Annotated in this window: 59 protein-coding genes (2 of these 59 only partly in view); 18 read left to right on the forward strand and 41 right to left on the reverse strand. The window is 68.6% G+C overall.

The window, feature by feature from the left end; translation table 11 throughout:
- From rlmN to ACFYRU_RS33500, 4 genes are all read right to left on the reverse strand, one after another.
- A protein-coding gene (gene rlmN / locus ACFYRU_RS33485; RefSeq protein ID WP_387666226.1) for a 23S rRNA (adenine(2503)-C(2))-methyltransferase RlmN crosses the window boundary here: on the reverse strand, positions 1–100 show its 5' portion. Its footprint begins 1022 nt before the window's first position; 100 of the gene's 1122 nt are visible here — the first part of the coding sequence; it begins with the start codon at positions 98–100; its stop codon lies beyond the left edge, outside the window.
- Positions 101–133: 33 nt separating this feature from the next.
- Positions 134–451, reverse strand: coding sequence for a SelT/SelW/SelH family protein (locus ACFYRU_RS33490; RefSeq protein ID WP_387666229.1), 318 nt, complete (start codon positions 449–451; stop codon positions 134–136).
- 56 nt (positions 452–507) lie between these two features.
- Entirely contained in the window at positions 508–1179 is a 672-nt protein-coding gene (locus ACFYRU_RS33495; RefSeq protein ID WP_387666232.1) for a C39 family peptidase, read from the reverse strand.
- Between the two features lie 99 nt (positions 1180–1278).
- Positions 1279–2175: an LLM class flavin-dependent oxidoreductase gene (locus ACFYRU_RS33500; RefSeq protein WP_387666235.1), complete on the reverse strand. Its 897-nt coding sequence runs from the start codon at positions 2173–2175 to the stop codon at positions 1279–1281.
- A gap of 62 nt (positions 2176–2237) precedes the next feature.
- Between ACFYRU_RS33500 and ACFYRU_RS33505 the strand changes: the two genes are divergently transcribed.
- Together ACFYRU_RS33505 and ACFYRU_RS33510 are read left to right on the forward strand one after the other, a co-directional pair.
- Positions 2238–2639, forward strand: a complete 402-nt coding sequence (locus tag ACFYRU_RS33505) for a MarR family winged helix-turn-helix transcriptional regulator (RefSeq protein ID WP_387666237.1) — start codon at positions 2238–2240, stop codon at positions 2637–2639.
- 28 nt (positions 2640–2667) lie between these two features.
- Positions 2668–3627: an LLM class flavin-dependent oxidoreductase gene (locus tag ACFYRU_RS33510; protein WP_387666240.1), complete on the forward strand. Its 960-nt coding sequence runs from the start codon at positions 2668–2670 to the stop codon at positions 3625–3627.
- Here ACFYRU_RS33510 and ACFYRU_RS33515 read toward each other — a convergent pair.
- The 6 genes from ACFYRU_RS33515 to rpsB form a co-directional block, all read right to left on the reverse strand.
- Positions 3617–4207 carry a GNAT family N-acetyltransferase gene (locus tag ACFYRU_RS33515; RefSeq protein WP_387666243.1) on the reverse strand — a complete coding sequence of 197 codons (591 nt, stop codon included), beginning with the start codon at positions 4205–4207 and terminating at the stop codon, positions 3617–3619. The genes ACFYRU_RS33510 and ACFYRU_RS33515 overlap by 11 nt on opposite strands.
- On the reverse strand, positions 4204–5052 hold the full coding sequence (locus ACFYRU_RS33520) for a phosphatidate cytidylyltransferase (RefSeq protein WP_387666244.1): 849 nt from the start codon (positions 5050–5052) through the stop codon (positions 4204–4206). The genes ACFYRU_RS33515 and ACFYRU_RS33520 overlap by 4 nt, the downstream gene beginning before the upstream one ends.
- Complete coding sequence (gene frr / locus ACFYRU_RS33525) at positions 5052–5606, reverse strand: ribosome recycling factor (RefSeq protein WP_380196954.1); 555 nt, start codon at positions 5604–5606, stop codon at positions 5052–5054. The genes ACFYRU_RS33520 and frr overlap by 1 nt, the downstream gene beginning before the upstream one ends.
- A gap of 93 nt (positions 5607–5699) precedes the next feature.
- Complete coding sequence (gene pyrH / locus ACFYRU_RS33530; RefSeq protein WP_387666247.1) at positions 5700–6461, reverse strand: UMP kinase; 762 nt, start codon at positions 6459–6461, stop codon at positions 5700–5702.
- A gap of 57 nt (positions 6462–6518) precedes the next feature.
- Complete coding sequence (tsf, locus tag ACFYRU_RS33535; RefSeq protein ID WP_387666249.1) at positions 6519–7337, reverse strand: translation elongation factor Ts; 819 nt, start codon at positions 7335–7337, stop codon at positions 6519–6521.
- Positions 7338–7421: 84 nt separating this feature from the next.
- Complete coding sequence (gene rpsB / locus ACFYRU_RS33540; RefSeq protein ID WP_387666251.1) at positions 7422–8381, reverse strand: 30S ribosomal protein S2; 960 nt, start codon at positions 8379–8381, stop codon at positions 7422–7424.
- Positions 8382–8671: 290 nt separating this feature from the next.
- Between rpsB and ACFYRU_RS33545 the strand changes: the two genes are divergently transcribed.
- Positions 8672–9310 carry a peptidoglycan DD-metalloendopeptidase family protein gene (locus tag ACFYRU_RS33545; protein WP_387666255.1) on the forward strand — a complete coding sequence of 213 codons (639 nt, stop codon included), beginning with the start codon at positions 8672–8674 and terminating at the stop codon, positions 9308–9310.
- A gap of 3 nt (positions 9311–9313) precedes the next feature.
- Here ACFYRU_RS33545 and ACFYRU_RS33550 read toward each other — a convergent pair whose 3' ends face one another.
- Genes ACFYRU_RS33550 through ACFYRU_RS33560 form a run of 3 tightly spaced genes read right to left on the reverse strand, consistent with a single transcriptional unit; the run spans position 9314 to position 11251 of the window.
- The gene (locus ACFYRU_RS33550; protein ID WP_387666257.1) at positions 9314–9718 is read right to left on the reverse strand and encodes a VOC family protein; all 405 of its coding nucleotides are present in this window, start codon (positions 9716–9718) and stop codon (positions 9314–9316) included.
- Positions 9719–9769: 51 nt separating this feature from the next.
- On the reverse strand, positions 9770–10249 hold the full coding sequence (locus tag ACFYRU_RS33555; protein WP_141852253.1) for an Rrf2 family transcriptional regulator: 480 nt from the start codon (positions 10247–10249) through the stop codon (positions 9770–9772).
- A gap of 60 nt (positions 10250–10309) precedes the next feature.
- On the reverse strand, positions 10310–11251 hold the full coding sequence (locus ACFYRU_RS33560) for a tyrosine recombinase XerC (protein ID WP_387666260.1): 942 nt from the start codon (positions 11249–11251) through the stop codon (positions 10310–10312).
- Between the two features lie 136 nt (positions 11252–11387).
- Between ACFYRU_RS33560 and ACFYRU_RS33565 the strand changes: the two genes are divergently transcribed.
- The 4 genes from ACFYRU_RS33565 (at position 11388) to dprA (ending at position 16623) form a co-directional block, all read left to right on the forward strand.
- Positions 11388–13025, forward strand: coding sequence for an APC family permease (locus ACFYRU_RS33565; RefSeq protein WP_387666263.1), 1638 nt, complete (start codon positions 11388–11390; stop codon positions 13023–13025).
- Between the two features lie 108 nt (positions 13026–13133).
- Positions 13134–13490, forward strand: coding sequence for a YraN family protein (locus ACFYRU_RS33570; RefSeq protein WP_387666266.1), 357 nt, complete (start codon positions 13134–13136; stop codon positions 13488–13490).
- On the forward strand, positions 13490–15070 hold the full coding sequence (locus ACFYRU_RS33575) for a YifB family Mg chelatase-like AAA ATPase (protein ID WP_387666268.1): 1581 nt from the start codon (positions 13490–13492) through the stop codon (positions 15068–15070). The genes ACFYRU_RS33570 and ACFYRU_RS33575 overlap by 1 nt, the downstream gene beginning before the upstream one ends.
- 455 nt (positions 15071–15525) lie before the next feature.
- Complete coding sequence (gene dprA, locus ACFYRU_RS33580) at positions 15526–16623, forward strand: DNA-processing protein DprA (RefSeq protein WP_387666271.1); 1098 nt, start codon at positions 15526–15528, stop codon at positions 16621–16623.
- Between the two features lie 244 nt (positions 16624–16867).
- On the opposite strand, the gene ACFYRU_RS33585 is transcribed toward dprA, so the two are convergent.
- The 11 genes from ACFYRU_RS33585 to ACFYRU_RS33635 all read right to left on the reverse strand — a co-directional run bounded on the left by ACFYRU_RS33585 (position 16868) and on the right by ACFYRU_RS33635 (position 24953).
- Positions 16868–17191 (reverse strand): DUF2469 domain-containing protein, encoded by a 324-nt coding sequence (locus tag ACFYRU_RS33585; RefSeq protein WP_012922325.1) that lies wholly within the window; start codon positions 17189–17191, stop codon positions 16868–16870.
- A gap of 73 nt (positions 17192–17264) precedes the next feature.
- Positions 17265–17960: a ribonuclease HII gene (locus ACFYRU_RS33590; RefSeq protein WP_387666275.1), complete on the reverse strand. Its 696-nt coding sequence runs from the start codon at positions 17958–17960 to the stop codon at positions 17265–17267.
- Positions 17961–18011: 51 nt separating this feature from the next.
- Positions 18012–18785: a signal peptidase I gene (lepB, locus tag ACFYRU_RS33595; RefSeq protein ID WP_387666278.1), complete on the reverse strand. Its 774-nt coding sequence runs from the start codon at positions 18783–18785 to the stop codon at positions 18012–18014.
- Positions 18782–19411, reverse strand: a complete 630-nt coding sequence (lepB, locus tag ACFYRU_RS33600; RefSeq protein WP_387666281.1) for a signal peptidase I — start codon at positions 19409–19411, stop codon at positions 18782–18784. Before lepB (ACFYRU_RS33600) ends, lepB (ACFYRU_RS33595) begins: the two co-directional genes overlap by 4 nt.
- A gap of 145 nt (positions 19412–19556) precedes the next feature.
- On the reverse strand, positions 19557–19916 hold the full coding sequence (gene rplS / locus ACFYRU_RS33605; protein ID WP_131291903.1) for a 50S ribosomal protein L19: 360 nt from the start codon (positions 19914–19916) through the stop codon (positions 19557–19559).
- Positions 19917–20088: 172 nt separating this feature from the next.
- Positions 20089–21285, reverse strand: coding sequence for a tRNA (guanosine(37)-N1)-methyltransferase TrmD (gene trmD, locus ACFYRU_RS33610; protein WP_387666284.1), 1197 nt, complete (start codon positions 21283–21285; stop codon positions 20089–20091).
- Positions 21275–21817 carry a ribosome maturation factor RimM gene (gene rimM / locus ACFYRU_RS33615; protein ID WP_387666286.1) on the reverse strand — a complete coding sequence of 181 codons (543 nt, stop codon included), beginning with the start codon at positions 21815–21817 and terminating at the stop codon, positions 21275–21277. The genes trmD and rimM overlap by 11 nt, the downstream gene beginning before the upstream one ends.
- Before the next feature lie 73 nt (positions 21818–21890).
- Entirely contained in the window at positions 21891–22142 is a 252-nt protein-coding gene (locus ACFYRU_RS33620; protein WP_131292053.1) for an RNA-binding protein, read from the reverse strand.
- A 5-nt stretch (positions 22143–22147) separates the two neighbouring features.
- Positions 22148–22645: a 30S ribosomal protein S16 gene (gene rpsP, locus ACFYRU_RS33625; protein WP_387666289.1), complete on the reverse strand. Its 498-nt coding sequence runs from the start codon at positions 22643–22645 to the stop codon at positions 22148–22150.
- Between the two features lie 177 nt (positions 22646–22822).
- Positions 22823–24175: a 6-phospho-beta-glucosidase gene (locus tag ACFYRU_RS33630; protein WP_387666292.1), complete on the reverse strand. Its 1353-nt coding sequence runs from the start codon at positions 24173–24175 to the stop codon at positions 22823–22825.
- A 25-nt stretch (positions 24176–24200) separates the two neighbouring features.
- Positions 24201–24953: a DeoR/GlpR family DNA-binding transcription regulator gene (locus ACFYRU_RS33635; RefSeq protein WP_387666295.1), complete on the reverse strand. Its 753-nt coding sequence runs from the start codon at positions 24951–24953 to the stop codon at positions 24201–24203.
- 127 nt (positions 24954–25080) lie between these two features.
- Here ACFYRU_RS33635 and ACFYRU_RS33640 point away from each other — a divergent pair, with 127 nt between their 5' ends.
- The 4 genes from ACFYRU_RS33640 to ACFYRU_RS33655 are packed head-to-tail and all read left to right on the forward strand — an operon-like array spanning position 25081 to position 29085.
- Positions 25081–26025 carry a carbohydrate kinase family protein gene (locus tag ACFYRU_RS33640; protein ID WP_387666297.1) on the forward strand — a complete coding sequence of 315 codons (945 nt, stop codon included), beginning with the start codon at positions 25081–25083 and terminating at the stop codon, positions 26023–26025.
- Between the two features lie 5 nt (positions 26026–26030).
- Positions 26031–27332: an ABC transporter substrate-binding protein gene (locus ACFYRU_RS33645; protein WP_387666300.1), complete on the forward strand. Its 1302-nt coding sequence runs from the start codon at positions 26031–26033 to the stop codon at positions 27330–27332.
- Between the two features lie 29 nt (positions 27333–27361).
- On the forward strand, positions 27362–28261 hold the full coding sequence (locus ACFYRU_RS33650) for a carbohydrate ABC transporter permease (RefSeq protein ID WP_387666302.1): 900 nt from the start codon (positions 27362–27364) through the stop codon (positions 28259–28261).
- The gene (locus tag ACFYRU_RS33655; protein ID WP_387666305.1) at positions 28258–29085 is read left to right on the forward strand and encodes a carbohydrate ABC transporter permease; all 828 of its coding nucleotides are present in this window, start codon (positions 28258–28260) and stop codon (positions 29083–29085) included. Before ACFYRU_RS33650 ends, ACFYRU_RS33655 begins: the two co-directional genes overlap by 4 nt.
- On the opposite strand, the gene ACFYRU_RS33660 is transcribed toward ACFYRU_RS33655, so the two are convergent.
- Positions 29051–31195, reverse strand: coding sequence for a caspase family protein (locus tag ACFYRU_RS33660; RefSeq protein WP_387666307.1), 2145 nt, complete (start codon positions 31193–31195; stop codon positions 29051–29053). The two genes, ACFYRU_RS33655 and ACFYRU_RS33660, sit on opposite strands and share 35 nt — an antisense overlap.
- A 1-nt stretch (position 31196) precedes the next feature.
- Positions 31197–31577: a hypothetical protein gene (locus tag ACFYRU_RS33665; protein WP_387666309.1), complete on the reverse strand. Its 381-nt coding sequence runs from the start codon at positions 31575–31577 to the stop codon at positions 31197–31199.
- Between the two features lie 112 nt (positions 31578–31689).
- Here ACFYRU_RS33665 and ACFYRU_RS33670 point away from each other — a divergent pair, with 112 nt between their 5' ends.
- Complete coding sequence (locus ACFYRU_RS33670) at positions 31690–31884, forward strand: hypothetical protein (RefSeq protein WP_141852289.1); 195 nt, start codon at positions 31690–31692, stop codon at positions 31882–31884.
- A gap of 22 nt (positions 31885–31906) precedes the next feature.
- Positions 31907–33256, forward strand: a complete 1350-nt coding sequence (locus ACFYRU_RS33675; RefSeq protein WP_387666312.1) for a flotillin family protein — start codon at positions 31907–31909, stop codon at positions 33254–33256.
- 185 nt (positions 33257–33441) lie between these two features.
- Here ACFYRU_RS33675 and ACFYRU_RS33680 read toward each other — a convergent pair whose 3' ends face one another.
- The 7 genes from ACFYRU_RS33680 to ffh all read right to left on the reverse strand — a co-directional run bounded on the left by ACFYRU_RS33680 (position 33442) and on the right by ffh (position 42404).
- The gene (locus ACFYRU_RS33680) at positions 33442–34080 is read right to left on the reverse strand and encodes a response regulator (RefSeq protein WP_387666314.1); all 639 of its coding nucleotides are present in this window, start codon (positions 34078–34080) and stop codon (positions 33442–33444) included.
- Positions 34071–35303: a sensor histidine kinase gene (locus ACFYRU_RS33685; RefSeq protein WP_387666316.1), complete on the reverse strand. Its 1233-nt coding sequence runs from the start codon at positions 35301–35303 to the stop codon at positions 34071–34073. The genes ACFYRU_RS33680 and ACFYRU_RS33685 overlap by 10 nt, the downstream gene beginning before the upstream one ends.
- Positions 35304–35363: 60 nt before the next feature.
- Complete coding sequence (locus ACFYRU_RS33690; RefSeq protein ID WP_387666319.1) at positions 35364–36680, reverse strand: N-acetylmuramoyl-L-alanine amidase; 1317 nt, start codon at positions 36678–36680, stop codon at positions 35364–35366.
- A gap of 107 nt (positions 36681–36787) precedes the next feature.
- Positions 36788–37876 (reverse strand): amidohydrolase family protein, encoded by a 1089-nt coding sequence (locus ACFYRU_RS33695; RefSeq protein WP_387666322.1) that lies wholly within the window; start codon positions 37874–37876, stop codon positions 36788–36790.
- 17 nt (positions 37877–37893) lie between these two features.
- The gene (locus ACFYRU_RS33700; RefSeq protein WP_387666324.1) at positions 37894–38964 is read right to left on the reverse strand and encodes a lytic transglycosylase domain-containing protein; all 1071 of its coding nucleotides are present in this window, start codon (positions 38962–38964) and stop codon (positions 37894–37896) included.
- Positions 38965–39267: 303 nt separating this feature from the next.
- Positions 39268–40635, reverse strand: coding sequence for a lytic transglycosylase domain-containing protein (locus tag ACFYRU_RS33705; RefSeq protein ID WP_387666326.1), 1368 nt, complete (start codon positions 40633–40635; stop codon positions 39268–39270).
- 212 nt (positions 40636–40847) lie between these two features.
- The gene (gene ffh, locus ACFYRU_RS33710; protein ID WP_387666328.1) at positions 40848–42404 is read right to left on the reverse strand and encodes a signal recognition particle protein; all 1557 of its coding nucleotides are present in this window, start codon (positions 42402–42404) and stop codon (positions 40848–40850) included.
- Between the two features lie 134 nt (positions 42405–42538).
- Here ffh and ACFYRU_RS33715 point away from each other — a divergent pair, with 134 nt between their 5' ends.
- Together ACFYRU_RS33715 and ACFYRU_RS33720 are read left to right on the forward strand one after the other, a co-directional pair.
- On the forward strand, positions 42539–42982 hold the full coding sequence (locus ACFYRU_RS33715; protein WP_387666331.1) for a hypothetical protein: 444 nt from the start codon (positions 42539–42541) through the stop codon (positions 42980–42982).
- On the forward strand, positions 42975–44033 hold the full coding sequence (locus ACFYRU_RS33720; protein WP_387666334.1) for a hypothetical protein: 1059 nt from the start codon (positions 42975–42977) through the stop codon (positions 44031–44033). The genes ACFYRU_RS33715 and ACFYRU_RS33720 overlap by 8 nt, the downstream gene beginning before the upstream one ends.
- 134 nt (positions 44034–44167) lie before the next feature.
- Here the strand turns inward: ACFYRU_RS33720 and ACFYRU_RS33725 are convergent, their stop codons facing one another.
- From ACFYRU_RS33725 to ACFYRU_RS33740, 4 genes are read right to left on the reverse strand one after another with little or no spacing between them, the layout of a single operon-like run.
- Positions 44168–45217 carry a DUF2332 domain-containing protein gene (locus ACFYRU_RS33725; protein ID WP_387666337.1) on the reverse strand — a complete coding sequence of 350 codons (1050 nt, stop codon included), beginning with the start codon at positions 45215–45217 and terminating at the stop codon, positions 44168–44170.
- 9 nt (positions 45218–45226) lie between these two features.
- Complete coding sequence (locus tag ACFYRU_RS33730) at positions 45227–47485, reverse strand: [protein-PII] uridylyltransferase (protein ID WP_387666340.1); 2259 nt, start codon at positions 47483–47485, stop codon at positions 45227–45229.
- Positions 47486–47824 (reverse strand): P-II family nitrogen regulator, encoded by a 339-nt coding sequence (locus tag ACFYRU_RS33735; RefSeq protein WP_344188166.1) that lies wholly within the window; start codon positions 47822–47824, stop codon positions 47486–47488. It lies immediately after the preceding gene.
- Positions 47821–49179 (reverse strand): ammonium transporter, encoded by a 1359-nt coding sequence (locus tag ACFYRU_RS33740; RefSeq protein ID WP_387666343.1) that lies wholly within the window; start codon positions 49177–49179, stop codon positions 47821–47823. Before ACFYRU_RS33740 ends, ACFYRU_RS33735 begins: the two co-directional genes overlap by 4 nt.
- 346 nt (positions 49180–49525) lie before the next feature.
- Between ACFYRU_RS33740 and ACFYRU_RS33745 the strand changes: the two genes are divergently transcribed.
- Complete coding sequence (locus ACFYRU_RS33745; RefSeq protein ID WP_387666346.1) at positions 49526–50050, forward strand: TetR/AcrR family transcriptional regulator; 525 nt, start codon at positions 49526–49528, stop codon at positions 50048–50050.
- A gap of 29 nt (positions 50051–50079) precedes the next feature.
- On the opposite strand, the gene ACFYRU_RS33750 is transcribed toward ACFYRU_RS33745, so the two are convergent.
- Genes ACFYRU_RS33750 through ACFYRU_RS33760 form a run of 3 tightly spaced genes read right to left on the reverse strand, consistent with a single transcriptional unit; the run spans position 50080 to position 51691 of the window.
- Positions 50080–50268, reverse strand: a complete 189-nt coding sequence (locus ACFYRU_RS33750; RefSeq protein ID WP_387666348.1) for a hypothetical protein — start codon at positions 50266–50268, stop codon at positions 50080–50082.
- Positions 50265–50708, reverse strand: a complete 444-nt coding sequence (locus ACFYRU_RS33755; RefSeq protein WP_387666350.1) for an RNA polymerase sigma factor — start codon at positions 50706–50708, stop codon at positions 50265–50267. The genes ACFYRU_RS33750 and ACFYRU_RS33755 overlap by 4 nt, the downstream gene beginning before the upstream one ends.
- 26 nt (positions 50709–50734) lie before the next feature.
- Positions 50735–51691: an NAD(P)/FAD-dependent oxidoreductase gene (locus ACFYRU_RS33760; protein ID WP_387666353.1), complete on the reverse strand. Its 957-nt coding sequence runs from the start codon at positions 51689–51691 to the stop codon at positions 50735–50737.
- 51 nt (positions 51692–51742) lie between these two features.
- Here ACFYRU_RS33760 and ACFYRU_RS33765 point away from each other — a divergent pair, with 51 nt between their 5' ends.
- Positions 51743–52318: a helix-turn-helix domain-containing protein gene (locus ACFYRU_RS33765; protein WP_387666355.1), complete on the forward strand. Its 576-nt coding sequence runs from the start codon at positions 51743–51745 to the stop codon at positions 52316–52318.
- A gap of 14 nt (positions 52319–52332) precedes the next feature.
- Complete coding sequence (locus ACFYRU_RS33770) at positions 52333–53292, forward strand: asparaginase (RefSeq protein ID WP_387666358.1); 960 nt, start codon at positions 52333–52335, stop codon at positions 53290–53292.
- Here the strand turns inward: ACFYRU_RS33770 and ACFYRU_RS33775 are convergent.
- A protein-coding gene (locus ACFYRU_RS33775) for an RNA polymerase sigma factor (RefSeq protein ID WP_387666361.1) crosses the window boundary here: on the reverse strand, positions 53289–54182 show its 3' portion. Its footprint extends 312 nt past the window's final position; the window shows 894 of its 1206 coding nt (coding positions 313–1206); its start codon lies beyond the right edge, outside the window; its stop codon occupies positions 53289–53291. The genes ACFYRU_RS33770 and ACFYRU_RS33775 overlap by 4 nt on opposite strands.

Below are 54182 nucleotides of genomic sequence, written 5' to 3' on the forward strand. Positions count from 1 at the left end.
CCGCGGTCCGCCGTTCCTCCCCGGAGAGATCGGCCAGGTGCCGCGGCGGCTTCTTGGCACGGCGCGGCTCATCGAAAACAAGAGGAAGGGAGGTAGCCATAACCGCCCTATTGTCGCCCGCCGGCACCACGCTTCACAAATTCACATCCTCAGCGTGCTGAGGATCACTTTCCTTGCGGTCGGAGTGCCCGAGCTTGCGGTCCGGCGCGATCCGGTCCCGGACCATCTGCTTGAGCAGCGGCAGCTCGGCGAACCCACCCTCCGCCTTCCGCGACCAGAGCAGCTCGCCGTCCAGGCTGATGTCGAACACCCCGCCGGTAGACGGCACCAGAGCTACCTCCCCGAGCTCCTTCGGAAAGGTGGTCAGCAACTCCTGCGCGGTCCACGCCGCGCGCATCAACCACCGGCACTGAGTGCAGTACACGATCTCCAACCGCGGCGCCTGGCTCATGCACAGCAGTATCGCGGCGAGACCGGCCGGGGCGGCGACCGGTCTCACGGCTCGGGTCAGGCCGAGTACCCCTTCGGTGGGATGAGGGTGGCCAGCTGGTTGAAGGTCAGCCAGTACGTTGCCGTCGGCGCGAACCCCGCGGGGTCGGCGATGAGTACGGTCTGGTCGCTGTCGTCGTACCCGATCACGGTGAAGTAGTGGTAGATCGTGTAGTTCGGGTAGCCCGGCGGGTGGTTGTTGGCCGGGGCAACGATGTTGGCGACGATCGGGTAGTTGTTGTCGATGTCGAGGACGACGTCGCGCCAGAGCAGGTCGCGCTGCGCCTGGGTGGGCGGGTCGTTCGGCATCTCCTTGGTCTCGTACCAGCCGGTGCCGAGGTGGTTGTTGAGCACCCGGGTGACCTGGCCGATCCAGTCCGTGCCGTTGGTCGTGGTCGGCAACTCGTCGGCCAGTTGCTGCTGACTCGGCGGCGAGATGCGCGCGGACAGCGCGATCCGGGTCGCGGCCGGGCCGCACCAGTAGCCGGTCTGCTGGTACTGGAAGTCGATGTTGAGCGTCCGGACCGTCTGCGTCGAGTAGCCGAGCTTCGGTACGGGCTTGCTCGCCGCGACCTGCTCGGTGCTCTGCTCGACGGCCTGTACGGCGGAGGCGGCATTCGCCGGGAGAATCGCGGCGGCGATCAGGGCGAGACCGCCGAGGGCGGCCTTGAACTTCGTCGTGGGAATCATGTCAGGCTCCTCACTGGAACGACCGGGGCGGATCGTCCTGTGTTTGATCCTGACACACGAATTCGCGTCGTGGTGAAAAAATCACCGACCGTTTCGATCTCAGTGGAAAGGGTCGACGATTTCCCGGACCAGCCACCGGACGGCGTGCTCCGGGTACGGCCGCGGCAGCGACAGCACGATGTGGTCGAACCCCAGCCCAACGGCCTTCTCGACGATCGCCCGCGTCCCGGCCGGGTCGTCGTACGACACGATCTGCTGCAGTGAACGGCTGACCGTCGACGGGTCGCGGCCGATCCGCTCACACTCCGCGTCGAGCCGCCGGACCCGATCGGCGAGCGTGTCGAAGTCGGTGTGCGGCGGACCGCCGATGTTCCACTGATCGGCGTACTGCGCAACCAGCCGGAGCATCCGATTGCCCCAGCCGCCGATCAGCAGCGGCGGACCACCTTGCTGGATCGGCTTCGGCGCGTTCCGGTTGCGCTCGAGCGTGTAGTAGCGGCCGTGGAAGTCGAACTCGTCCTCGGTCCACATCCGGCGCAGGATCTCGATCGTCTCGCGGAGCCGGTCGATCCCCTCCCCCGGCGGAACCAGCGTCAGCCCGTACGCGGCGTACTCCTCGATCGCCGGGTTCGGCCCGGGGATACCGCTCAGACCGGCGGGTTGATGGGTGCCGCCGGCGCCGAGCCCCATGATCAGGCGGCCGCCGGAGATCACGTCGAGCGTGCTCGCGATCTTGCCGAGGACGGCCGGCGGGCGGATCCGGTTACTGGTCACGAGCAGGCCGAGGCGGAGCCGGGTGGTCTGCGCGGCGAGCGCGGTGAGCAGGGTCCAGCCTTCGAGGACGTCGCCGTCCTTCGGGCCGGCAAGCGGGAGGAAGTGGTCCCAGAGCCAGGCGTCGCGGAGCTGCGGATACTCGTCGGCCTCGAGCCAGACGCGCCGGATGTCGGCGTACGGGACATGCATCGGAGTGGTCTTCAGACCGAAAGTCGGTGGCATAATCGTCAGCATAACTGATGATCAGCACTCCTGACGATCAGTTCCCCGGTAGATTTGACGGTATGGCTGATCGGCTCGGGTACCTGCTCAAACACGTTCTCGCGCGGCTCACCGAGGCGCAGACGCAGGCGCTCGCGCCGCACGGGCTGAACGGGCGGGACCTCGCCGTGCTGTCCGCGGTCGCGTCGGGCGAGCCCCTCTCCCAGCTCGAGGTCGCGGCGCGGCTGCGGGTCGATCGGACGTCGATCGGTGACCTGCTGGACGGGCTCGAGGAGCGCGGGTTCGTCGAGCGCCGGCGTAGCGCCGAGGACCGGCGGCGGAACGTCGTCGTACTCACTGCTCTCGGTGAGTCCACGTTCGCCGCTGCCGAACGGGTGCGGCTGGAGGTGGAGCAGACGTTCCTGGGTCCGCTGGCCGACGGCGAGCGTTTCCGGGACGACCTGCGGCTGTTGCTCGGGGAATGAGGTCTCACACGGCCGGGTTGGACTCTGCATGCTCTCGGTTCCGCTGTCAGTTCTGGATCGCTCCCGGACGCGTGTAGGCGAGTCCGAGGCCGCGACACTGCGGGCGACGGTGGAGCTGGCCCAGCAGGTGGAAGCGCTTGGCTACAAGCGTTTCTGGGTGTCGGAGCATCACAGCGTTCCCGGAGTGGTCGGCTCGGCGCCGACGGTCCTTGCTGCGGCGGTTGCTGCTCGCACCTCGCGGATCCGCGTCGGTACGGGTGGTGTGATGCTGCCGAACCACAAGCCGCTCGTGGTGGCGGAGCAGTTCGGCGTGCTGGAGTCGCTGTACCCGGGCCGCATCGACATGGGCCTCGGTCGCTCGGTCGGCTTCACGAACGGCGTACGGCGGGCGCTCGGCGTCGAGAAGGACGCCGCGGACGACTTCACGACACAGGTGCAGGAACTACTCGGTTACCTCTCTGGTACGTCGGACGTGCACGCCCGGCCAGGCGAAGGCCTGCACATCCCACCGTTCATCCTCGCTGTCGGCGAAGGCGCTGCGATCGCAGCCACTCTGGGGCTGCCCGTGGTGCTCGCAGCTCGCCCTGACTCGGTGTCGTTGCTAGAGGAGTACCGCAGCACGTTCAAGCCGTCTGCGTGGGCTCCCGAGCCCTACGTGATCCTCGCAGTCACCGCGGCTGTTGCTGACTCCACTGAGGCTGCCCGGCAGTTGCTATTGCCCGAGGCGTGGGCGAGCGCGTACTCGCGGACCCGTGGTGTGTTTCCTCCACTACAGGCCGACGTACCGGCCGAGCTGACCGCGCGCGAGCAGGAGTACTTCTCGAATGCGCTCAGCGGGCAGATCTACGGCACGTCGTCGGAGGTCGAAGAGACATTGAGCGATCTTGTACGCCGGACCGCCGCGGACGAACTGCTGATCACCACGAACACCTTCGACCGCGCTGCATTGCTCGCGAACTACGAGGCGCTGGCCAAACTCACCGGCTGATCCGGTCCTCGAGCCGCTTCCGGACGTCCGGCCACTCGTCGGCCAGGATCGAGAACACCACGGTGTCACGGAACGAACCGTCCGCCTGCCGCATGTGCCGCCGCAGCACGCCCTCCCGAGTCGCACCGAGCTTCGCGATCGCCGCCTGCGAACGGGTGTTCTTCAGGCCCGTCTGAATCTTCACGCGACCGAATCCGCACGTCTCGAAGGCGTGCTCGAGCAGCAGGAGCTTCGTGGCCGGGTTGACCGCGGTCCCCCAGACGGCCGGCGCGTAGCCCGTGAAGCCCAGGTGGATCCGCTCGTTCGGTACGTCGACGTCGCCGAGGCTCGACGTACCGACAACGGTGCCGTCGGCAACCATCCGGACGACGTACGCGAACCGGTCGGCCGCGGCCGGGATCCACTTCGCGCGCATGTCCTCCGCGCTCGCCGGCAGCGCGGCCGGTCCGCCGCCGAAGCCGCTCGCGTACACCTGCTCGTTGCCGATCGCGGCGTACAACTCGTCGATGTCGGACGCCTGCATCCGATCCAGCCGTACGACGTCGCCGATCAGGGAACGTCCATCAGGACCAGTCGTCATGCTTTCACCAGGAGATGTAGGAGGAGCCAGACGATCGGCGCCGTGGCGAGCAGGGAGTCCAGGCGATCCATCACCCCGCCGTGACCGGGCAGCAGGTTCGACATGTCCTTGATGCCGAGGTCACGCTTGATCATCGACTCGCCCAGGTCACCGACGGTCGCGGTCAGCACGGCAACCGCACCGACGATCGCGCCGACCCACCAGTCACCGTGCAGCAGGAAGACGACCGCCGCGATGCCCGCGCCGATACAGGCGAGCGCCGAGCCGGTGAAGCCCTCCCAGGACTTCTTCGGGCTGATCGTCGGCGCCATCGGATGCTTGCCGAACAGCACGCCGGCCGCATATCCCCCGACGTCGCTGGCGACCGTGACCACGAAGAACGTCACCACCCGGCCCGCACCGTCCGCGTCCGGCTGCGCCAGCAGGATCGCGAACCCGGCCAGCAGCGGCACGTACCCGATCAGGAACACTCCGGCGCTGACGTCCCGGACGAATCCGATCGATCCACCCGGCATCCGCCAGAAGATCGTCCCGAGAACAGTGATCCCGAGCGCCACCAGCAGCGCCATCGGGCCACCGAAGTACGCCGCCAGCAGCATCGCGGCCGTACCGACGAACAACGGGATCTTCGGGATCACCGCACCGCCGGTCCGCAGCGCCTTGATCATCTCGTCGACCGCGACCAGCACCGTCGCGAGCACGAGCACGACGAACAGGACCTTCTGCCAGTACAGCGATCCGAGGATCAACGCGCCGAGCCCGACGCCGACCGCGATCGCGGCCGGCAGATTACGGCCGGCGCGGCTCGGGCTGGGACTCGGCGCGGGCGTGCTGTCGACGCCCATCACACCTCGAGGAGTTCGGCTTCCTTGTGCTTGAGCAGGTCGTCGATGGAGTCGACGTACTTCTTCGTCAACCCGTCGAGCCGCTTCTCAGCACTCTTGCCCTCGTCCTCGCCGGCGTCGCCGTCCTTGACCGTCTTGTGCACCTGGTCCATGGCGTGCCGGCGGATGTTGCGGACCGAGACCTTGGCGTCCTCGGCCTTGGTCTTCGCGACCTTGATGTACTCCTTGCGCCGCTCTTCGGTCAGAGCCGGAAGCACGACCCGGATCACCGCGCCGTCGTCGCTCGGGTTCACCCCGAGGTCGGAGTCACGGATCGCCTTCTCGATCGCGGCCATCGCGCCCTTGTCGTACGGCGAGATCAGCACCGTGCGGGGCTCCGGGACCTGGAAGCCGGCCAGCTGCTGCAGCGGCGTCGGGCTGCCGTAGTAGTCGGCCAGGATGCCCGCGAACATCTGCGGGTGGGCGCGGCCGGTGCGGATCGCGGCGAAGTCGTCCTTCGCGACCTCCACGGCCTTCGCCATCTTCTGGTCGGCATCGCGGAGAGCTTCGTCGATCACGGCCATTCCTCGCTTCCTCTGGGCCGCCTCGGCGCGGCCACGTGTGATCCCGATCCTAGTCGTACGGGGCTTACAAGCGGTTATCGGGGTTTACTGCCCCCGCGAGACGACGGTGCCGATCTTCTCGCCGTGGATGACCCGCTCGATGTTGCCCTCCTCGAGACCGAAGATCACGATCGGCAGCGCGTTGTCGCGGGCCAGGCTGATCGCGGTGGCGTCGGCGACCCGGAGGCCGCGGGCCAGGAAGTCGTCGTACGACAGCTGGTCGAACTTGACCGCGTCGGGGTTCTTCTTCGGGTCGGAGTCGTACACGCCGTCGACGCCCTGCTTGCCCATCAGCAGCGCCTCGGCGCCGACCTCGAGCGCACGCTGCGCGGCGACGGTGTCGGTGGAGAAGTACGGCATCCCGGAACCGGCGCCGAAGATCACCACGCGGCCCTTCTCCAGGTGCCGCTCGGCCTTGCGCGGGATGTACGGCTCGGCGACCTGGCCCATCGTGATCGCGGTCTGCACCCGGGTCTCGATTCCGAGCTTCTCCAGGAAGTCCTGCAGGGCCAGGCAGTTCATCACGGTGCCGAGCATGCCCATGTAGTCGGCCCGGTTCCGCTCCATGCCGCGCTGTTGCAGCTCGGCACCGCGGAAGAAGTTGCCGCCGCCGACCACCACGGCGACCTGTACGCCGGCCCGCGCCACGTCGGCGATCTGCTTGGCGATCGAGTTCACCACGTCCGGGTCGACGCCGAGCTTGCCGCCGCCGAACACCTCACCGGACAGCTTCAGCAGCACGCGGTGGTAGGCGGGAGAGAACGGCGGAGAGGCCGGACTCGTCTCGGTACCCAGGGTTTCCGTCACGATTCCGGCCTCCTCGTTCGTTGCTTCGTTGCCTGTGCGCTCAGATCCTTCGCGGGATCAGGCGCCGACCTCGAAGCGGGCGAACCGCTTCACGGTGACACCGGCCTCGTCCAGCACGGCCTTCACGGTCTTCTTGTTCTCCGTGACCGACGGCTGCTCGAGCAGCACGACCTCCTTGAAGAAGCCGTTCACCCGGCCCTCGACGATCTTCGGCAGGGCGCCTTCCGGCTTGCCCTCCTCGCGGGCGGTCGCCTCGGCGATCCGCTTCTCGTTCTCGACCGTCTCGGCCGGGACCTCGTCGCGGTTGGTGTACAGCGGGCGCATCGCGGCGGCCTGCATGGCGGCGCCCCGGGCGGCCTCGACGTTGTCGCCCTCGAACTCGACCAGCACGCCGACCTGGGCCGGCAGGTCCGCGGCGCGCTTGTGCATGTACGCCGTCACCTGGCCGTCGAACACGGCGACCTTGCCCAGCTCGAGCTTCTCGCCGATCACCGCGGCCAGGGCCTCGATGTTCTCGGCGACCGACTTGCCGTCGGTCAGCTTCTCGTTCAGCAGGCCCTCGACGTCGCCGACCTTGCTGGCCGCGGCGTGCGCGACGATGTCGGCGGCGAGCTGCTGGAACTGCTCGTTCTTGGCGACGAAGTCGGTCTCGCAGTTCAGCTGGACCAGCGCGTTCTCCGCGGCGGCCACCAGGCCGTTGGTGGCGGACCGCTCGGCGCCGCGCTTCTGGGCCTTCGCCGCGCCCTTGATGCGCAGCTCCTCGATCGCCTTCTCGAAGTCGCCGTCGGTGGCCTCGAGCGCCTTCTTCGCGTCCATCATGCCCGCGCCCGTGGTGTCGCGGAGCTTCTTCACGTCAGCGGCGGTGTAGTTCGCCATTCCTCGTTCTCTCGTCCTGTTCTGGTGCGGCTGGGGCAACTGGTGGCGCCACCCGGGCGGACCCGGGCGGCACCCAGCGGGCTGTCAGGCCTCGTCGGCCTTCGGGGCCTCGTCCTTGACCTCGTCCTTGGCCTCGTCCTTGGCCTCGGTGACCTCGGCGTCGGTCGCGACCGGCTCGGTCAGGACGTCGGTCGCGGCAGCCTCCGCGGCGGGGGCCTCCGCGGCCGGGGCCTCCGCGGCACCCTCGGCCTTGGCCTCGGTGGCGCCGTTCTGGCTCTCCAGCAGCTCCCGCTCCCAGGCGGCCAGCGGCTCTTCCTGGCCCAGCTCCTCGCCGGCGGCGGCGGAGCCCTGGCCGGAGCGGCCCATCAGACCGTCCGCGACGGCGTCGGCGACGACCCGGGTGAGCAGGCCGACCGAGCGGATCGCGTCGTCGTTACCCGGAATCGGGTAGTCGACCTCGTCCGGGTCGCAGTTGGTGTCGAGGATGCCGATGATCGGCAGCTTCAGCTTGCGCGCCTCGTCGACCGCGAGGTGCTCCTTCTTGGTGTCCACGATCCACACGGCGGCCGGGACCCGGGCCATGTCGCGGATACCGCCGAGGGTCTTGAGCAGCTTGTCGTGCTCGCGACGCTTCTGCAGCAGCTCCTTCTTCGTGACACCGGACGCGGCGACGTCGTCGAAGTCGATGAGCTCGAGCTCCTTCAGGCGCTGGAGCCGCTTGTTCACAGTCTGGAAGTTGGTCAACATGCCGCCCAGCCAGCGCTGGTTCACGTACGGCATCCCGACCCGGGTCGCCTGCTCGGCGATCGCTTCCTGCGCCTGCTTCTTGGTACCGACGAACAGGATCGCGCCACCGGAGGCGACCGTGCTGCGGACGAACTCGTACGCCCGGTCGATGTAGGACAGCGACTGCTGCAGGTCGATGATGTAGATGCCGTTGCGCTCGGTGAGGATGTAGCGCTTCATCTTCGGGTTCCAGCGCCGGGTCTGGTGCCCGAAGTGCACGCCGCTCTCGAGCAGCTGCTTCATGGTCACGACGGCCATGAGTGTCTCCTTTGGCGGCCCGGGTCGCTCGATCCGGGCCTGGTTCTCGGTTGTACCGCCGCGGATCGGGTGACCCGTGGCTCCTGATGCCCGTCGCGCCGATCCACCCGGAGCAAGCTCCAGGACCGAGGACCGTCACAGTTCGTGCGGGCATGCGTAGTCGTCCCACCTAGATGGGACGCCACCGGAAGTGTACGTGACCCCGTGCCCGCAACGCGAACCGGGCGCCGTTGTCCACAATCTCGGAATCACCGGTCGGACGACCACGAAACCACGGCACTTTCTCTGGCATGAACATCACCGCCCTGCCCCCGGCCGATCCCCCGTCCGCCCACGCCTCCGACTGGCCCCTTCAACCACGCCCCGAGGTCGTCCACGGCTTCGAACTGCCCGCCGAACCGTGGCTGCCCGGCCACCGCGGCGTCGACCTCCTCGGCCGCCCCGGCCAACCCGTCCTCGCCGCCACCCCGGGCACCGTCACGTACGCGGGACCGCTCGCCGGGCGCGGCGTCGTCACGATCACGTACGGCACCCGCCGCACGACGTACGAGCCCGTCGCCGCCGACGTACCGGTCGGGGCGTCCGTGCAAACCGGCACCGTCATCGGCCGCCTGTCCGCCGCGGGCACCCACTGCCCACCCAGGACCTGCCTGCACTGGGGCCTGCTTCAAGGCAAGCAGTACCTGAATCCGCTGTCACTACTCCCCCGCCCTCCGGTCCGACTACTCCCGCTGCTGCCCCGGGCGGGACTGACAGCTCCCCTGCCCGCCCCGCCGCTCGCGCCCGCCTCACGAGCCGCGGCCGCACCGCCGCCTCCGGCCGTTCCGGTCGCCAACTCGGCCGATCGGAATCGGCGCGCCGCGAGGCTCGTCGTCGCTGCCACGGCCGCCCTGACGCTGGCCGGCGGTCTGCTGCTCAGACGGCAATGAGCCTCACGGGTGCGGCAGGTTGAGCTGCCACGACACCCCGAACCGGTCGTTGACCCACCCGAACTTCTTGCTGAACCCGTACTCACCCAGCGGCATCAGCGCGCCACCGCCCTCGACCAGCGCGTTGTACAGCCGTTCGAGCTCGGCCTCGTCCGCACAGTCCACGAACAACGACATCGAAGGCGTGAAGGTGAAGCCATGGTGCTGGAAGCTGTCACTGCACATGAACTGCTGCCCGGCCAGCCGGAACACGGCCACCATCACCGACCCCTCCGGGCCGGGCCCTTCGGGGCCGTACTTGGCCATCGACACCACCTCGGCGTCGGTGAACAGCGACAGGTAGAAGTTCATCGCCTGCTCCGCGCCGCCCTCGAACATCAGGAACGTCTTGATCTGCTGCTCGGCCATCATTCATCTCCTACAGTCTCCACTTATATAAGCCAAGACTGTAGCACTCGGTCAGCTGCCCGGGACCCGCGCCTGCCACGCGTCCTCGTCCCGCGAGCGGCGCTCGACGCCGGCCGGGAGCTTGTTCTTGGCGAGATCGGTCAGCGTGGTGTTCTCGAGTACGTCGCGCAGACTGGCCCGCGCCGCGATCCAGACCCGCTGCAGGACGACCGCGTGCTCGTTGTAGGACACGCTCTCCGGACGCACGCCGGAGATGCTCACGATCGGGCCGTCGACGGCGCGCATCACGTCCGCGACCGAGATCTCGTTCGGGTCCACGGCCAGCCGCCAGCCACCGGACTGTCCGCGCTGGCTGGACAGCACGCCGGCCCGGCGCAGGTCGGCGAGGATGCCCTGCAGGAATCCGTGCGGAATCCCCTGCGCCCGGCTCAACTCCTCGGCCGACACCACCGAATGGTCGTTGGCCACCCACCGTTGGGTGATCTCGATCAGAGCTCGCAACGCATAGTCAGACTTCGCCGAAACCCGCATGTTCCGCAGTCTGCCGCATTACGGCACCCACCGGCCGCATTCCTCGCGGACGACCCGGCCTCAGGCCCGGGGATGCGCCTGCTGATAGGCCTGCCGGAGCCGATCGTTGGAGATATGGGTGTAGATCTGGGTGGTCGCGAGCGACGCGTGCCCGAGCAGTTCCTGCACGCTGCGCAGATCCGCCCCGCCTTCGAGCAGATGCGTTGCCGCGGTGTGGCGGAGGCCGTGCGGAGCCATGTCCGCGTCGACGACGGCCTCGACCCGCTCGTGCACCAGCCGGCGGACCGCTCGCTGATCGATCCGGCCGCCGCGCGCACCCAGGAACGCGGCCGGCCCGCTCCCCTCCCGCGCCAGCTTCGGCCGGGCCTCCGCCAACCACCGTTCGAGCGCCTGCCCGGCCGGTACGCCGTACGGGACCGACCGCTCCTTCCGCCCCTTGCCGAACACCCGGACGACGCGCCGCGACCGGTCGATGTCGTCGACGTCGAGAGCGCACAACTCGCCGACCCGGATGCCGGTGGCGTAGAGCAGTTCCATGATCGCGAGGTCGCGGAGCCCGACCGGGCTGCCGTCGTCCGCGGCGACGGCGGCGGCGTCGAGCACCGTGCGGGTGTCGGCCTGGTTGAGCACACCCGGCAGCGTCTTGTGCGCCTTGGGGCTGGCCAGCAACGCTCCGGGATCCGTACCGATCCGTCCAGTTCGTTGCGCCCAGCCCGTAAACACCCTTGCGGCCGTCGCGCGGCGGGCCATCGTGCTGCGGGATTTCCCCAGACTTTGCTGTTTGGCCAGCCAGGACCGCAGCCCGCGGATGTCGAGCCCGTCGAGATCATCGTGACCAAGCCGAATCAAATGTTCGAGTAAATCCGCCACATCGCCGATGTAGGCTCTCACCGAGTGAGTGCTGAGGTCTCTTTCCGCCGTCAGATGCCTTTCGTAGTCAGCCAGTAACGCAGTGAAACCTTCCGGCCAGGAAGGGATCCCGCTGACTTCGTCCGGCGCCATACCCTGACGATGCGGGAGCCGCCCCGGCACCGCAAGCCACCGCGCGGGGGCCGGGAAAAGGAGGTCTGGTCGATAGCCCAACGGTCGACTACTGTTCGGCCCGATTGCCCTAGTAGCAACGGAGGCACCCCTGACCATGGCCCCCTCAGCGAACGGACAGACCGTAGGCCGGCGCCTGCCGGTCGAGTCGGCGTTCACTCGAGTCGAGGATGCGCGGCACCGTCTGCCGCGCCTGTTCGGTCGTCGCGACCTGGTTGTACTCGGCCTGGGCGTGATGATCGGCTCAGGCATCTTCAGCATCAGCGGCGTCCAGGCGGCGAACGTCGCCGGACCGGCGGTGATCCTGTCGTTCGTGATCGCCGCGATCGTCTGCCTGCTGGCCGCGGCCTGCTACGCCGAACTGTCGTCCACGATCCCGGTCTCCGGCAGCGCATACACGTTCAGCTACGTGACGTTCGGCGAAGCGTGGGCATGGCTGGTCGGCTGGGCACTTGTCCTCGAACTCGTCACCGCGGCGGCGATCGTCGCTCGGGTCTGGTCGGCGTACTTCCTTGCCACCCTGGACGGGTTCGGCGTCACGCTGCCGAGCGGAATCGCGCAGTTCTTCGGGCCTGAAGCGAAGGTCAACCTGGTCGCTCCGCTGCTGCTGCTGATCCTGACCGCGCTGATCGTGACCGGCACGAAGCTGTCGTCCCGGGTGCTGACCATCGTCGTGGTCGCCAAGGTCGCCGTGATCCTGCTGGTCGTGGTCATCGGTGCGGCGCACATCAAGATGGCGAACTACCACCCGTTCGTGCCGACCGCCCGGGCCGCGCCCGCCAAGGCCGATCCGACCGTGCTCGGCTGGGTGCTGGACTCCGCGTTCGGCTCGTTCGGGACGATGGGCATCTTCACGGCCGCGAGCACGATCGTGTTCGCCTACATCGGTTTCGACCTGATCGCGACCGCGTCCGAGGACGCCCGCAGCCCGCGCAAGACCGTGCCGCAGGGCATGCTGCTCGGCGTCGGTGTGGTGACGATCCTTTACATCGCGATGGCGGTCGTCCTGGTCGGCATGCGCCCGTACGCGAAACTCGGCGGCTCCGCGCCCGTCTCCGAGGCACTCGCCGCGGTCGGCGTCGGCTGGGCCGCGAAGGTGGTCAATCTCGGAGCCCTGCTCGCGTTGATGACCGTGATCATGGTGGTTCTGATCGCGCAGAGCCGGGTGCTGTTCAACATGGGCCGCGACGGCCTGCTCCCGAAGAGCCTCGGCCGGGTCAGCCGGGTGTACTCCTCCCCGGCCCGCGCCGCGACCGCCGCCGGCGTCGCCGCCCTGGTCCTCACGCTCTACCCCAAGGTGCTCGAACTCGAGGAACTCCTGGTCATCGGAGCCCTGTTCTGCTTCGCGTTCTGCGCCGTCGGCGTGCTCCGCCTGCGCCGTACGGAACCGAACCTCGAACGCGGCTTCCGGGTGCCGATGGTCCCGCTCATCCCGCTGCTGTCGCTCGGCGCGACGCTGTGGCTGATGCTCAACCTGAAGACCGGCACCTGGATCAAGTTCTTCATCTGGATGGCGATCGGCATCGCGATCTACGGCCTCTACGGCCGCTGGCACAGCCGCCTCGCCAACGAGGACAGCTGGGACTTCGACCTCGGCGACACCGACCCCGGCACCGGCGGCCTGCAAGCGATCCGCCAGGACCACGACCGGCCCACCGAGCTGCGGGCCATCCGCATCCCGCCCGAGCAGCAGCAACCGCCGAAACCGACCCGCGGCAAACACATGCGCAACTGATCCGCTGATCTGCTGCGGTCCGCACGACGCGATGGTTTTCCACAGCTGAAAAATGACTGCTGAAATCCGGCCGGATCCCGGCATCTTCTCTGCCGGAGGTGGTCATCGATGCGGACCAGGACAGCAGTCGGGCAGTACGGCGAAGATCTCGCCGCGAGGTACCTCACCAGCAACGGTTTCTCGGTGCTGGAGCGCAACTGGCGTTGTGATCTGGGCGAAATCGACATCGTCGCCCGCGAAGCCGGCACCTTGGTCATCTGTGAGGTCAAGACCCGCCGCGGACCGAACTACGGCTCGCCGCTGGAGTCGATCACCTACAAGAAGCTGACGACGCTTCGCAAGCTGGCCGGACGCTGGCTGCAGACCCACGAGATCCGGCCGTCGGCGATCCGGATCGACATCATCGCGATCGTCTTCGACAACCACACCCCGCCGAGCGTGGACCACCTCCGAGGTGCGGCCTGATGGCGCTCGCCCACACCTGGTCGGTCGCCCTCGTCGGCCTGGAAGGTCACCTGGTCGAGGTCGAGACCGACATCTCCCAAGGCCTGCCGAAGACCACCCTCATCGGTCTGCCGGACGCCTCGCTGACCGAGGCCCGCGACCGGGTCCGCGCCGCCGTCGTCAACAGCGGCGAGCGATTCCCCGATCGCAAGATCACCATCGGCCTGTCACCGGCGACGCTTCCCAAGACCGGTTCGCACTACGACGTCGCCATCGCGCTCAGTCTGCTCACCGCGGCCGGGGTCATCGACCGCGATGCGCTACGACGGACCGCGATCATCGGCGAGCTCGGCCTCGACGGCCGAGTTCGCGAGGTCCGCGGCGCGCTGGCCATGACGCTGGCAGCCGCCCGCGCCGGCTTCGACCGCATCGTCGTCCCAGAGCTGAACGCCAACGAGGCCCGCCTGGTCCCCGGCATCGAGGTGTACGGTGTGCGCTCGCTGCGCCAGATTCTCGCTCTGCTACGCGGCGTGGAGATTCCCGACGAAGCACCACCGCGAGCCGAGCCCCGGCTGTTGTCCGACTCGCTGACCCGGGTACCGGACGTCGACCTCAACGACGTGATCGGCCACCGCGACGGACGACGCGCAATCGAGGCCGCGGCCGCGGGCGGCCACAACCTGTTCCTGCACGGCCCACCAGGCTCCGGGAAGACCATGCTCGCCGAACGTCTGGGTGGCCTTCTGCCTGAGCTCTCGATGGAGGACGCGCTCGAGGTCTCGGCTGTACATTCGCTGGCCGGCTTGCTGACCAGCGATGCCGAGCTCGTCACCCGTCCGCCGTTCATCGCACCGCACCACACGGCATCGTTGGCCAGCCTGGTCGGCGGCGGCTCAGGTGTGCCGCGCCCGGGAGCGATCAGCTGCGCACACCGCGGCGTCCTGTTCATCGACGAAGCCGCCGAGATGCATCCGCTGACCCTCGACACGCTGCGGCAACCCCTCGAGTCCGGATACATCGAGATCCACCGCTCCGCCGCGGTCGCCAAGTTCCCCGCCAGGTTCATGCTCGTGATGGCGGCGAATCCGTGCCCGTGCGGACTGTCCGGGACAGACCAGAGCACTTCGTGCACCTGCACGCCGCAGGTCCTCATGCGCTACCGGCAACGGATCAGCGGCCCGATCAAGGACCGGCTCGACATCCAGCGCCAGATCCTCCCCGCAGCCCGAACAGTCGGCGACAGCCAGACATCCGAATCAACCGCCGTCGTGGCTGACCGGGTCAAGACCGCCCGTGATCGACAGGCGCTCCGCTACACAGCGACGAGCTGGACCCTCAACAGCGAGGTCCCCGGCCCGATCCTCCGCCGAGACCATCCACTCGACGACACCAGCCAAAGGCTCCTTGAGGATCTCTACTCGGCCGGCCGCATCACCGCTCGAGGCCTCGACCGCGTAGTTCGCCTCGCCTGGACCCTGGCCGACCTGCAAGGCATGACTCGCCCAACGCCCGAGCTGACCTACGAAGCCTTTCAACTCCGAACGGGCGAACCCCTCACTGACCTTGCCGACGCCCGCCCCCTCAAAGGACCGCTGTCATGACCAATCCAACAGCCCTCCGCTTGGCCCGACGCACCGCAGCCATCCGAATCAACGCACCGATTCCGGTGGCCACGGAACCCACCACCATCAGCCCGGACCCAACGGCGACCGCTCCCAGCAGTCCCAACATCAGCCTTGACCCCGCGGCGACCACTCCCGCCAGTCCCAACATCAGCCCGGCCGCAGTCCTCGCGGCCGCTCCAGGCACTACCCGGGCCAGGACACTCACCGCAGACCTAGCCTCTGTTCCGACCGGGAACCTCATCTCAGCTCCGGCGTCCGCTCTCCCAACCGGCCTCACCGCAGAAGTCGCACCAGACTCCTTAGCCTTCGCAGGCGCGGAGGTGACCGCCGAGTCTGGCGGAGGTTCAGGGACCGGCAGGGGTTCGGGAAGGAAAGTGCTGAGCGGCGGAGGCAGGGACGACGACAGGCTGGCGCGGGTTGGACTGTGTCGGGTGATCGAGCCTGGAGACCTGAAGGCGTTACGGATGTTCGACGGAATGGCTCCAGCGGAGATCTGGGACGTGCTGATTCGGAAAGCCCCCGGAACCGAACGGTGGTCACCACGGTTGTCGGAGACCGACCCGAAGCGCGATCTGGAGCGAGCTGCGGATGTCGGCGCGCGATTCATCATTCCTGGCGACGACGAATGGCCGGAGCAAGTCGACGTCCTGGCGGAGGCGGGTCAGCTCGCACGCCGGGCAGGGGTCCCGTTCGGGCTCTGGGCCAGGGGGCCGCTGAACCTGCGGACCGCGCTCGATCAGTCGGTCGCGATGGTTGGATCACGTGCAAGTTCGTCGTATGGCGAACATGTCGCGGCCGAGTTGTCGTCGGGGCTCGCGGACAACGGGTTCGTGGTGGTGTCCGGTGGGGCATACGGGATCGACGCGGCTGCTCACCGAGGAGCTCTCGCCGCGTCCGGCGCGACGATCGCCGTGCTGGCATCCGGCGTCGACAAGTTCTATCCGCGACGCAACTCGGCGTTACTCAGCCTGATCGCTGAACAGGGGCTGATCGTGAGCGAGCTTCCATTAGGATTTCCCCCGACCAAGCTGCGCTTCCTGGCGCGAAATCGACTGATCGCGGCCGCCACTCGAGGCGTCGTCGTGATCGAAGCAGCAGCCCGAAGCGGCGCTCTAAACAGCGCCGGCTGGGCCGAGCAGTGCGGGCGAGCAGTCCTGGCAGTTCCGGGGCCCGTCACATCCCGGATGTCCGAGGGCACCCATCTGCTGATCCGCGAACGCGGCGCCGTCCTCGTCACCAACGTCGCCGAGATCATCGAAGCAATCTCCCCGCTGGGCACCCACCTGGCGCCCCATCGAGTCGTCCCCACCACCCCGTACGACCAACTCGACCACGACCACCGCCGCACCTTGGACGCCGTCCCCGCCCACAAGGCCGCGTCCGCCGAACGAATCGCCATCGACGCCGGCCTGGACCTCAGCACCACCCGCGAGTGCCTGGAATACCTCGCCGACCTCTCCCTGGTCCAACGCGACGAGACCGGCTGGCACCTACCACCAACCACCATCGAACCAGACACCACCCCCTGACGACCCACACAGGCTTCCCGGCCGACCGAAACGAACCCAACCGCCCGCCCAGCCATCCGCCGCGCGCCCAGCCAGCGTCCGCCCAGCCGACGCCGGGCGAGTGCGCGGCAAGTGTGCGGGCAAGTGCGCCGGCGGGACGGCGTGGCTTTGAGCAGGCTGCCGTGTGCGGTGTTCGTGCGGGCGGCGGCCTGGGTTGGCTGGCGTCAGTTCGTTGCTGGGAGCGGGGGTTCGTCGCGGGGTGGGGTTAGCGGCCGAAGTCGGAGTCTTTGGGGACTTCGAGGTCGGATTTGGCCAGTTCTTCGATGTTGACGTCGCGGAAGGTCACGACCTTCGCGTTCTTGACGAAGCGGGCGGAACGGTAGACGTCCCAGACCCAGGCGTCGGCCATCGTGACCTCGAAGTACACGTCGCCGCCCTCGGTGCGGACCTTCAGGTCGACCGCGTTGCACAGGTAGAAGCGCCGCTCGGTCTCGACGACGTACTTGAAGATCCCGACGACGTCCTTGTACTCCCGATAGAGCTGCAGCTCCATATCGGTCTCGTACTTCTCAAGGTCGTCAGCGCTCATGCCTGCACCTCACTGCGCTCGGTTCCTGCATGAGCGCTGCGGGGCGCTGCATCATCGGTTCGCTCGCTCACGTTCAGCTCTCCACTCCGGTGGGACTGGTCACATTCTGTCCCATATCGGGTCGCAGACTGCGGCGGACATTCTCAAACCGGCGGCGATGTTGTGGGCACGGGCCGTATTCGTCCAGTGCCGCCTGGTGTTCCGGGGTGCAGTAGCCCTTGTGAATGCCGAAGCCGTACTGCGGGTACTCCTTGTCCCAGTGCTCCATCACCCGGTCGCGGGTCACCTTCGCGATCACGGACGCCGCCGCGATGCAAGCCGCCACGCGGTCACCCTTCCAGATCGCCAGGCCCGGTACGCCGAGACCGTCGACGCCGAAGCCGTCGGTGAGGACGTACGACGGGCGGACGTCCAGGCGGAACAACGCGCGGCGGAGGGCTTCCACATTCGCGACGTGCATGCCGAGGCGGTCGCACTCCGCGGCCTCGATCGACACCACCGACCACGCGAGCGCCCGCTGCCGGATCTGGTCGTAGCACCGGTCCCGCGCCTTCGCGGTCAGCAGCTTGGAATCGGCGAGCTCCGGGATCTGGCCGCGCTTGCCCTCCGGCAGGATCACGGCCGCCGCCACCAGCGGCCCCGCACACGGCCCACGACCGGCCTCGTCGACGCCGGCGATCGGGTCCAGGCCGACCCTGCGCAGGGCCCGCTCGTACCCGTACAGCCCGGCGTCCCGCCGTACCGTGCTCCCGCGCGGCAACGCGCTCATCCAGACCTCCGCATCACACAACTCACCCTAGGCGTCAGCGGCGACAGGTTCTCACTTCGGGGGTGGGGTGAGGGATATCGAGGGTTTGTCCGGCGCGGGGCCGGGGGCCGGGACCGCTTTGAAGGTGTCGGGGACGCCGAGTTTGGCCCAGCGGCCGGCCGGCCAGACGATCGCGATCGCGCGTCCGGTGACCTTGTCGAGCGGTACGAACGCCGCGTCGCCCTGGTTGCCGCCGTTCGCGTCCAGGTCCTGCAGGTGTACGCGGGAGTCGCCGGAGGCGGAACGGTGATCGCCCATCACGAAGATCCGGCCGGCCGGGACGGTGACCTGGAACTCCATCTGGGACGGTGCGTCGCCCGGGTACAGGTAGCCGGTCTCGTCCAGCGGCTGACCGTTCACCAGGATGCGGCCCTTGGCGTCGCAGCAGGCCACCTTGTCGCCCGGCATGCCGATCAGGCGCTTGATCAGGTGACCGTGGCTCGAGTCCGGCAGCAGGCCGACGATCTCGAAGAACCGGCCGACCGAGCCGCGCTTCTGGCCGCTCTCCTCCTGGCCGAGCCAGCCGCCCGGGTCCTCGAACACGACCACGTCGCCGCGCTTGACGTCGGTGAGCTTCTCCACCACGACCCGGTCACCGACCAGCAGGGTGTTCTCCATCGACTCGCTCGGGATGATGAACATCTGCCCGACGAACGCCCGCAGGATCGACGACACGATCAGGGCGCCGACCACGATCAGCACGAACTCGCGGGCGGCCGCCGCGAACCCCGAGCGGTGGCCAGGTTTGGCGTCCTTGGCGTCCGGCTTGGTCGGTGTATCGGTCACTTCTTCAGCCCCGGCTTCTTGAAGGTATCCGGAGGACGCAGCATCGTCATCCGGTCAGACGGCCAGATTACGCAACAGGCCCGGCCAACCACGTTCTCGACCGGTACGAATCCGCCGCCGGGGCCGCCCATGTGCGCGCGGGAGTCGGCCGACTCGGCGCGATTGTCCCCCATCACCCACAGATGGCCGGGCGGCACCAGCACGTTGAAGGGGATCTCGGACGGCTTGGCGTCCTTGAGCAGGTACTCCCGCTCGTCCAGCGCGATGCCGTTGACGGTGATCTGGCCCTGCTTGTTGCAGCAGACCACCCGGTCGCCGCCGATGCCGATCACCCGCTTCACCAGGTGACCCTCGCCGCTGCGCGGCAGGATGCCGACGAACTCACCGATCCGGCGCAGCGTGCCCGGCTCGGTCGGCGCCTCGTTCAGCCAGTTGGCCGGGTCCTTGAAGACGATGATGTCACCGCGGTCGACGTCGCGGTGCATGTAGCTGATCTTCTCGGCCAGGATCCGGTCGTCCTTGGTCAGGGTGTCGTACATCGACTCCGACGGGACGTAGAAGGCCTCGGCCACGAACAGCCGCAGGATGACTGTGATGACGAGCGCGAGCGCCGTGACGGTGCTCATCTCGACGAGCAGGCTGAGCAGCGGATTCCGCTGCTTCAGCCTGCGGTGCCGTCCCTTGCTGCGACGTGCCCTCGTCGATACCGGCCGAGGGCGAGCGCGAGTCGCAGTGCTCGGCGCCATAGGTGACCGTCGTCGTTACGCGGCGTCAGGAGGCCGGAACTTCGCGCTTCTCCTTGATCTTCGCCGCCTTACCGCGCAGCTCGCGCAGGTAGTACAGCTTGGCGCGGCGGACGTCGCCGCGGGTGACGACCTCGATCTTCTCGACGATCGGGGTGTGCAGCGGGAAGGTCCGCTCGACACCGACGCCGAAGCTGACCTTGCGGACCGTGAAGGTCTCCTGCAGGCCGCCACCCTGGCGGCGGATCACGACACCCTGGAAGACCTGGACGCGGGACCGGTTGCCCTCGACGACCTTGACGTGCACCTTGACGGTGTCACCGGGGCGGAAGGCGGGGATGTCGTCGCGCTTGCTCGCGTTGTCGAGCTCGTTCAGGACGTTGCTCATCTTCAGGTGTCTCTTTCTCGCGCGTGCCACAGGTCACCCACGAATCTCGGTGGTGATGAAGTCATCAGAAGGCTGCCGGTCGGTGGTCACCCCCTGTGGCAGGAGCACCGAAGGGCAGCAGCAGACAATCTTGCCACACGCCCCACACGGTGACGAAATCCGCTGGTGTCCCCTACTTACGGCGACGGCGCTTGGCCAGGTACACCAGCTCGACCTTGGGCGTCTGCGTCTTCCGGCCGACCTCCCGGTAACCGGCTTTCCGGTAGAGCGCCAGGTTCCGCTCGCTCGCGGCGCCGGTGTCGAGCGCGTACGACATGACCTCCGCGGGCGCCAGCTGCTCCGCGGCCCGGAGCAGACGGGCTCCGAGACCACGACCCTGCCAGTCCGGGGCCACGACGAGCCGCTCGACCCGACCCACCGTGTCGTCCACGGTCAGCTGGACCGATCCGACGATGCGGGTGCCTGCGACGGCCTTCAGCACGTTCCCGCGCTCCACGCGAGCCGTGGTCGCGGTGAGGTCGTCGGTCAGCGGAGGGATCGTGTAGTCGTCGTACAGCCGGGCCTCGGACAGGAAGGCGGCCAGCTGGAGTACGTGGATCTCGCCGGCGTCGGCGGTCGTCGCGGGCAGGATCCGTACGCCCGCAGCGTCGTCGCCCTGGCCCAGCACGTCGCCCCATGCCGCGAGCAGATCCGGCCGACGCTCGGCGGTACGGCGTACCGACTCCTCGTGGCGCCACTCCGCGATCAGGCCGTGGTTCCCGGACAGCAGGACCTCTGGTACGTCGTGACCGCGCCACGCGGGCGGCTTCGTGTAGACCGGGTACTCGAGCAGGCCATCGCCGGAGTGGGACTCCTCCGCCAGGGACTCCGGGTTGCCGATCACACCGGGCAGCAGGCGGGCCACAGCCTCGACCATGACGAGTACGGCGACCTCACCGCCGTTCAGGACGTAGTCGCCGATCGACACCTCGTCGACGCGCATCCGCTCGGCCGCGTACGACGCCACGCGCGCGTCGATGCCCTCGTAACGCCCACACGCGAACGCGAGCCACGGCTCCGCGGCGAGTTCGTAGGCGAGTTCTTGAGTGAAGGGGCGTCCCGCAGGCGTCGGGACGATCAGCCTGGGCTGTGCGGGACCGTCCACGGGCGCGATGGTGTCCAGCGCCTGCCCCCAGGGCTCGGGCCTCATCACCATGCCGGCTCCCCCGCCGTACGGGGTGTCGTCGACGGTCCTGTGCCGGTCGTGGGTCCAGTCGCGCAGGTCGTGCAGGTGTACGTCCAGCAGGCCGCTCTTGGCAGCCTTTCCGACCAGGGAGACGTCAAGGGCGGCCAGGTACTCCGGGAAGATCGTGACGACGTCAAGCCTCATCGGTCGGGACCACCTCGGCGCCGTCCGGGTCCAGCAGGCCGGGCCGGTCCGCGACGACGACGTACTGCTTGTCGACGTTGATCTCCGGTACGAGCTCCTCCACCAGCGGGACCATCACCACGTTGCCGGCCGTACGACGGATCTCCAGCAGGTCCTGCGCCGGCAGGTGGACGACGTCGATCACGGCGCCGACGTCGACGCCGTCGGTGGTCCGTACCGCCAGGCCGACCAGGTCGCGGTCGTAGAACTCGTCCGGGTCCTCCGGGCGCTCGTCGTCGGCCACCTCGGCCTGGACGAACAGGTTCCGCAGCTGCTCCGCCGCGGTCCGGTCGGGTACCTCGGCGAACTTCACCAGCAGCTTCCCGCTGTGCCAGCGGCTCGCGGCCACGGTCAGGGTCCGGGACACCTTGGCGTCCGTCACGACCACCGCACCGTCGGCGAACCGGCGGTCCGGTTCGTCGGTGCGCACGTCGATCCCGACCTCGCCCTTGATCCCGTGCGCCCGGCCGATCCGCCCGACTGTCACCAGCACCTGCATAACTCCTTCTGTACGAGACGAAGGGCCGCACCCGGGATGGGGCGGCCCTTCGGTTGGACTGCTGAGGTCAGCGGCGCGGGCGCCGGTTGAACTCGTCGACGAAGTCGATGCGCAGCGAGGACTCGGAGCTGAGCGCGCCGACGACGGTACGGATCGCGGTGGCGGTGCGGCCGTTGCGGCCGATCACCTTGCCGATGTCGTCGGGGTGGACGTGCACCTCGAGGGTGCGGCCACGGCGCAGGTTCCGGGCCCGGACGCTGACGTCGTCGGGGTTGTCCACGATGCCTCGGACCAGGTGCTCGAGCGCCTCGGTCTCCATCATCGTCAGGCCTCGGTGGTCTCGGCCGCAGCCTCGTCGGCCTTCGGCGCCTCGTCAGCCTTGGGGGCCTCGGCCTCAGCCTTGGGGGCCTCCGCAGCCTCGTCCTTCTTCTCGGCCTTCTTGGCAGTCTTCTTCGCGGTGACGGCCTCGGTCTTCAGCGAACCGTGGGCCTCGGCCAGCGCCTCGTTGAAGATCTCCTGCTTGTCCCGCTTCGGCTCGGCCACGCGCAGCGGCGCCGGAGCCTCCAGGCCCTTGAACTTCTGCCAGTCGCCGGAGGCCTTGAAGATCGCCTCGACGGCCTCGCTCGGCTGCGCGCCGACGCCCAGCCAGTACTGCGCCCGGTCCGACTCGACGCGGATGAACGACGGCTCGGTTTTCGGGTTGTAGATCCCGATCTCCTCGATCGCCCGGCCGTCCCGCTTGGTGCGGGCGTCCATCACGACGATGCGGTAGTGCGGGGTGCGCTTCTTGCCGATGCGCTTCAAACGGATCTTGACTGCCACTTTCGGGTGGTCTCCCTCGGAAATTACATTCTGGGTGAGCAGCACGACCGCGTCGTGGGGACAACGCAGCGGCACTCGATGGGCCGGCCGGGCCAGTGGAGTTAGAGGGCTGCACGAAACCTGGACGGACTCAGCCTGACATTGTGCCAGATCCCACAGCGTGGACACCAATCGGCCTCAGCCGCGCAGGTACCCCAGGTCCGGGAGCCGCTCGACGTACGCGTCCAGCAGCTCGCGGGCGACCGTCACCGAGTCGACCAGCGGATGCCACGCGAACGCCCGTACGGCGGCGTCCCGGGAGCCCGAGGTGGCAGCCTCGATCGTCGATCGTTCCACGGCCTTCACAGCGCAGACGAGCCCGGCCTGGTGGTCAGTGAGCTGCGACACAGTGACCGGTAGCGCGCCGTTGGCGTCCACCGTGCACGGGATCTCCACGACGGCGTCGTCGTCCAGGTGATGCAGCACGCCGCGGTTGCGGACGTTCAGGATCAACGACGCCCGCTCGTTGTGCGCGATCGCCCGCATCAGCGACAGAGCGACCTGCTCGTACCCGCCTGCCGCCATGTCGCGCTCGTCGCGCTCCCCCGCGTCTGCGACCTCACGGCTCTCCACCATGTACGTCGACTCACGCTCAGCCCGGGTCTTCTGCCACAGCTCGAACGCCTGCTCCGGGTGCTGCCCGGTCTCGGCGTAGAACGCGGACTGCTGCTCCAGCAGGAACGCACCCCGCGTCTGCCGGACAGCCTGTACGGCGGCCAGCGTCTCGCGGGCGAAGTAGTAGTAGTGCAGGTACTCGTTGGGGATCGAGCCGATCGAGCGGAGCCAGTCCGCGCCGAACAGCCTGCCTTCTTCAAAAGAACTGAGAGCCTGTGAAGACTGCAGCAAGTCCGGCAGGCGGTCGACGCCGTCGGACCGGAGGGCTCGAAGCCAGCCGAGGTGGTTCAGGCCGGCGTAGTCGTAGAACGCTGTGGCCGGGTCGACGCCCAGGGCAAGCGCAGCCCGGCGCCCGAGGCCCGACGGTGAGTCGCAGATCCCGATGACTCGATCGCCCAGGAACGGGATCATGGCTTCGGTGACCATGCCTGCGGGGTTGGTGAAGTTGATGGTCCAGGCGTCCGGGGCGACGGCGGCGATCCGTTGGGCGATCCGGCGGGCGACCGGGAGCGTGCGCAGGCCGTAGGCGATGCCGCCCGCGCCTACCGTTTCTTGGCCGAGGACGTCCAGGCCGAGGGCGACGCGTTCGTCGACGGTGCGGCCGTCGAGGCCGCCGACCCGGATCGCCGAGAAGATGAAGTCGGCGCCGCGCAAGGCCTCGTCGAGATCGGTCGTCTCCGTCACCACGGGGGCAGGGAGCGAGGAGGAGCCGGCAGCTGCCTGCTGACGCAGGACCGCGCCGATCGCGGCCAACCGGGTCCGGTCGGTGTCGTACAGCATCACCTCGGTGATCCGGCCGTCGCCGTGATCGCCGAGCAGCGCGTGGTACACGAGCGGAACCCGGAACCCGCCCCCGCCGAGAATCGTCAGTCGCACAGCAACGCCCCCTGGATCCGCCTGTTCACGCCAGCACCACCTGTACTCCAGCCTCCGCCAGTTGCGCCCGGGTGGCCTCGTCCGCGCCGGGCTCGGTCACCACCATGGTCAGTTCACCCGGTTCGCACACCCGGGCCACCCCGTGGCCCGGGAACTTGGTCCCGTCCGCGAGCAGTACGACACGGTCCGCCGCGTTGATCATCGCCCGCTTCACGGGGACCTCGATCATCGTGCTGTCCATCACCCGGCCGTCCGGACGGACCCCACTGGTCCCGAGGAACAGCCAGTCGACGTGGATCTGCCGCAGGCTCTCCTCGGTCAGGTAGCCGACCAGCGACCGGTAGCTGCGCCTCACGAATCCCCCGAGCACGATGAGCTCGATCTGTTCGTCGTTCTGCAGCTCTTCGAGTACGGCGAGGTTGCTGGTGACTACCGTCAACGACCGGCCGTGAAGGTGCTGCGCGACTCGGAGGGCCGTCGTGCCGATGTCGAGCAGCACCGACTCGCCGTCGGTCACCAGCTCAGCGGCCCGGCGGGCGATCCGGTCCTTCTCCTCGGCATGTACGGCGTTGACGTCAGCGAACGGTTCGTCGCCACCGTCGACCGCGAGCGCGCCGCCGTACACCCGGGTCAGCCGGCCTTCGGCGTGCAACTGCTCCAGGTCGCGGCGGATCGTGGCCTCGCTGACGCCGAGCTTCCCGGCCAGCACTTTGACGCCCCCGGCCCCGTCGGCCCGGAGCGCGCGGACGATCTGATCCTGTCGCTGCTTCGGCAACACAAGGCAGACCGTATCACGCAAACTCCGTCATTATCAGTCAAATCTGTGAGCAGGTATTGCGAATTCTGCGCACAAGTTTCAAGATTCATGCACGAGTTTGATCGAGCATGCAGGAGTGTGGCTGCACATGCACGAACTGGACGTTGTGGTGTCCGGTCTGGTCTTCCACGACCTGGTGCTCGGGCTGCCCACTCCGCCGCGTCCCGGCACCGAGGTGTGGACCACGGACTCGCACGAGAGCCCGGGCGGGATCGCGAACTTCGCGGTCGCGCTCGCCCGACTCGGACTGCGTACCGGGATGGCGGCCGCGTTCGGCGCGGACGACCTGGGCGACCGGGTCTGGAGCGGACTGAGCGCCGAGGGCATCGACCTCGAGCTGTCCCGTAAGCTGCCCGGCTGGCAGACGCCGCTCACCGTGGCGCTTGCCTACGACAACGACCGGGCGCTCGTCACGCGCGGTACGACTCCCCCGTTGTCGGCCGACGACCTGATCACCACCGCGCCGTCCGCCCGGGCCGTCGCCGCCCACATCGGGCCGTGGCCCAACGAATGGCTGGCCAAGGCGAAGGCGGCCGGCAGCCTGGTGTTCGCGGACGTCGGCTGGGATCCGACCGAGCAGTGGGACCCGGCAGTACTCGAGCAGCTCGAGCACTGCGACGTCTTCCTGCCCAACGCGGACGAAGCGATGGCCTACACCCGCACCGACTCTCCGGAGCAGGCGATGCGCCGGCTGGCAGACCAGGTGCCGCTCGTGGTCGTGTCCAACGGCGCGGAAGGTGCCATGGCGATCGACGCGGGCAGTGGCGAGCAGGTCGCAGTACCTGCGTACCCGGTCCCGGCGGCGGACACCACCGGGGCGGGTGATGTGTTCGCCGCCGGTTTCATCGCGGCCACGCTCTGGGGACTGCCGCTCGGCCAACGGGTGCGGTTCGCCGCACTCACCGCGGCCATCTCGGTCACCCGGCTCGGCGGTGCGGACGCCGCGCCGCGCTGGGCCGACCTCGCGGCCTGGCAGGACGCGAATCCTGATCACCAACTGGAAGCGCTGATCAGCGCCCACTCAGGAAGGTAAGAACCATGGAGCTCTCACGTCGGACGCTGCTCGGGGGCTTCGCGGCCGTAGCGAGCGGGCTGGCAGGCGGGTCGCTGGCCGGCTGCTCGTCCGGGATGAACAACGCCGGTGCGCCGGCCAAGAAGAACGTTGCCACCGAGCTGACCTTCTGGTGCTGGCCGGGCGGCCTCGGCAAGTCCGTACTGGACGACACGATCGCGCACTTCCCGGACCCGAAGATCAAGTACTCCGAGATCGGCGGCGACTTCAAGCAGAAGCTGGTCACCACGTTCAACGGCGGGACCGGGATCCCGGACATCACCGGCATCAAGGGCGAGGACATCGCGTCGATGCTGCCGCAGGCGCAGCGGTTCGTCGACCTGAAGACGGTCGGTGCGGACTCGGTGCTCGGCGACTACCTGCAGTGGAAGGTCAACCAGGCGACCACGCTCGACGGCAAGGTGATCGGGCTGCCGATCGACGTCGGCCCGACCGGGCTGTTCTACCGCGAGGACATCTTCGCCGCGGGCGGCCTGCCGAGCGACCCGGCGAAGGTGGCCGAGCAGCTGAAGACCTGGGACGACTTCTTCGCCGCCGGTGTCGAACTGAAGGCGAAGAACCCGAAGGCACTCCTGGTCTGGGACGCCACCGACCTGTACGACATGGTGATCGGCCAGGGCACCGAGCGGTACATCTCCAAGGACAACAAGTTCATCGGCGACCAGGACCACATCAAGAAGGCGTGGGACACCGTCGTCAAGGCGATGACGCTGAAGATCGACGGCAAGACCCCGAGCGGCGGCCCGGACTGGAACGCCGGCCTCGACCAGGGCACGATCCCCGCGCACATCGGGGCCGCGTGGGCGGCGCTCGACATCAAGTCCGCGGTGAAGAAGACCGTGGGCAAGTGGCGGCTGGCCCCGACGCCGAGCGGGCCGGCGAACTTCGGCGGCTCGTTCCTCACCATCACCAAGAACGCGGCCGACCCGGCGAAGGCGTTCGAGGTGATCAAGTACATGCTCAGCCCGGACAACCAGGCCAAGGCCTACAAGGACGCCCAGATCTTCCCGGCCGCGCCGGCGGCGTACGACAAGCCGGAACTGAAGGCGGCCGACCCGTTCTTCGGCGGCCAGGTGCCGATCGATGTGTTCGGCCCGGCGGCGAAGGCGATCCCGGTCGCGTACCAGAGCCCGTACGACGACGCGGTCGCGGCGCCGTTCCACGACGAGCTCAAGACCGTGCAGGCCGGCGCCAAGACCTCGGACGCAGCCTGGGCGTCCGCGGTGTCGAAGGCGAAGGCGATCGCCAAGCGGCAGGGGGTGCAGTGACCGTTACGGCGACAGTCTCTAGACCGGCGGTGGCGGCCGCCCCGCCGCCGCGGAAGCGGATCTGGTCGTACTGGCGGTTCTACCTGGCGCTGTCGCCGTTCTACGTACTGTTCGCGGTGTTCGGGCTGTACCCGATGCTGTCGACGATCGTGCTGGCGTTCCAGCGCTGGGACGGCCTGAGCGCCCGGCGGTTCACCGGCCTCGGCAACTTCGCGTTCCTGGTCAAGGATCCGACGTTCTGGCAGTCGCTCGAGAACACGGTCGTGCTGTTCTTCATGTCGACCGTTCCGACCCTCGTGCTGGCGTTGCTGCTCGCGGTGATGCTGCAGTCGGCCGTCCGGTTCACCAACGTCTACCGGATCGCGTACTTCATTCCGAACGTCACGTCGCTGGTCGCGATGGCGATCTTCTTCAGCTCGATCTTCAGTACGAACTTCGGCCTGGTGAACGCCGCGCTCCGGTCGCTCGGGATCCCGCAGCAGGACTGGCTCGGCGAACCGTGGGGCATCAAGATCGCGATCTCGACGATGATCGTGTGGCAGTGGGTCGGGTACAACACGCTGATCTACCTGGCCGGTCTGCAGGCGATCCCGAAGGAGCAGTACGAGGCGGCGAAGGTGGACGGGGCCGGCGCGGCCCGGACGTTCTTCTCGATCACGCTGCCGCAGCTGCGTCCGGTCGTACTGTTCACCGTCATCATGTCGACGATCGGCGGGCTGCAGACGTTCACCGAGCCGCAGGTCATGGTCGGCAACAGCGGCGGCACCGGGCAGAGCGGGATGACCGTCGTGCTGTTCTTCTACCGGGCCGCGTTCCTCGACAACGACTACGGGTACGCCGCCGCGATCGCGCTGAGCATCTTCGCGCTCGTGTTGTTGTTCACGGCAATCAACTGGCGGATCTTCCGCGGACGGAGCGACGACCGATGACGCGTACCCGGTGGCGGGGCCTCGCGCTGCACGCCGTACTGATCCTCGCGCTGCTGGTGTTCATGTTCCCGTTCGCGTGGACGATCATCATGGCGTCGAACACGACCGCGGACATCTACCGGTTCCCGCCGAAGTTCACGTTCGGCGGGCACTTCGGCGACAACGTCCACCAGGTGCTGACCAACGTCGCGTTCTTCCAGTCGATGGGGAACACCGCTGTGGTCGCCGTTTCGACCACGGCGCTGGTGTTGTTCTTCGACTCGCTGGCCGCGTTCACATTCGCGAAGTTCCGGTTCCCGGGGCGGAACGCGTTGTTCGTGATACTGCTCGCGACGATGCTGCTGCCGGCGCAGCTGGCCGCCGTACCGCAGTTCCAGACGATGGCGCTCCTCGGCTGGGTCGGTTCGCTGAAGGCGTTGATCATCCCCGGCGCGGCGAACGCGTTCGGGATCTTCTGGATGCGGCAGTACTTCCAGAACTCGATCCACGACGAACTGGTCGAGGCGGCGACGCTCGACGGCTGCGGCTTCTTCGGTACGTACTGGCATGTCGCGCTGCCGTCGGCGCGGCCGGCGCTGGCGTTCCTCGGGATCTTCACGTTCGTCGGGTCCTGGAACGACTACATGTGGCCGTTGATCGTGCTCACCAACCCCGATCACGTGACGCTGCAGGTCGCACTGTCCACGCTGAACCGGGCGCACGGTGTCGACTACAGCATGGTGATGACCGGTGCGCTGCTCGCGATGATCCCGCTGGTGATCGTGTTCGCGGTCTTCGCCCGCCAGTTCATCAAGGGCGCGACGGAAGGGGCCGTCCGCGGATGAGCACTCCGGCGGCGATCAGCGCGTTGCCCAGCGCTGCGGTGAGGAACGCGACCGGCAGCGAACCGACGATCCAGATCGGCAACGCACCGATGACGCCGAGTGCCGCGTAGGTCACGACGCCGAGGGTGAGCCAGACGCTGGTTCTGGCTTCCACCGTCGCAAGGGCGAGACCGGCCAGCGCGACCGTGACGACAGGATCGAGGACGAACAGCCAGCTGACTGTGACGAGCGAGCGGCCGTCGGAGTTCTGGTTCAGCACGGTCAACAGCAACAAGATGCCTCCGGCAACCACCAGTACCGCGCCGAGCAGCGGGACCGGCCACCATCGCAAGCCGGTCGGCCGCAGCAGGATCATCAGTACGGCGAGCAGCACCGCGGCTGTTCCGATCGAGATGGCCCAGGCGCTGGTCTCGTTGCCGTCGGAGATGCCGGCGGCCAGGATGAGCAGGCCTGCCTCGAGCACCGACGCGAGTGCGCCGGCCACGATCCCGGCGGCGACGCGTGCCGGGATCGGGCCTAGCCAGCGGAGCGGGATCGTCGCCACGAGCGCCACGACCGAGGCCAGAATCGCGGGGTCGTACCAACTGCGGTAGACCGCGAAGCCGGTGTTCGACTCGTCCGACCACAGCTTGCGAGACTCCGACGCGCCCGGCCAGTTCACCAGGACCAGAAAGGCGGAGCCGAGCACAAGCACGACGACCGCCCACCAGGGCACCGACCCGACCTGCGCTGCAACGGCGGCCGGTGCGACGGTCGACTGTGCGGCGGTGGTCGGTGCGCTCGCGGCGTCACTCGGCTGCTTCCGTGGTGGCTCCGGTTGTGGGCTCGGTTCGGGCTCGGGCCGGGGTTCCGGTGGTGGTACGGGCGGTTCGGAGTCGGTGCCCGGTACGGTCATCCGGACCGGGATCGTCTGGTCGCCGGTGGGGCCGGACAGGACGACCGACGCCTTGCCTGTACCGGGGTTGTCGGCTCGGACCCGGATCACCGGGCCGTCCTGTTCCACCTTCAGCCACGGGACGGTGGACGAGGCAACAGCCGTCAGCGCGATCGGCGTGCCGTCCAGCCGCACCTCCGCCGTACCTGTCGTACTGAGGTCGAGTACGGGCGGAGTGACCCGCGCGACGCCCGTCTGCACAGCGGCCGTGGCGGCCTCCGCGACCCGGCGGCTGTCGTCGTTCGCCATCGGCAGCAACGCCAGCCAGGCCGCGTAGGCCTGACTCAGATCAGCGCCCGCAAGGCGTTCGCGCAGGTAGTCGACCACCCCGAACCTTGCCGCTGGCAACGGACTCTCCAGCGCCTCGAGCAGCTCCGGCGCCAGCGGTGTCGGGGTGATCCGCCGGACCCGGCTGCGGGCGATCAGGAGTTCGCCCTGCGAGCCGAAGGTCCACATCTGTGGATTCTGGTTCGGCGTCACCCGATGGACCCGGTCGGTCACGTAACCGACCAGCTCGGTGAGCCCGACCCACCCATCACCGTCCCGGTCCGCTTCCCCGGTCGTCAGACCGTCGACCACCGCGCCGGTGAACACCGACGGCGCCGGCGTGCTGTCCGTCGCCAGTTGGCCGCCCTCGAACGCGTACTCCATCGCGCTGGAGGCAGTCACCACCACGCGACCCCGTCCTCCACCGACGTCCGCCTGGCCGGCGAAGGCGTCCCGGACCTGGGCTTCACCGGCGGCCCGTACGACCATGCCGCGCGGGAACGCACCGCCATAACAGCAGTCCAGGAACAACGCGATCCGTTGTGCCCGGCTGTCCGCCATCTGCCGGTTGACGAAGTCCGCGGCCACCGCGGTCGAGGCGAGGCGGGTCGGCTTGGTGTCGGCGACCGCGAGGAACAGCTCTCCCGCCGCGTTCTTCAAACCATGGCAGGAGAAGTGCAGCAACAGCAGGTCCTCCGGCATCCGGTCCGCGAAGAAGTCCTCCACCGCGAAGCGGATCTCCTGCGCGGACTCGTTCCGCAGTACCCGTACGTCGAAGCCGCCAACGGACGGGTCCGCCAGCGCATCGGCCAGCGCCGCGGCGTCCTGCGCCGGCGCGACCAGCCGCCGGAGTCCGGGATCGTCGTACACGTCGTTGGCGACGACCAGCGCGAACCGCGAGCCGTTCATCTCACCCGTCCCCAGCGTGCCGCCGTACGAACGCGTCGACCAACTGCTGCTGCACCTCGCCGGTCGCCCCGGTCAGCTCGATGACGTCACCGTCGATCGTGAGCTTCACCGTCCGCCCAGAAGCCGACCGGCGGATCCACTCCCGGATCACAACGACGACCGAGCCGAGAGCCTGGAGCCCAGGGGCCAGCGAGACGCTGAGCAGGCCGGCGACCGCGGCCAGACCACCCTTCGACCCTTCTGGTGCGGGGCCCGCGCGATAGGACTCGACCGAGTTCACGTCGAGCAACAGCAGCTCCTGCCGCAGCAGCAGCGCCAGCTCCTCGAGCCGCGCGTCGTCCGCCCCGTCCTCGGTGACGCCGACCAGTACGCCGTCGCCCATGGTTCCTCCCGTCCCCGTGCCCCACGATCCTCCTGCGCCGGGGCGGCGACAAGACGGGCGGCGAGCTAGCATTCGGGAACTGGAGCAGCCGGAAGTGCGTCGGAGGGGCAACATGGTAGGCAAGCGGGGGCGGGTGATCGGCCGGATCGCACCCGGGATCGTCGGTGAGGTGATGCTGCCGGTCCGGGGTGCCACCGAGGCCTTCTACGCTTACCCGGCGACCGACGAGGTGCTGGAGGTGGGGACGCAGGTGATCGTCGTCGACTTCGACCCACCGCGCACCGTCTACGTCGCTCGCGCCATCTAATTGAAGTTCCCTTGGAGGGGAAATGCTCTGGACGTACGTGGGCGTCGCCGCTGCCGCGGTGATCGCCCTGCTCATCATCTTCCGGATGGTCTGGCGGGTGGCAGAACCCAACGAGGCGCTGATCATCTCCGGTCTCGGCGCGCACTCGAGCAACGACCAGGTCAACGAGACGCTTGGTTTCAAGATCGTCGTCGGCCGCGGTACGGCGGTGCTTCCGGGATTCCAGACCGTACGCCGGCTGCCGCTCGACATCCGGGCCACGCCGCTGGCCGTGACGTGCGTGTCCAGCCAGGGCATCCCGCTGCACATCAAGGGCGTGACCGCGTACAAGGTCGGTGACGACTACGGCTCGATCGCGAACGCGGCCCGGCGCTTCCTGGAGCAGAGCGACGAGCAGGTGATGGGCACCATCCACGAACTGTTCGCGGGCCACCTCCGGGCGATCGTTGGTTCCACCACGGTCGAGGAGATGCTGCACGACCGGGAGACGCTGACCACGAACATCCGCGGCTCGCTGGCCGGCGACATGGAGAAGCTCGGCCTGGTCGTGGACTCCCTGCAGATCCAGGAGATTGACGACGAGTCCGGCTACATCAAGAACCTCGGCCGTCCGCAGGCCGCCGCGGTCGAGGCCGCGGCCCGGATCGCGCAGGCCGAACGGGACCGGGAAGCGACCGAGCGCGAGCAGGTCGCCGCCGCTGCCAAGGCCGCGGCGATCCGGGAGAGCGAGATCGCCAAGGCCGGCTACCAGGCCGAGGTCGACCAGGCCACCTCGAAGTCGTTCCAGGCCGGCCCGCTGGCGGCTGCGCTGGCCAAGCAGGAGGTCGTCGTCGCCGAGACCGAAACCGCGAAGCTGAACGCGTCGCTGGCGGAGAAGCAGCTGGAGTCCACAGTGCTCAAGCCGGCCGACGCCGAGGCGTACAAGCAGCGCACGCTGGCCCAGGCCGCGCGAGACGCGCAGATCGCGGCCGCCGAGGCGAACGCTCGCGAGGTCCAGCTGCGGGGTGAGGCGCAGGCGAAGGCCACCGAGCTCACCGGTAAGGCGGAGGCGTCCGCGGTGCAGGCGAAGGCGATGGCCGAGGCCGCTGGTATCAAGGCCCGCGCAGAGGCACTGGCCACGAACACCGAGGCCGTTGTCGCGCAGCAGCTCGCCGAGGCCTACCCGGAGATCGTCGCCGCGGCAGCGGGCTCGTTCGAGAAGGTCGGCAACATGGTCGTGCTGAACGGCGCCCAAGGCATCGAGGACACCCTGGTGAAGACCATCACCATGGGCGGCTCCGGCTTCGCCCTGGCCAAGCAACTCATCGACTCCCTCGCCACCAAGAAGGACGACCCCCCGAAACTCGAGTCGGTCCCGGACGACCCCGCGTGACCCTGTGGGATCCCCTTGTGTGCAAGGGGATCCCATGGTTTGTCAGGGGTTTGTAGTGTTAGGCCGTACGTCTGCAGGATTTCGTTGAGACCTTCAGGTGAATTCTCCTCACCTAGGGGCGGGTCGGTGGATGGGAGCGCTCTCGGGTCACGAGAGTGGACTAGTGGGGCTGGACCGTCAAGGGTTCACAGGCCGAGGTAGGCGAGGACTGCGAGGACTCGGCGGTGGCCTGAGTCGGTTGGGGGGAGGTCGAGCTTCAGGAAGACGTTGCCGACGTGCTTGTGGACGGCGCCGTCGGAGATGAACAGCTTCTCGCCGATCGCGGTGTTGCCGAGGCCCTCGGCCATCAGCGCGAGTACTTCGCGTTCGCGCGGTGTGAGGCGGTCGAGCGGGCTGCTGCGCTTCACCATGAGCTGGCTGACCACCTCCGGGTCCAGCACGGTGCCCCCGCCCGCAACCCGGCGTACGGCTTCCAGGAACTCGTCGACGCGGGACACCCGATCCTTCAGGAGGTACCCCACACCCTCGCTGCCGGCCGCGAGCAGTTCGGCTGCGTAGACCTCCTCGACGTACTGCGAGAACACCAGCACCGGAAGACCCGGCCGGACCCGACGTGCCTCGATCGCGGCCCGCAGGCCCTCGTCGGTGAAGGTCGGCGGCAGCCGTACGTCGACGACCGCGATGTCGACCTCGTGCTCGGCGATCGCCTTCGCGAACTGATCGGCGTCGGTGGCGATCGCGGCGACCTGGAAGCCGGAGTTGTCCAGCAGCAGGCTGAGGCCCTCGGCGAGGATCGGGTTGTCCTCGAGGATGATCACCCGCACGGAAGGATCACCTCGACGGTGGTCGGCCCACCGATCGGGCTCTGCAGTTCCATGTGTCCGTCGATCGCCTGCACGCGATGGAGCATGCCATGCAGCCCGCTCCCCCGGCCCAGCAGGTCGTTCTGCTCACTGATCCGCGCTCCGCCGATCCCGTCGTCCGTGACCGCCAGGTAGAGCTCAGCACCACGCCGTTCGAGCTGTACGTCGACGTGCCCGGCCGCACTGTGCTTGGTGATGTTGGTAAGTGACTCTGCAACCACGAAGTACGCGCAGGCCTCTACTGCTGCAGGGACTTCACCCAGCTCGCCGATGCGAAGCTCTACCGGCAACGGACACCTGGCAGCCAACGCAGACACTGCTCCGGCCAGACCGCGGTCAGCCAGGATCGGTGGGTACATGGTGCGCAGTACGCCGCGCAGTTCGGTCATGGCCTGCTCTGCACCGTCACGGGCGTCGTCCAGGAGCTTGGCGGCCTTCTCCGGGTCCTCGGCCATCGTCTGCTTGGCGATACCGATGCGCATCGCCAGCGACACCAGCTGTGCCTGCGTACCGTCGTGCAGGTCGCGCTCGATCCGGCGCAGCTCGGCGCCATGGGAATCCACGGCACCTGCCCTGCTCTTCGTGAGCTCTTCCACACGCTGCGCGAGCCTGACGGTCTCCAACTGGTCGGGGCTCGGCGCCAGCAGGTGCATCGCCGCGTTGGCGTGACCGCGCGCCAGAGCGGGTGCGACCCGGCCGAGGAACCACAGGCCCATTCCGATCTGCAGTGGACCGAGCGTGAGCGCCTCGAACCAGTTGCTGACGCCCACACCCATCAGGTTGACGTTGCCCGGGTCGATCCACCAGAGCAGCATCCCGACGACCGCGGCGGGTGCGCCGATGACGGCGATCATCGCGACAGCCAGCTCCGGGATCATCGCGACCGGCATCAGCAGACAGCGCAGCGCCCGCGTGAACGACTTGTCGCGGAACAGGGTCACCACATCTCCTGGCGCCCGTGGCAGCGCAGGCGGAAGTTCCTCGGCCTGCGGGAGACCGAGGAACTTCGCTGCGCGGTGCCGCTCGCTGTTGGCGAGCCGCACCAGGCCCGCGGTGGCGCCCGGGATGAGCCAGCCCCAGATCAGGCTGACCGGGATCGCTGCCAGCAACGTGACCGACTTGAAGAACCGGATGACGAGGTAACCAGCAGCCGGACCGCCCCGGGACACCATCTTCTTGAGCATGCTCTTATCTTCCGGCACCGCGCGGCCGCGGTCGGTACAGCGGGCTCTACCTTTCAGCCTCTAGCAATCAGGAACGCCTGGCAGCTTGGCGTTCGGATCGTCGATGTAGATGTTGGTCATGTAACCCCTCTGGTCCCGCAGCTTGGCCCACCAGTTGTTGGTGTGCCCGGCCGCCGTCACCGTGTCGCCCTGGATCTGGCACTCGACGAACACCCGCGTCGGACCAGCCAGCGTCGTGACGACGGACGCGGAGAGCTTCGGCGCCGAGCGAACGTTCACGCCGCTGCCCCAGGTGGTGAAGTTGTACTGCGGCGGGTTGGGATCGCCGCCGTTCACCAGTTGCATGTAGTAGTCCCAGTTCCAGTTCGGTCCTGGGTCGGTGTGGTCGTTGCCGGGCATCTCGCTGTGGCCCTTGATGTGATCGCGGTCCTTCGGGATGCCGCGGCGGTCGGCGATGTCGGCGGTCAGCGCGGCCGACGAGCGGTACATCGCGTCGGTGAACCAGGACGGCTGGTCGATGTACCCCTCGTGCTCGATGCCGATCGAGTACGGGTTCGCGCTCCGGGCGTGCCAGGCGGTGTCCTTCTCGGCGACCATCTGGGTGACCTGGCCGTCGCTGGACCGGATCACGTAGTGCGCACTGACCTGCGCCGCCGGGTCCTTGAACCAGCTGATCGTGCCGGCGTACGAACCTTGGGTCACGTGGATCACGATCGTGGTGATCGCCGCGGTGCGGCCTGCCTGGTAGTTGCAGGTGCAGGCCGGGTTCCAGGTCGCGCCCGGATAGTCGACGGCGGCAGTCCCCAGCGGAGCGGCCTTCGCGTACGCGCCGCGGTCCGGGGTGACCGCCTTCGGCTCGGTCGAGACGCCGGCCGCCCGAGCACCACGGGCGATCACCTTGTAGACCTCGTCGGTGTACAGCCGCGCGGTCGGGGCGTCGGCAGAGTGCGAGTACTTCGCGATCACGCCGTACCACTGGCCGAGGTCCGCACGGTCCTTCAGGCCGGCCTGGTCGGCGTACGCGTCGAGGACCGCGGCGGCGCCGAGGACGTTCGACGTGTCGTCCGTGGACAGCTTCGCGACCGGCAGCCCGGTCAGCTTGCTTGCCTCGGACATCGTCTGGTTGACGTTGTTGCTGACCAGGTGCATAACGCCGTACCCGTTCGCCTGGCTCGGGGTGCCGTGGTGGCCGTCGAGATGCGTCTCGGCGAAGCCGACGCCGACCAGGACCTCACGCGGTACGTCGTACTTCGTGGCCGCGGTCCGGAAGGCCGCCGCGAGGTTGTCCTGCGGCGGCCGGGCGGCGTTGCTCGGGAGGGCGGTCAGCGACAAGGCGCCGACGGTAAGGGCCGTGAGCAGTTTCGGTATTCGGGACATGGGGCGGTTCCCTTTCGGTTCGGTCCGCCGAGGGGCGTCGGCGGTCCCGAGAGCCACGCTAGGGGAAGATCTTCCTGAGAATCCAGCCTCTCAGGAAGATTTTTCCGTCACCGAGAGAAGACCACGCTTCCACGCAGCGCGATCAGCCGCGGGTGCGTCAGCACGGCCGGGTTCGCCCGTGGGTCCTCGTCGTAGACCACCAGATCGGCGGGGTCGCCGGGCCGTAGTTCGCTCGGCGCGCCGAGCCACTCGCGGGCCGCCCACGATCCGGCGGCCAGCGCCTGCTCACCGGACAGTCCGATCTCGGTCAGCGCCTGGATCTCCTGCGCGACCAGACCGTGCCCGAGTACGCCGCCCGCGTCGGTCCCGGCGTACACCGGTACGCCTGCCTCGAACGCGTCCCGCAACCGGTGCAGGCGGCGCTCGTACAGGTCTCGCATGTGACTGGCGTACACCGGGAACTTGCCCGCGGCCTGCTCGGCGTACTGCGGGAAGTTCTCCAGCTGGATCAGCGTCGGCACGACGGCCACCTGGCGCTCGGCCATCTCGCCGAGGAGCTCCGGCTCGATGCCGGTGCCGTGTTCGAGGCAGTCGATGCCCGCGGCGAGCAGATCGGGCAGCGCGTGCTCGCCGAACACGTGCGCGGTGACGCGGGCGCCGAGCTCGTGCGCGCGGGCGATCGCCGCGTTCAGCGCGTCGGCCGGCCAGCACGGGGTGAGGTCCCCTGCCTCGCGGTCGATCCAGTCGCCGACCAGCTTCACCCAGCCGTCACCGCGGCGGGCCTCCTGCTCGACGTAGGCGACGAGCTCGTCCGGCTCGATCTCCCAGCCGTAGTTGCGCAGGTACCGCTTCGAGCGGGCGAGATGCCGGCCGGCCCGGATGATCTTCGGCAGGTCCTCACGGTCGTCGATCCAGCGGGTGTCGACCGGCGAACCGGCGTCCCGGACCAGCAACGCCCCGGCGTCCCGGTCCGCGATCGCCTGCTGCTCCTGCGTCTCCTGGTCCACGCCGCCGTGCTGGTCGAGCCCGATGTGGCAGTGCGCGTCGACCAGCCCCGGGACGATCCAGCCGCCGGTGTGCACGGTCGTCACGTCAGCAGCGGTGGGCCGGTCGACGACCAGCCCACCGCTGAGGTGGATCTCCTGCCGCTCACCGGCCGGCAACACCGTGCCGACCAGCCTCAGTACGCCGCTCATGGGGCGACGTTATCCGGTCAACCGTGGGAGCCGCCGCCCGGTGTGCAGGTCGGAGTGGTGGTCTCGTTGCCGGCGCACGGGGTCCCGGTCGGGGTCTGCGTCGGGGTTTCGGTCGGCGTCGGGGTCGGGGTCGGCGTGGGGGTCGGAGTCGGCGTCGGCGTCTTGGTAGGCGTCTTCGTCGGCGTCTTGGTGGGGGTCTTGGTCGGCGTCGACGTCGGGTGCGTCGGCCAGTTGGTCGGCGTCTCGATCGGCTTCGGTGGCGTCGGCTTGCCCCACGGGGTCGTCGGCACCTCGGTCGGGATCGTGGTGGTGGTCACCGGCGTCGGTGTCGGGGTGGTCGGCTTGGTGTCGTCCGGAATGTCCGGCACACTCCGCGGGTCGACCCGGCGGTCGGCGTTGCCGTTCTGCTTCGCGGCGGCGATGTTGCCCTTCGCGTTCGGCACCAGGACCGCGTTCTTGCTGTAGACCCGCATCCACTTCAGGACGGTGGCGACGAAGTCCTTGGAGTGGTGGTAGCGCAGCAGCGAGGCGACCAGGTCGCGCGGGTTGCGCAGGTCGTCACCCTGGGCGCAGAGCACCACGGCGACCGTGGTGACCGCGTCGTACACGTTGTTCGGGTTGCGGAAGCCGTCGCCGTTGCCGTCGGCCCCGAACTCGTCCCAGACCTGCGGGATGATCTGCATCGGCCCGACCGCCCGGTCCCAGGTCGGGTCGCCGTCGTACTTGCCCTTGTCGGTGTCGGTGATCCGGCCGTTGCCGTGCCGGCCGTTCAGCACCGGGCCGAGGATCCGGCCGCGGGTGGTGCCGGCCACGTCGACCCGGCCGCCGCTGGCGTGGTCGGACTCGACCTTGCCAACGCCGGCGAGCAACGGCCAGGTGAGACCACAGTTCGGCCGGACGACCGCGAGGTTCGCGGTGGCCCGGCGGTACGCGGGGAAGACCCCGCGGGGGATGCCGTTCACGGCACCCGGCCGCCCGGGACGGACGACCGATCGCCCGTCGGTGGCCCCTTGGACGGGGACGTCGGCGCGGGCGGGTTTGTCGGATCCGAGCTGCCCGTCCACCCCGGGACGCTGCGGCACGATCATCGTCAGTTCGTCGAACTCACCGCTGTTCAGACCGGCACCGGGCGACGGAGCGACCGGGCTGCCCGCCGTGAGCTCTCCGGCGGCACCGGTACCCCCCGAGGCGACGGTGACAACGGCCCCGACCAGGAGCGGGGCGGTACACAGTGAAGCGATGATGATTTTGACCCGACGGTTACCACTACGGGTTAGGCGCATAGCCCCTTCAACGAACCATGCGCCAGAAAGTTACATCAAGACGACGCAAAGTTACCGGACACAGAATGCGCTCGGAAAACCGGCACCGAGGTAACGAACGCGGCTACCTCAATTGGCCGGCTGCGAGGCGGCCGGGGTGTCGGCCGTACCGGTCTCGCCGGACGTCGGCGCGGTCGTTTCGCACGGGCTCGGCGTGGTCGTCGGCGGCGTGGTCGGGGTGATGGTCGGCGAGTCCGACGGGGCCGGGGTCGTCGGCGGGCAACTCGGGTCCGGAGTCGTCGGCGGCGTAGTGGGCGGCGTAGTGGGCGGGGTGGTGGGCGGCGTCGTCGGCGGGGTGGTCGGAGGAGTCGTCGGCGGCGTGGTGGGCGGGGTGGTCGGGGGCGTCGTCGGGGTCGTCGGCTTCGTCGTGGTCGAGCCCGGGCCGTTCGTCGGCTTCGGGGTGGTCGGCTTGGTCGAGCCGGTGACACCCGAGGTCGGCTTCGGCGTCGTCGGTACGACCGTCGGCCGGGTCGAGGTCGTCGGTTCCGTCGTCGGGACCGTGGTCGGCGGGGACGTCGGCGTCGTGGTCGTCGTACGGCGACCGTCCTTGTCATCGGCGTTGCCACCGTCACCCGGGACGTCGATCTGCCCCGGCTTGTCCGGGATGCTCACGGTGTCCTTGCTGTACGACTGCATCCAGCGGAGCACCGTCGACACGTAGTCCATCGAGTGGTTGTAGCTGAGGACCGCCTGCACCAGGCCCTGCGGGTCGGACAGGTTCGCGCCACCGGAGCACAGGTAGTCGCCGGCCGCGCGGGCCGCGTCGAACACGTTGTGCGGGTCCTTGACGCCGTCACCGTTGCCGTCGGCACCGAACGTCTTCCAGGTCCCGGGGATGAACTGCATCGGGCCGACGGCGCGGTCCCACGTCGTGTTCCCGTCGTACACGCCCTGGTCGGTATCGGCGATCGCCGCCATCCCGGGGCCGCCGTCGAGAACCGGGCCGAGGATCCGGCCGCGGGTATTGCCGTTCGCGTCGACCTTGCCGCCGCTGGCGTGGTCGGACTCGACCTTGCCGATCCCGGCCAGCAACGGCCAGGTGATGTGACAGCCCGGCATCGACATCGCCAGGTCGCGAGCAGCCTTCTGGTACGCCGCCAGCACGGTCCCCGGGATACCGGAGGCGTCCCCGAACGCGCCGGGGATCGGCTGCACGGTGCCGTCGGTCGTCCCGGTGACGGGGACCTGGACCGTGGACTTCGCCTGTGACGGGAGGCTGCCGTCGGCGCCCGGCTGGTCGGGCACGTTGTTCGCCAGGTCGTCGAAGACCGCGTCCTGCCGCGGCGCGGCCAGCGCGTGCGCGTCGACGATGAACGTGTTCGAGGTGACGCCGCCGACCACGAACACGGCGACCATGGCGGTGGGCGGAGCCAAGCAGACCCAGGTGGCGGTCAGCTTTCCCCGCCACGTGTCCAGGTTCTTGAACTGCTGCCTCATCCGAACCGTCCTCGACGCATTCCGCAGGTGGTGTGTCTCTCGGGCGTAGGCACGATCTTAGCCGCCGGAAGGTCGGCCACAACCGGAACGGGTGTGCCGTGACCGAGTACCGAACAGCCGAGTTCACCGACTCTACTTCTCATCACCCTAAAAGAAATCGTCCGTTCACCCTGTCGGGTGAACGGACGACAACTGTGCCCTTCGGGGCAGGTTCAGTTCCCGCCGAGCATCTTCTTCAGGTCGTCCGGCAGCTCGAAGTCGCCGCCGTTCTGGCCGCCGAACGCGGCCGGCAGCTGACCGGGCTGCGGGGCCTGCGGCTGCGGGTTGCCCTGGTTCGCCCGCTTGGCCGGGTTTCCGGAGCCGCGCTTCTTGCCCTTCTTCTGCTGTTGCTGCTTGGCCTTGCGACCGCCACCGGTTCCCGGCAGGCCCGGCATCCCGGGCATCCCCGGCAGGCCCTTGCCGGAGGCCATCGCGGCCATCATCTTGCGGGCCTCGAAGAACCGCTCGACCAGCCCGCTGACGGTGGCCACCTCGGTACCGGAACCCTTGGCGATCCGGGCCCGGCGGGAGCCGTTGATGATGTTCGGGTCGTTCCGCTCGGCCGGGGTCATCGAGTGGATGACCGCCTCGATCCGGTCGATCTCGCGCTCGTCGAAGTTCTCCAGCTGGTCCTTGAACTGGTTCGCGCCGGGCAGCATGCCGAAGATCTTGGTCAGCGGGCCCATCTTCCGGACCGACTGCATCTGGGCGAGGAAGTCGTCCAGGGTGAAGTCCTTGCCGCCCTTCTTCTGCAGCTTGGCCGCGGTCTTCGCGGCCTCCTCCGCGTCGAAGGTCCGCTCGGCCTGCTCGATCAGGCTGAGCACGTCGCCCATGCCGAGGATCCGGGACGCCATCCGGTCCGGGTGGAAGACGTCGAAGTCCTCGAGCTTCTCGCCGTTCGACGCGAACATCACCTGACGGCCGGTGACCTGCGCGATCGACAGCGCGGCACCACCGCGGGCGTCGCCGTCGAGCTTGGACAGTACGACGCCGTCGAAACCGACACCGTCCAGGAAGGCCTGCGCGGTGGTGACCGCGTCCTGGCCGATCATCGCGTCGACGACGAACAGGATCTCGTCCGGGCTGACCGCGTCGCGGATGTCCGCGGCCTGCTTCATCAGCTCCTCGTCGACACCCAGCCGGCCGGCCGTGTCGACGATCACGACGCTGTGCTGCTTGGACCGGGCCTCGTCCATCGCCTTGCGGGCCACGTCCACCGGGTCGCCGACACCGTTGCCCGGCTCCGGCGCGTACACCGGCACGCCGGCGCGCTCGCCGACGACCTGGAGCTGAGTGACCGCGTTCGGCCGCTGCAGGTCGGCGGCGACCAGCATCGGGGTCTGGTGCTGGGTTTCCTTCAGCCACTTGGCGAGCTTGCCGGCCAGGGTGGTCTTACCGGCACCCTGCAGACCGGCGAGCATGATCACCGTCGGCGGCCGCTTCGCCATCCGCAGCTCGCGGGTCTCGCCACCGAGGATCTTGATCAGTTCCTCGTTGACGATCTTGATCACCTGCTGCGCCGGGTTCAGCCCGCCGCGCACGTCGCTACCGCTGGCGCGTTCCTTCACCGCCGCGATGAACTCCCGGACCACCGGCAGCGCGACATCCGCCTCCAGCAACGCGATCCGGATCTCCCGGGCGGTCGCGTCGATGTCGGCGTCGGTCAGCTTGCCCTTGCCCCGCAGATTCTTGAACGCGGTGGAGAGCCGGTCGGAAAGCGTGTCGAACACGAGAAACAGTCCGTTTCCTCGAAGCGATGAACTCCCCGAGTCTACCGGCCCCCCAACCTGTGGATAACTCCCACGCCTCTGCCTCGTTCCCAGCTACCGTGCTACCACCCGCCCCACACCCACAGGGAGCCCCGATGCCCGTCGACGCCCACGCGTTCAACCAGGCCTTCACCCGCGCCCGTGACCGCGTCCGCGGCGGCACCGCCGACCTGGCCGCCGAGCAGGCGCGTCTTCGTGCGTTGATTCCCGCGGACGCGTCGCAGCACGAACGAACGTGGACCTCCAGCCTGATCGACGACCTCGCCGCACCGCCGCCACCACCGCCCGTCCGTAGCGAGCTTTACAAGCAGGCGGAGCGGATCCACGCAGAGGTGTACCCGCCGAAGGGCACAACCGAAGAGAAAATCGCGCTGCTCGAGGACGGGCGCCGGCGGATCTGGGCGCTCGCCGACCTCGAGACTCCGGACGCGGAGTACGACATCAGAGCGCTGACGTACGACCTCAAGTACCTCGAGGACGCGCTCCGGAACCCGCCGTTCCCGTTGACCGACGAGCCGTTCCCCACGAGCGATGCCTGACGCGGCACAGCGCGTTCCGGAGGACTCGGCGGCGTATCGCGAGTTCGCACGCCTGTACGACCTCGCGCGAGAGCTGCGGCCGACCGCCGTCGACGGGTGGAACCGCGCGTTGTACGCGACGAACGGGCCCGGTGGGTTCGACCACCAGAGTGGGGCCATCGGCGTCGACGAGCCGCTCCTCCGGCACGAGTTGACCGGCCGACCGTCCGCGACACCTCGCCGGCAGGCCCACGCGCTCGCGACAGTCCTGCACCGGGCGACCGAAGCTGGGATGCCCAAGGACGCGCCCGGCGCGGCCAATGCGGTCCGCAACGAGCAGTCGCTCGCCCTGCACGACGGAATCGCGTCGGTCCGCGCGGCTACCGACTTCAGGACGTTCGCCGTGATGGCCGGCTACCCGCACGCGACCTTCGATCCGTCTGAAAACACCGGGACCTACGCGGCGGCCAACGCTCTGATCCACCAGGTCTCCGGTCCGCGGCTCGATCGGGAGGAGCTGCTGGAGCGGCTCAACCAGGGTCCGGTGGCGATGCAGTTCGATCAGTTGGCGGATGCTGTTGTTGAGAACCGGCTGCGGGATCATGTGGCGCCCGAGGATCGGCCGGCGGTTCGGCGGGTGTTGATCGGGACGATGTTGCATCCGGCGTGGGAGGGGCTTGCCGGGCAGTCGCCTGAGGCCGGCCGCCATGTCGCGGACGAGATCGGTCGCGCGCTGAACGCAAAGGTCGACGAGATCCGGCAGAGTGGTCCGCACGGGCAGCGGGACGCATCGGCCGGAGGTACGGGCGCCGAAGCCGTACGCGTGCCGGTTGAAGACGTGCGGGCGCCGGTCGGCGCTGTGCGCGCGCAGGTTGACGGCGTGCGGGCGGCGGGTGGAGAGGTGTCGGTGGCGGGTGGAGAGGTGCCGGTGGCGCGGTTTTTGAGTGGGGTGGCGCCTGCTGGGGGTGCTGCCGGGCGGAAGCCGTTGCTCGGGGATGGTTCGCGGGGGGCGGGTGAGGGCGGGGCTGTGGTTCCCGGTCGCGGTACTCGGGCCTCTGCGCGCGAGTACTAGTGCGTTGACTAGGTGGTGTTCGCACGGCAGGACTTAACCGGTCGATTGATCTTGTCAGGTTAGGAGGCGCTGGTGCGGGTTGTGGTGGCGGATCACGTGGATCTCGGAGCTGTTCCAGGAGATGCGTGCGATGCTCAGCTGAGCCAGGCGAGGTCCTGGCCGTGGGGTGAAGCAGTGCCGAGCGTGCGGGTCTTGCCAGTAGGCCAGGTCTGCAGATCGACGCGGTACTCGTACCCGTCGCTGCCAGGCTTGTGGGTGAATACGCGGTGCGGCTCCAGGCTGAGGTGGGCGAGCGGCGCGGTGTCCGTCGCCTGCGCGCCGAGCTCCGCCAGGCGTGTCTCGATCGCGGCCCGGTCCGGCCGGCGCAGGTACTGCCACATGATCGAGTGCCACACGACCGTGACGTGCCCCTCCGACAACTCCAGCGCCCGCAGGAACGACACCGCGTCCTCGCGCCGTACGTCGGCCGGTACGTCATGCGCGATCGCCACCGCCCCACGCAGCCGCGCCAACCGGTCAGCCATGTCCGGCCAGACGTACGACGTCAACGTGAGCGCACCCTGGTCCGTGAGCGGATCCACCGGCGCGATGTCGCACCCGACCCGCTCAGCGATCCGCAGGTCCACCGACGGTACCCGCCCGGACCACGCCGTCTCGAACACCACGGGGCTGTCAGCAGGCCCGTACGACCTTCCGTCGGCCACGTACCGGAACCGGTCCGCACGCAGGTTCAGCCCACCGCTCGCACCGATCTCGAACAGCCGTACCGGCAGCGGCACGGCCTCCACCAGTTGCAGCAGGCCGCCGTACAGAGCCGCCGCGCGCCCGACCTCGTTCGTCTGTGGCGGCTGCGTCAGCAAGGACCGCACCTCACCCAGCCGCGACTGCAGCACCTGCTCGAACGCCTCCCAGCCGAGCACCGGGTCCCACGTCCCACCGACGCTCGGGTAGTACGCCGCCAGCTCAGGCGCCGTACCGGACAGCACCATGCCGTGTACGGCGCCCAGGAGCCGCAGCCCGATCGCCTCGCCGAACGAACGGTCCTCGTACCCCTCCAGCGCCCGGACTGACACCCCACCGATCTCGTAGTCGTCGACGAGCAGCCGGAGCAGCTCGGCGTACATCGGAGAGCCCAGGTCCTCACAGGCAGTGGCCTGTCGCTGCAGTGCCTCTACAAGATCCACGTAGTGAGGTTAGAAGCTCAGGCGATCCAGCACCGACTTGGCCGTCGTCCGCGCGTCCTCTGGTTCCAATGGAGCGCCGTGGCGATCAGTCAGGTAGAAGACGTCCACGCACTCCGCACCGAGTGTGCTGACGTGGGCAGACCGGATGTCAGCGCCAGTAGCAGCAATCGCCGCAGTCACGTCGTACATGAGACCAGGACGGTCGTGGGCCCGCACCTGCAGCACCGTGGCCGTTTCGGATGCGTCTGACAACAAGTCGACACGACTGGCCACCCGTGGCTGTGACGAGTCCCGCGCGGCCAACCGCCGTACGACGTCGGCCGAGTCGCGGAGCGCCACCGCCAACCGGTCCCGCAGCCGCACCGGATCCGGAGGCGAGCCGGCAACCGTCCACTGCGAGATGCCGAGCCCGTCGACGGAGGTGACGACGGCAGACCGTACAGCGAGCCGCTCCACGGCCAGTACGGCGGCAACGGTCGACAAGGTCCCCACCTGATCGGGTACGGCGACGTTGACACGCAGGTCGCCGTGATGATCGGAGACCGTGACGCCGAGGCGCCCGACCCCGACCACTTGGTGCAGCACAGGAACCGGAACCGGAGGCGTGTCGCTCCACATGCTCTCGCCACCACCGGCCAGCTCACCACGCACTCGCCGGCACAGCTCCCCCACGAGCCGCATGCGCCACGGCGACGACGCAGCAGGGCCGGCAGCGCGCGCGTCGGCGTACGTCAACGCCTCCAGCAGGTCCAGGGTCTCAGTACTGCGGACGATGCCGGCGACCATGTCGACGGTCATCGGGTCCTCGAGATCCCGCCGCGTGGCGACCTGCGCCAGCATGAGGTGCTGCCTGACCAGCAGCGTGATGGTGTCGGCGTCCGCCTCGCTGAAGCCGATCCGGCGCGCTACCCGGGCGGCGATACCCGCACCGGTGACGCTGTGGTCGCCGTCGAGTGCCTTGCCGAGGTCGTGCAGCAGCGCCGCGACCAGCAACAGGTCCGGCCGGCGTACGTCTCGCACCATCGAAGAGGCCTCTACGCAGGTCTCCAGCAAGTGCCTGTCGACAGTGAACCGGTGAATCGCCGACTGCGGCGGCCGGAACCGTACGGCGTCCCACTCGGGCAGCAGCCGAGAGATGTAGCCGGCCTGGTCAAGCGCCTCCCAGACCTCGAGCAGACCGGACCCAGCACCAAGCAGCGCACACAGCAATCGCCGTGCTTCGCCCGGCCATGGCTCCGGTAAGTCTGCGGCCGAGGACGCGAGCCGTGCACACACAGCAGGCGACAGCACGAGCTCACGGTCAGCGGCGACCGCAGCAGCACGCAGACCGAGCACAGGGTCGCGCTCCGGCCGCGCGTCGGGCATCAGCACGACCTCCCCCTCGTGCTGACCCACACCTTCGTCCAACGCGAGCAGCAGCGGTCCCCCGGTCCGCTGGCGGCGCCTGGACCTCGGAGGCTTCGTCATCAAGCTCTCGACGCGTCGCCACGACACGTCGCACACATGCGCCAGCGTCCGCCCGGTCGCGTACACGTGCCGCAGCAGCTCGTCCCGCCCCGACATCCCGAGCCCTGCCGCGACCTCACCAGCCAGGTCGGCCACGAGCCGGTCCGTCGCGCGCCCGGCCACCTCATGCAGTACGTCGCGGATCTCGAGCAGATCGCGCCGCGCCCGCTCCACCACAGGATGCGGTACGTCGACCAGCCACGACGCCACGAGTGCACGCAGTACGACGGCGTCCCGCAGACCGCCGTACGCCTCCTTGAGATCGGGCTCCGCGAGGTGTGCGAGCTCTCCGACGTTGGAGGCCCTGTCACGACACGCTTGGGCCAGACCGGGCAGCCTGGACTTCGCCGAACGCCTCCAGTCGGCCATGAGCACAGAACGGAGCTGCAGCGTCAGGTGCGTGTCGCCCGCGACATGCCTCGCGTCGAGGAGTCCCAGAGCCACCCTGTCATCTGCCGCCGCGGCCTGCTGTGCCTCGGCAAGGGTGCGCACGCTGTGGTCCAGCTTGGTCCTGGAGTCCCAGAGCGGGTACCAGATCTGGGCGGCCAGCTCGTCGATCCGCGGGTAGCCCTCGACGTGCACGAGCATCACGTCGAGGTCGCTGTACGGCGACAGCTCCTCGCGGCCGTAGCCGCCCACAGCGACGAGGGCGACGCCCTCGGTGGGAACACCGAGGGCGTCGCAGGCCTTCGCCAGCAGCAGTTGCAGCAGCTCGTCCGCCTCCAGGGCACGAACCCGCCGCTGCTCTGCTCGGTCGACCATCTAGAGTGCGTCTCCGTCCAGCTCACCGGTGCGGACCCGGACGATCGTCTCGACCGGAGTGACCCAGACCTTGCCGTCACCGATCTTGCCGGTCTGCGCAGCCTTCACGATCACGTCCACCACGTCTGCGCTGTCGCCGTCCTCGACGACAACCTCGAGCCGTACCTTCGGGACCAGGTCCACCTCGTACTCCGCGCCGCGGTAGACCTCGGTGTGGCCCTTCTGCCGGCCGTAGCCGCTGGCCTCGGTGACCGTCATACCGGTGACGCCGAACGTCTCCAGCGCGGCCCGCACGTCCTCCAGCTTGTGCGGCTTGACCACCGCGGTGACCAGCTTCATGCCTTGACACCTTCCTTCTCAGAGGGCTCGGTCGACCCATTCTCGGTCTCGGCAGGAGCCGCCGCAGCAGCGGGGCGGGCCGCCAGCGCGCCACGCAGACCCGCGGCGCTCAGGTAGTCGTACGCCGTCTCCGCGTGCTCGACCTGGTCGACACCGGTCACCTCGTCGTCCTCGGTGAGCCGGAAGCCGATCGTCTTGTCGATCACCTTGCCGAGGATGAACGCCACCGAGAAGGAGTAGACCGCGACCACCAGGTTGGCCAGCGCCTGCCGGCCGAGCTGCGTCGCGCCGCCCCCGTAGAACAGGCCGTCCACGGCCGATGGGGCTACCGCCGAACCGAACAGACCGATCGACAGCGAGCCGAACAGACCGCCGACGAAGTGCACGCCGACCACGTCGAGGGAGTCGTCGAAGCCGAGCTTGTACTTCAGCGAGACCGCGAAGGCGCAGATCGCACCCGCGAGGATGCCGACGGCGATGGCGCCGAGCGGGGTGACCGCACCACAGGACGGGGTGATCGCGACCAGACCGGCGACCGCACCGGAGGCCATACCCAGCGTGGTGGCCTTGCCGTGCGTGAGCCGCTCGACGATCAGCCAGCCGATCACCGCGGCGGCGGTGGCGACCTGGGTGTTCACGAACGTCACCGAGGCGGTGGTACCGGCGCTCAGCGCGGAACCGGCGTTGAAGCCGAACCAGCCGAACCACAGCAGACCGGCGCCGAGCAGCACCAGCGGGAGGCTGTGCGGCCGCATCGGGTCCTTCTTCCAGCCGACCCGCTTACCGAGCACGATCGCCAGCGCGAGCGCTGCGGCACCTGCGTTCAGGTGGACCGCCGTACCACCGGCGAAGTCGACCGCCTTCAGCTTGTCGCCGATCCAGCCACCGTTGCCCTTGTCCAGGAACCACACCGAGTGCGCGACCGGGAAGTACACCAGGGTCGTCCAGCCGACCACGAACGCGATCCAGCCCCGGAAGGTCGCCCGGTCGGCGATCGCGCCGGAGATCAGCGCGGGGGTGATGATCGCGAACATCAGCTGGAAGGCGACGAAAGCGAGCGTGGGCGTCGTCCCGCTCACCGCCTTCGGGTCGAGCAGGCCCTTCAGCCCGACCTCGGAGAAGTTGCCGATCACGTGTCCCGTGTCACCGGCGAACGTCAGCGAGTAGCCGACCACCACCCAGAGGATGGTGACGACGGCGATGGTGATGAAGCTCATCATCATCATGTTCAGCACGCTCTTCACGCGCACCATGCCGCCGTAGAAGAAAGCCAGGCCCGGGGTCATCAGCATCACCAGGGCGGCACTGGCCAGCACCCAGGCGGTATCGCCGGCGTTGATCTCCATCAACGTCATCCCTTCGATCGATACAGGGGGGTGGCCGACGTCCTCACTCGGGAGAACTCCACAACGCCGGGGAGCCCGCGCCCAGCCACACCGCAAACGGTGTCGGCGCGCCGTTTCAGCCGATCGGTCCGTTTGTTTCAGGCATGTGACAAACCGGCCCGCCACGTGACATCGAGGTGACATCGGCCACTACGCACCGGAGTGTGGCACTCTGGCCTGGACCACACGGGCCCGCAGCCGCGCCACTGCACCCGTCCTACCTGGGGAACGAAGAATGGAGCCGAACTACGGGGTGAGGCCGCGCCGCGGCAGACCACGGGACCCGGAAGCGGAGCCGAGGATCCGCAGGTACGCCGTGCAGCTGCTGCTGGAGCGGGGATTCGACGGAATGACGGTGGACGACGTCGCCGAGGCCGCGGGGGTCGGCAAGGCGACGATCTACCGGCGGTGGGCCAGCAAGGAGCTGCTCGCCAACGACGCGATGGCCGACCTGTTCGATCTGGAGATCCCGGACGCGGACACCGGTTCGATCGCCGGTGACCTGCGCCAGGTCTACCGGGTCGCACTGGCCTTCGCGAACAGTGAGCGCGGCCGGGCGATGATCCGGCTCGCGGTCTCGGAGGCGAACCGCGACGAGCGGTCGGCCGCTGTCTACCGAGGGGTACTGGAACGCCGGATCGCACTGACCCGGGAGGCGCTGGAGCGCGCCCGGGCGCGGGGCGAACCGATCAAGAGCACCGCGGACCCGGTGCTGATGGTGGAGTGGCTGGCCGGGGTGTTCGTGATCCGGGCACTGACCGGGCAGCCGATGCCACCGATCGAGGACGCCGACAGCCTGGTCGACGTCACCCTGCGGGCGATCCTGGACCTGGACATCTGACCACCTTCGATCGAGGCCCCGGCCCGGACCTAGCCGGCCTCGATCACGACCGACACCACGATCAGCGCGACGATCACCAGCAGTACGCCGATCAGCACCATCCGTCGCCGGCTGCGCCGTGTCTTCAGGCCGCCGGCCCAGGCCGCATCGGCGAGGTCGGGCTCGGGCAGGTCGGCCCCCGCCTGCAGCAACAGCGGCGGCACGTCCTCGCGTCTCATCGCGCGTCCCGCCAGTCGCCCGCGCCCAGCGCCGTACGGAAGCGGCCGAGAGCGCTGAGGCCATGGGCGTGTACGGCGGTCTGCGACATCCCGAGCAGGTCCGCGATCTCGAACTCCGTCAGCTCCTCCAGGTGCAGCAGTACGAACACCGTGCGCTGTGCCGGTGTCAGCTCCCCCAGCGCCAGCTTCACCTGGTCCTCATCGCCCACGAACGCCTTCGTACGGTTCCAGGGCCGCAGGGCGGGCTGGTAGAGCTGGCGCTGGACGAACACATCCGGGTCGTCCACCCGCGGCCAGCGCATCGACAGCTGTGTGAAGGCGTGCAGCAGTACCGCTTCGGCTCGTTGCAGGTCGCCGTACACGAGGTACGTCGTACGTAACCATCTGGCCTGTCGTGCATCGACGAACGAGGCGAAATCCGGGTCGACCGTGTCGCGCATCCGCCCTCCCGGAGCTATTGAACTCCTCAACTACTGCGCGCTGCTACAGCCAGACGGGTCTCTTCGTTGATCAGGTCGAAGTTGATACCGGCCCCGGCCATCAGCCCGGCCGCGGCGGAGGGCATCACCTGGGCCATCGGGTTGCTCACGTTGCCGGCTGCGAACACACCGGGGACCGCTGTCGCACCCATGGCGTCGACCTGGATCGCAGTACCGACCTCTACCCCGTTGGACTCGACCACGGCAGGTTCCAGACCCAGGTCGGCCAGGAACCCGGCACGGGCGCGAACAGTCGTTTGAACCGCCAGCGCCTGTCGCGGGACGACCTGGCCGCCCTCCAGCCGTACGCCTGTGATCTTGCCGTCAGTCACCTCCACCTGCTCGACTTTGCCTTGTACCACAGCGATTCCACGGGCAGCGAGTTCTTCCCACTGCTCTTCGGTCGGTTCCGGTGCGGTGTGCAGGAAGAGCGTCACGTCGTCGCTCAACTGCCGGAACAGCTGCACCTGATGCATGGCCATCGGGCTGCTCGCCAGCACGCCGATGGCTTGACCCTGCACCTCCCAGCCGTGGCAGTACGGGCAGTGCACCACGTCCTTGCCCCAGCGTTCTGCCAGCCCTGATACGTCGGGCAGTACGTCTGTGAGACCTGTCGTGATCAGCAGACGCCTGCTGCGGTACGCCGTACCGTCGGCTTCAACTGTGAAGCCGCCGTCGTCGCCGCGCCTTGCGGTCGTGACGGTCCCGTCCACGAACTCACCGCCGTAGCCCTGCATCTCCTTGCGGCCGATGGCGTAGAGCTCGGCGGGCGGTACGCCGTCCCTGGTGAGGAAGTTGTGCACGCCGTCGGCGGGCGCGTTGCGGGGCGTACCGTCGTCGATCACCAGCACCGACCGGCGGGACCGCAGCAGTGCCTGCGCTCCGCTCAGTCCGGCCGCACCGCCGCCGATCACGATCACGTCGTACTGCGTCTGAGTCGTCATGCTTCCGAGGATGCGTGGTGGTTTTCATTTTCGACAAGTAATGTTGCCGGTATGGCAAACGACGAGGACGTTCTCGAGTCGGTCGGACCGCGGCTGCGGGCGCTCCGCCTCGAGCGCGGTACGACCCTGGCGCAGCTGTCGGAGTCCACCGGGATCTCGGTGAGTACCCTGTCCCGGCTGGAGTCCGGGCAGCGCCGGCCGACGCTCGAGCTGCTGCTGCCACTGGCGCGCGCACACCAGGTGCAGCTGGACGAACTGGTGGACGCGCCGCCGACCGGCGACCCGCGGATCTACGCCAAGCCGATCAAACGGCACGGCACGATCCACATCCCACTGAGCCGGCGGCCGGGCGGGCTGCAGGCGTTCAAGATGATTCTTCCGGCGGGCTACCCGGGCAACGACGTCGTGCAGAAGACCCATGAGGGCTACGACTGGTTCTACGTGCTGTCCGGCCGGATCCGGCTCAAGCTCGGCGACCAAGACTTCGTCGTCAACGAGGGCGAGGTGGCCGAGTTCGACTGCCGGGTGCCGCACTGGTTCTCGAACCCGGGACCTGGACCGGCCGAGGTGCTATGTCTGTACGGCCCGCAGGGAGAGCGGATGCACGTCAGAGCGCGCACCAGATGACAGGAGACACCTCAGTGACCGTCGCGTTGTTCACGTTGGGTGGAACGATCTCGATGGCCGGCAGCCACCGACTGACCGGAGACGACCTGACCGCCGCAATGCCTGGGCTGCCCGACCTGGGTCACCAGGTGGAGATCCAGGACATCGAGAAGGTCCCGAGTGCCAACCTGACCGCAGCCAAGCTGCTCGAGGTTGTGGACGCGGCCTCCAAGGCCGTGGCCGGCGGGGCAGCGGGTGTTGTGGTCACACAAGGCACTGACACTCTCGAAGAGAGTGCCTTCCTCGCTGACCTGGTCTGGCCGCACCCGCAACCGCTTGTGTTCACAGGGGCGATGCGCAACCCGACCCTGGCCGGTCCTGACGGCCCTGCGAACCTCCTGGCCGCGCTACGCGTTGCCTGTGCCCACGTAGCACGTGACCTAGGCGCACTGGTCGTCTTCAACGAGGAGATCCACGCAGCGCGCTGGGTCCGGAAGACGCACAGCACGAGTACGGCCACCTTCGCGTCACCGAACACCGGGCCGATCGGACACGTCGTGGAGGACCAGGTGCGAGTCCTGACCCGCCCGCAGCGACTGGACGGCGTACAGGGCAGTGCTGAACCCACTGAACTCGACCGCATTCACGTGGCGCTCTACACCGTCACGCTGGACGACGACGGTCTGTTGCTGCAGGGTTTGTCCGACACGCATCAGGGCCTCGTTGTAGCCGGGTACGGTGTAGGCCACGTACCGGCCGCACTTGCTCCGGTGCTCGGCGAGCTGGCCGCGCGGATCCCCGTCGTACTGACGTCACGCACCGGCGCGGGTTCCGTCGTACGCAACACGTACCACTCCCCTGGTTCGGAAGCGGACCTGTTGCAGCGCGGGCTGATCGACGGCGGGTTCCTCGATCCGTACAAGGCGCGGGTGCTACTTCGGTTGCTCTTGGCAACCGACGATGACGTCGAGACGGCCTTCTCGCAGTACGCCTAGCTGAGCGACGCGGCCTTACCCATCAGGTAGTCGCGTTCCGGCAGGCTCGTCGTACCGCGGGCCGCCGCCCGGAAGTGCCCGGCGGCGGTCTCACGGTCGCCACGCAGCTCGTACAGGTGCCCGCGGGTCGCGTCGAGGCGGTAGTGCCCTGCCAGTTCGGCGTCCAGCGGTTCGAGCAGCTTCAGGCCGGCGTCGGGGCCGTCGACCATGGCGGCCGCGATCGCCCGGTTGAGCTTCACCATCGGGTTGCCCGACAGGTTCTCGAGCAGGCCGTACAGGGCGAGGATCTGCGGCCAGTCGGTCTCCTCGGCGCGGTCCACCTCGTCGTGCAGCGCGGCGATCGCGGCCTGCAGTTGGTACTCCCCGAGCGGTGGCGTGTCGAACGCCTCGACCGCGAGCTCCACGCCCTCGGTGATGTAGTCGTGGTTCCACAGCGACCGGTCCTGCTCCGCCAGCGGGACGAGCTCTCCGGCCTTGCCGGTCCGCGCGTCCCGTCTCGCGTCGGTGAGCAGCATCAGAGCAAGCAGGCCGGTCACAGGTCCGTCCTCGGGCAGCTGAGCGCGTACTGCCCGCGTAAGGCGGATCGCCTCACTCGAGAGGTCACTCCGGTGCAGCTCGGGCCCGCTGGAGCTGGTGTAGCCCTCGTTGAACATCAGGTACAGCACGTGCAGCACGTTGCGCAGCCGGTCCGGGTTGGTGTCGAGCTCGAAGCTCGAGCCCTTGAGCTTCGACTTGGCACGGCTGATCCGCTGCGCCATCGTCGCTTCCGGCACGAGGTACGCCGTCGCGATCTCGGCTGTGGTGAGCCCGCCGACCGCTCTCAGCGTCAGGGCGATCGCTGACGCCGGGGTCAGCTCAGGGTGGCAGCACAGGAACAGCAGGCGGAGGGT

This window comes from Kribbella sp. NPDC004536, assembly GCF_042873835.1.
In the GTDB taxonomy this organism is placed as follows: domain Bacteria; phylum Actinomycetota; class Actinomycetes; order Propionibacteriales; family Kribbellaceae; genus Kribbella.

What these genes read in the sequence shown, in the direction of transcription:
- ACFYRU_RS33570 (WP_387666266.1), top strand. Translation starts at nt 13,134, where the DNA reads ATGCGGACCAGGACAGCAGTCGGGCAGTACGGCGAAGATCTCGCCGCG.
- ACFYRU_RS33685 (WP_387666316.1), bottom strand. Translation starts at nt 35,303, where the DNA reads ATGCTCAAGAAGATGGTGTCCCGGGGCGGTCCGGCTGCTGGTTACCTC.
- ACFYRU_RS33490 (WP_387666229.1), bottom strand. Translation starts at nt 451, where the DNA reads ATGAGCCAGGCGCCGCGGTTGGAGATCGTGTACTGCACTCAGTGCCGG.
- ACFYRU_RS33755 (WP_387666350.1), bottom strand. Translation starts at nt 50,708, where the DNA reads ATGCGCGACACGGTCGACCCGGATTTCGCCTCGTTCGTCGATGCACGA.
- ACFYRU_RS33505 (WP_387666237.1), top strand. Translation starts at nt 2,238, where the DNA reads ATGGCTGATCGGCTCGGGTACCTGCTCAAACACGTTCTCGCGCGGCTC.
- rplS (WP_131291903.1), bottom strand. Translation starts at nt 19,916, where the DNA reads ATGAGCAACGTCCTGAACGAGCTCGACAACGCGAGCAAGCGCGACGAC.
- trmD (WP_387666284.1), bottom strand. Translation starts at nt 21,285, where the DNA reads ATGAGGCTTGACGTCGTCACGATCTTCCCGGAGTACCTGGCCGCCCTT.
- ACFYRU_RS33590 (WP_387666275.1), bottom strand. Translation starts at nt 17,960, where the DNA reads ATGAGCGCGTTGCCGCGCGGGAGCACGGTACGGCGGGACGCCGGGCTG.
- ACFYRU_RS33675 (WP_387666312.1), top strand. Translation starts at nt 31,907, where the DNA reads ATGCTCTGGACGTACGTGGGCGTCGCCGCTGCCGCGGTGATCGCCCTG.
- ACFYRU_RS33560 (WP_387666260.1), bottom strand. Translation starts at nt 11,251, where the DNA reads ATGGCGCCGGACGAAGTCAGCGGGATCCCTTCCTGGCCGGAAGGTTTC.
- ACFYRU_RS33640 (WP_387666297.1), top strand. Translation starts at nt 25,081, where the DNA reads ATGCACGAACTGGACGTTGTGGTGTCCGGTCTGGTCTTCCACGACCTG.
- ACFYRU_RS33575 (WP_387666268.1), top strand. Translation starts at nt 13,490, where the DNA reads ATGGCGCTCGCCCACACCTGGTCGGTCGCCCTCGTCGGCCTGGAAGGT.
- ACFYRU_RS33740 (WP_387666343.1), bottom strand. Translation starts at nt 49,179, where the DNA reads ATGACGTTGATGGAGATCAACGCCGGCGATACCGCCTGGGTGCTGGCC.
- ACFYRU_RS33735 (WP_344188166.1), bottom strand. Translation starts at nt 47,824, where the DNA reads ATGAAGCTGGTCACCGCGGTGGTCAAGCCGCACAAGCTGGAGGACGTG.
- ACFYRU_RS33585 (WP_012922325.1), bottom strand. Translation starts at nt 17,191, where the DNA reads ATGAGCGCTGACGACCTTGAGAAGTACGAGACCGATATGGAGCTGCAG.
- ACFYRU_RS33620 (WP_131292053.1), bottom strand. Translation starts at nt 22,142, where the DNA reads ATGGAGACCGAGGCGCTCGAGCACCTGGTCCGAGGCATCGTGGACAAC.
- ACFYRU_RS33545 (WP_387666255.1), top strand. Translation starts at nt 8,672, where the DNA reads ATGAACATCACCGCCCTGCCCCCGGCCGATCCCCCGTCCGCCCACGCC.
- ACFYRU_RS33715 (WP_387666331.1), top strand. Translation starts at nt 42,539, where the DNA reads ATGCCCGTCGACGCCCACGCGTTCAACCAGGCCTTCACCCGCGCCCGT.
- ACFYRU_RS33705 (WP_387666326.1), bottom strand. Translation starts at nt 40,635, where the DNA reads ATGAGGCAGCAGTTCAAGAACCTGGACACGTGGCGGGGAAAGCTGACC.
- ACFYRU_RS33510 (WP_387666240.1), top strand. Translation starts at nt 2,668, where the DNA reads ATGCTCTCGGTTCCGCTGTCAGTTCTGGATCGCTCCCGGACGCGTGTA.
- ACFYRU_RS33700 (WP_387666324.1), bottom strand. Translation starts at nt 38,964, where the DNA reads ATGATCGTGCCGCAGCGTCCCGGGGTGGACGGGCAGCTCGGATCCGAC.
- lepB (WP_387666281.1), bottom strand. Translation starts at nt 19,411, where the DNA reads ATGAGCACCGTCACGGCGCTCGCGCTCGTCATCACAGTCATCCTGCGG.
- ACFYRU_RS33555 (WP_141852253.1), bottom strand. Translation starts at nt 10,249, where the DNA reads ATGCGGGTTTCGGCGAAGTCTGACTATGCGTTGCGAGCTCTGATCGAG.
- ACFYRU_RS33760 (WP_387666353.1), bottom strand. Translation starts at nt 51,691, where the DNA reads ATGACGACTCAGACGCAGTACGACGTGATCGTGATCGGCGGCGGTGCG.
- ACFYRU_RS33690 (WP_387666319.1), bottom strand. Translation starts at nt 36,680, where the DNA reads ATGTCCCGAATACCGAAACTGCTCACGGCCCTTACCGTCGGCGCCTTG.
- rpsB (WP_387666251.1), bottom strand. Translation starts at nt 8,381, where the DNA reads ATGGCCGTCGTGACCATGAAGCAGCTGCTCGAGAGCGGCGTGCACTTC.
- ACFYRU_RS33665 (WP_387666309.1), bottom strand. Translation starts at nt 31,577, where the DNA reads ATGGGCGACGGCGTACTGGTCGGCGTCACCGAGGACGGGGCGGACGAC.
- ACFYRU_RS33500 (WP_387666235.1), bottom strand. Translation starts at nt 2,175, where the DNA reads ATGCCACCGACTTTCGGTCTGAAGACCACTCCGATGCATGTCCCGTAC.
- ACFYRU_RS33645 (WP_387666300.1), top strand. Translation starts at nt 26,031, where the DNA reads ATGGAGCTCTCACGTCGGACGCTGCTCGGGGGCTTCGCGGCCGTAGCG.
- ACFYRU_RS33720 (WP_387666334.1), top strand. Translation starts at nt 42,975, where the DNA reads ATGCCTGACGCGGCACAGCGCGTTCCGGAGGACTCGGCGGCGTATCGC.
- ACFYRU_RS33565 (WP_387666263.1), top strand. Translation starts at nt 11,388, where the DNA reads ATGGCCCCCTCAGCGAACGGACAGACCGTAGGCCGGCGCCTGCCGGTC.
- tsf (WP_387666249.1), bottom strand. Translation starts at nt 7,337, where the DNA reads ATGGCGAACTACACCGCCGCTGACGTGAAGAAGCTCCGCGACACCACG.
- ACFYRU_RS33655 (WP_387666305.1), top strand. Translation starts at nt 28,258, where the DNA reads ATGACGCGTACCCGGTGGCGGGGCCTCGCGCTGCACGCCGTACTGATC.
- ACFYRU_RS33730 (WP_387666340.1), bottom strand. Translation starts at nt 47,485, where the DNA reads ATGGTCGACCGAGCAGAGCAGCGGCGGGTTCGTGCCCTGGAGGCGGAC.
- ACFYRU_RS33670 (WP_141852289.1), top strand. Translation starts at nt 31,690, where the DNA reads ATGGTAGGCAAGCGGGGGCGGGTGATCGGCCGGATCGCACCCGGGATC.
- ACFYRU_RS33495 (WP_387666232.1), bottom strand. Translation starts at nt 1,179, where the DNA reads ATGATTCCCACGACGAAGTTCAAGGCCGCCCTCGGCGGTCTCGCCCTG.
- ACFYRU_RS33660 (WP_387666307.1), bottom strand. Translation starts at nt 31,195, where the DNA reads ATGAACGGCTCGCGGTTCGCGCTGGTCGTCGCCAACGACGTGTACGAC.
- ACFYRU_RS33520 (WP_387666244.1), bottom strand. Translation starts at nt 5,052, where the DNA reads ATGGGCGTCGACAGCACGCCCGCGCCGAGTCCCAGCCCGAGCCGCGCC.
- ACFYRU_RS33515 (WP_387666243.1), bottom strand. Translation starts at nt 4,207, where the DNA reads ATGACGACTGGTCCTGATGGACGTTCCCTGATCGGCGACGTCGTACGG.
- ACFYRU_RS33765 (WP_387666355.1), top strand. Translation starts at nt 51,743, where the DNA reads ATGGCAAACGACGAGGACGTTCTCGAGTCGGTCGGACCGCGGCTGCGG.
- ACFYRU_RS33695 (WP_387666322.1), bottom strand. Translation starts at nt 37,876, where the DNA reads ATGAGCGGCGTACTGAGGCTGGTCGGCACGGTGTTGCCGGCCGGTGAG.
- ACFYRU_RS33750 (WP_387666348.1), bottom strand. Translation starts at nt 50,268, where the DNA reads ATGAGACGCGAGGACGTGCCGCCGCTGTTGCTGCAGGCGGGGGCCGAC.
- ACFYRU_RS33550 (WP_387666257.1), bottom strand. Translation starts at nt 9,718, where the DNA reads ATGGCCGAGCAGCAGATCAAGACGTTCCTGATGTTCGAGGGCGGCGCG.